The organism is Pseudooceanicola sp., assembly GCF_029213205.1.
GTDB lineage: Bacteria > Pseudomonadota > Alphaproteobacteria > Rhodobacterales > Rhodobacteraceae > Pseudooceanicola.
Genome location: NZ_JARGNH010000021.1, coordinates 1 through 56301, shown reverse-complemented (window position 1 = coordinate 56301; position 56301 = coordinate 1). Strand labels below are relative to the sequence as shown.

The 56301-nt window shown below is 63.4% G+C and carries 54 protein-coding genes and 2 pseudogenes (1 of these 56 only partly in view); 36 read left to right on the top strand and 20 right to left on the bottom strand.

The genetic code is table 11. From position 1 onward, the window contains the following. The 6 genes from P1U48_RS14375 to P1U48_RS14350 all read left to right on the top strand — a co-directional run. Positions 1-233, top strand: the final stretch of a protein-coding gene (locus P1U48_RS14375; RefSeq protein ID WP_301069838.1) for an ABC transporter substrate-binding protein. It extends 961 nt beyond the left edge of the window; only the last 233 of its 1194 coding nucleotides appear in the window; its start codon lies beyond the left edge, outside the window; its stop codon occupies positions 231-233. 119 nt (positions 234-352) lie between these two features. Beyond that, a complete protein-coding gene (locus P1U48_RS14370; protein ID WP_301069837.1) occupies positions 353-1138 on the top strand; it encodes an ABC transporter ATP-binding protein in 786 nt (261 codons plus the stop codon). A gap of 59 nt (positions 1139-1197) precedes the next feature. Beyond that, a complete protein-coding gene (locus P1U48_RS14365; protein ID WP_301069835.1) occupies positions 1198-1911 on the top strand; it encodes an ABC transporter ATP-binding protein in 714 nt (237 codons plus the stop codon). Beyond that, on the top strand, positions 1908-2291 hold the full coding sequence (locus P1U48_RS14360) for a hypothetical protein (RefSeq protein ID WP_301069834.1): 384 nt from the start codon (positions 1908-1910) through the stop codon (positions 2289-2291). The genes P1U48_RS14365 and P1U48_RS14360 overlap by 4 nt, the downstream gene beginning before the upstream one ends. Then, positions 2291-3301 (top strand): branched-chain amino acid ABC transporter permease, encoded by a 1011-nt coding sequence (locus P1U48_RS14355; protein ID WP_301069833.1) that lies wholly within the window; start codon positions 2291-2293, stop codon positions 3299-3301. The genes P1U48_RS14360 and P1U48_RS14355 overlap by 1 nt, the downstream gene beginning before the upstream one ends. Continuing rightward, a complete protein-coding gene (locus P1U48_RS14350) occupies positions 3298-4593 on the top strand; it encodes a branched-chain amino acid ABC transporter permease (protein ID WP_301069832.1) in 1296 nt (431 codons plus the stop codon). The genes P1U48_RS14355 and P1U48_RS14350 overlap by 4 nt, the downstream gene beginning before the upstream one ends. A 3-nt stretch (positions 4594-4596) precedes the next feature. Here P1U48_RS14350 and P1U48_RS14345 read toward each other — a convergent pair whose 3' ends face one another. The 3 genes from P1U48_RS14345 to recA all read right to left on the bottom strand — a co-directional run bounded on the left by P1U48_RS14345 (position 4597) and on the right by recA (position 8843). Continuing rightward, positions 4597-4884, bottom strand: a complete 288-nt coding sequence (locus tag P1U48_RS14345; protein ID WP_301069831.1) for a DUF1330 domain-containing protein — start codon at positions 4882-4884, stop codon at positions 4597-4599. A gap of 34 nt (positions 4885-4918) precedes the next feature. Further along, positions 4919-7582: an alanine--tRNA ligase gene (gene alaS, locus P1U48_RS14340; protein WP_301069830.1), complete on the bottom strand. Its 2664-nt coding sequence runs from the start codon at positions 7580-7582 to the stop codon at positions 4919-4921. A gap of 178 nt (positions 7583-7760) precedes the next feature. Then, positions 7761-8843 (bottom strand): recombinase RecA, encoded by a 1083-nt coding sequence (gene recA, locus P1U48_RS14335; RefSeq protein ID WP_301069829.1) that lies wholly within the window; start codon positions 8841-8843, stop codon positions 7761-7763. Positions 8844-9043: 200 nt separating this feature from the next. Between recA and P1U48_RS14330 the strand changes: the two genes are divergently transcribed. Beyond that, the gene (locus P1U48_RS14330) at positions 9044-9637 is read left to right on the top strand and encodes a gamma-glutamyl kinase (RefSeq protein ID WP_301069828.1); all 594 of its coding nucleotides are present in this window, start codon (positions 9044-9046) and stop codon (positions 9635-9637) included. Between the two features lie 5 nt (positions 9638-9642). Here P1U48_RS14330 and P1U48_RS14325 read toward each other — a convergent pair whose 3' ends face one another. Next, positions 9643-11958, bottom strand: coding sequence for an ATP-binding protein (locus P1U48_RS14325; protein ID WP_366142901.1), 2316 nt, complete (start codon positions 11956-11958; stop codon positions 9643-9645). Positions 11959-12066: 108 nt separating this feature from the next. Next, positions 12067-13233, bottom strand: coding sequence for an RsmB/NOP family class I SAM-dependent RNA methyltransferase (locus P1U48_RS14320; protein ID WP_301069827.1), 1167 nt, complete (start codon positions 13231-13233; stop codon positions 12067-12069). A 377-nt stretch (positions 13234-13610) separates the two neighbouring features. Here P1U48_RS14320 and P1U48_RS14315 point away from each other — a divergent pair, with 377 nt between their 5' ends. Further along, positions 13611-13937 carry a metalloregulator ArsR/SmtB family transcription factor gene (locus P1U48_RS14315; RefSeq protein WP_301069843.1) on the top strand — a complete coding sequence of 109 codons (327 nt, stop codon included), beginning with the start codon at positions 13611-13613 and terminating at the stop codon, positions 13935-13937. On the opposite strand, the gene tcuB is transcribed toward P1U48_RS14315, so the two are convergent. The 6 genes from tcuB to P1U48_RS14285 all read right to left on the bottom strand — a co-directional run bounded on the left by tcuB (position 13938) and on the right by P1U48_RS14285 (position 19853). Next, positions 13938-15014: a tricarballylate utilization 4Fe-4S protein TcuB gene (gene tcuB, locus P1U48_RS14310; protein WP_301069826.1), complete on the bottom strand. Its 1077-nt coding sequence runs from the start codon at positions 15012-15014 to the stop codon at positions 13938-13940. Beyond that, a complete protein-coding gene (tcuA, locus tag P1U48_RS14305; protein WP_301069824.1) occupies positions 15004-16395 on the bottom strand; it encodes an FAD-dependent tricarballylate dehydrogenase TcuA in 1392 nt (463 codons plus the stop codon). The genes tcuB and tcuA overlap by 11 nt, the downstream gene beginning before the upstream one ends. 89 nt (positions 16396-16484) lie before the next feature. Then, positions 16485-17624 (bottom strand): thiolase, encoded by a 1140-nt coding sequence (locus P1U48_RS14300; protein ID WP_301069822.1) that lies wholly within the window; start codon positions 17622-17624, stop codon positions 16485-16487. 1 nt (position 17625) lies between these two features. Then, positions 17626-18033, bottom strand: a complete 408-nt coding sequence (locus P1U48_RS14295) for an OB-fold domain-containing protein (protein ID WP_301069821.1) — start codon at positions 18031-18033, stop codon at positions 17626-17628. A gap of 10 nt (positions 18034-18043) precedes the next feature. Continuing rightward, complete coding sequence (locus P1U48_RS14290; RefSeq protein ID WP_301069819.1) at positions 18044-18922, bottom strand: MaoC/PaaZ C-terminal domain-containing protein; 879 nt, start codon at positions 18920-18922, stop codon at positions 18044-18046. A 4-nt stretch (positions 18923-18926) separates the two neighbouring features. Beyond that, complete coding sequence (locus tag P1U48_RS14285) at positions 18927-19853, bottom strand: SDR family NAD(P)-dependent oxidoreductase (protein WP_301069817.1); 927 nt, start codon at positions 19851-19853, stop codon at positions 18927-18929. Between the two features lie 156 nt (positions 19854-20009). On the opposite strand from P1U48_RS14285, the gene P1U48_RS14280 reads away from it, so the two are divergent. From P1U48_RS14280 to P1U48_RS14255, 6 genes are all read left to right on the top strand, one after another. Further along, the gene (locus tag P1U48_RS14280) at positions 20010-20741 is read left to right on the top strand and encodes a GntR family transcriptional regulator (protein ID WP_301069816.1); all 732 of its coding nucleotides are present in this window, start codon (positions 20010-20012) and stop codon (positions 20739-20741) included. A gap of 38 nt (positions 20742-20779) precedes the next feature. Beyond that, complete coding sequence (locus tag P1U48_RS14275) at positions 20780-22378, top strand: acyl-CoA synthetase (RefSeq protein ID WP_301069815.1); 1599 nt, start codon at positions 20780-20782, stop codon at positions 22376-22378. Positions 22379-22387: 9 nt separating this feature from the next. Then, positions 22388-23503, top strand: coding sequence for an acyl-CoA dehydrogenase family protein (locus P1U48_RS14270; protein ID WP_301069813.1), 1116 nt, complete (start codon positions 22388-22390; stop codon positions 23501-23503). Positions 23504-23513: 10 nt separating this feature from the next. Further along, positions 23514-24743 carry an acyl-CoA dehydrogenase family protein gene (locus P1U48_RS14265; RefSeq protein WP_301069811.1) on the top strand — a complete coding sequence of 410 codons (1230 nt, stop codon included), beginning with the start codon at positions 23514-23516 and terminating at the stop codon, positions 24741-24743. A 106-nt stretch (positions 24744-24849) separates the two neighbouring features. Beyond that, on the top strand, positions 24850-25074 hold the full coding sequence (locus P1U48_RS14260; protein WP_301069810.1) for a hypothetical protein: 225 nt from the start codon (positions 24850-24852) through the stop codon (positions 25072-25074). A 30-nt stretch (positions 25075-25104) separates the two neighbouring features. Further along, entirely contained in the window at positions 25105-26019 is a 915-nt protein-coding gene (locus P1U48_RS14255; protein ID WP_301069808.1) for an SMP-30/gluconolactonase/LRE family protein, read from the top strand. Between the two features lie 176 nt (positions 26020-26195). Here P1U48_RS14255 and P1U48_RS14250 read toward each other — a convergent pair whose 3' ends face one another. Next, positions 26196-29531 carry a carboxyl transferase domain-containing protein gene (locus P1U48_RS14250; RefSeq protein WP_301069806.1) on the bottom strand — a complete coding sequence of 1112 codons (3336 nt, stop codon included), beginning with the start codon at positions 29529-29531 and terminating at the stop codon, positions 26196-26198. A gap of 253 nt (positions 29532-29784) precedes the next feature. Here P1U48_RS14250 and P1U48_RS14245 point away from each other — a divergent pair, with 253 nt between their 5' ends. Then, positions 29785-30492 (top strand): TetR/AcrR family transcriptional regulator, encoded by a 708-nt coding sequence (locus tag P1U48_RS14245; RefSeq protein WP_301069804.1) that lies wholly within the window; start codon positions 29785-29787, stop codon positions 30490-30492. A gap of 73 nt (positions 30493-30565) precedes the next feature. On the opposite strand, the gene P1U48_RS14240 is transcribed toward P1U48_RS14245, so the two are convergent. Both P1U48_RS14240 and P1U48_RS14235 read right to left on the bottom strand, forming a co-directional pair. Further along, positions 30566-31588, bottom strand: a complete 1023-nt coding sequence (locus P1U48_RS14240; RefSeq protein ID WP_301069803.1) for a phosphotransferase family protein — start codon at positions 31586-31588, stop codon at positions 30566-30568. 62 nt (positions 31589-31650) lie between these two features. Next, the gene (locus P1U48_RS14235; RefSeq protein ID WP_301069801.1) at positions 31651-32274 is read right to left on the bottom strand and encodes an enoyl-CoA hydratase-related protein; all 624 of its coding nucleotides are present in this window, start codon (positions 32272-32274) and stop codon (positions 31651-31653) included. Between the two features lie 577 nt (positions 32275-32851). On the opposite strand from P1U48_RS14235, the gene P1U48_RS14230 reads away from it, so the two are divergent. The 3 genes from P1U48_RS14230 (at position 32852) to P1U48_RS14220 (ending at position 35894) form a co-directional block, all read left to right on the top strand. Then, on the top strand, positions 32852-33625 hold the full coding sequence (locus tag P1U48_RS14230) for a VOC family protein (protein ID WP_301069799.1): 774 nt from the start codon (positions 32852-32854) through the stop codon (positions 33623-33625). 36 nt (positions 33626-33661) lie between these two features. After that, on the top strand, positions 33662-34972 hold the full coding sequence (locus P1U48_RS14225; protein ID WP_301069797.1) for an acyl-CoA dehydrogenase family protein: 1311 nt from the start codon (positions 33662-33664) through the stop codon (positions 34970-34972). Positions 34973-35111: 139 nt separating this feature from the next. Continuing rightward, positions 35112-35894, top strand: a complete 783-nt coding sequence (locus P1U48_RS14220; protein WP_301069796.1) for an SDR family oxidoreductase — start codon at positions 35112-35114, stop codon at positions 35892-35894. A 67-nt stretch (positions 35895-35961) separates the two neighbouring features. Here P1U48_RS14220 and P1U48_RS14215 read toward each other — a convergent pair whose 3' ends face one another. Together P1U48_RS14215 and P1U48_RS14210 are read right to left on the bottom strand one after the other, a co-directional pair. Next, entirely contained in the window at positions 35962-36597 is a 636-nt protein-coding gene (locus P1U48_RS14215) for a ChrR family anti-sigma-E factor (protein WP_301069794.1), read from the bottom strand. A gap of 1 nt (position 36598) precedes the next feature. Then, positions 36599-37114: a sigma-70 family RNA polymerase sigma factor gene (locus tag P1U48_RS14210; protein WP_301069842.1), complete on the bottom strand. Its 516-nt coding sequence runs from the start codon at positions 37112-37114 to the stop codon at positions 36599-36601. Positions 37115-37323: 209 nt separating this feature from the next. On the opposite strand from P1U48_RS14210, the gene P1U48_RS14205 reads away from it, so the two are divergent. The 6 genes from P1U48_RS14205 to P1U48_RS14180 are packed head-to-tail and all read left to right on the top strand — an operon-like array spanning position 37324 to position 42381. Next, the gene (locus P1U48_RS14205) at positions 37324-38604 is read left to right on the top strand and encodes an FAD-dependent oxidoreductase (protein ID WP_301069793.1); all 1281 of its coding nucleotides are present in this window, start codon (positions 37324-37326) and stop codon (positions 38602-38604) included. Next, positions 38601-39356, top strand: a complete 756-nt coding sequence (locus tag P1U48_RS14200) for a DUF1365 domain-containing protein (RefSeq protein ID WP_301069791.1) — start codon at positions 38601-38603, stop codon at positions 39354-39356. Before P1U48_RS14205 ends, P1U48_RS14200 begins: the two co-directional genes overlap by 4 nt. After that, entirely contained in the window at positions 39356-40513 is a 1158-nt protein-coding gene (locus P1U48_RS14195; protein ID WP_301069790.1) for a cyclopropane-fatty-acyl-phospholipid synthase family protein, read from the top strand. The genes P1U48_RS14200 and P1U48_RS14195 overlap by 1 nt, the downstream gene beginning before the upstream one ends. After that, on the top strand, positions 40506-41243 hold the full coding sequence (locus P1U48_RS14190) for an SDR family NAD(P)-dependent oxidoreductase (protein ID WP_301069788.1): 738 nt from the start codon (positions 40506-40508) through the stop codon (positions 41241-41243). Before P1U48_RS14195 ends, P1U48_RS14190 begins: the two co-directional genes overlap by 8 nt. A 23-nt stretch (positions 41244-41266) precedes the next feature. After that, positions 41267-41986, top strand: coding sequence for a tryptophan-rich sensory protein (locus P1U48_RS14185; protein WP_301069786.1), 720 nt, complete (start codon positions 41267-41269; stop codon positions 41984-41986). Further along, positions 41983-42381 carry a DUF2177 family protein gene (locus tag P1U48_RS14180; protein ID WP_301069785.1) on the top strand — a complete coding sequence of 133 codons (399 nt, stop codon included), beginning with the start codon at positions 41983-41985 and terminating at the stop codon, positions 42379-42381. Before P1U48_RS14185 ends, P1U48_RS14180 begins: the two co-directional genes overlap by 4 nt. A gap of 106 nt (positions 42382-42487) precedes the next feature. Here P1U48_RS14180 and P1U48_RS14175 read toward each other — a convergent pair whose 3' ends face one another. Both P1U48_RS14175 and P1U48_RS14170 read right to left on the bottom strand, forming a co-directional pair. Next, entirely contained in the window at positions 42488-43798 is a 1311-nt protein-coding gene (locus tag P1U48_RS14175) for an FAD-binding oxidoreductase (protein ID WP_301069783.1), read from the bottom strand. Next, a complete protein-coding gene (locus P1U48_RS14170) occupies positions 43798-45147 on the bottom strand; it encodes a glutamine synthetase family protein (RefSeq protein WP_301069782.1) in 1350 nt (449 codons plus the stop codon). The genes P1U48_RS14175 and P1U48_RS14170 overlap by 1 nt, the downstream gene beginning before the upstream one ends. Positions 45148-45411: 264 nt before the next feature. Between P1U48_RS14170 and P1U48_RS14165 the strand changes: the two genes are divergently transcribed. The 12 genes from P1U48_RS14165 to P1U48_RS14110 all read left to right on the top strand — a co-directional run bounded on the left by P1U48_RS14165 (position 45412) and on the right by P1U48_RS14110 (position 55846). Beyond that, on the top strand, positions 45412-46089 hold the full coding sequence (locus tag P1U48_RS14165) for a hypothetical protein (protein ID WP_301069781.1): 678 nt from the start codon (positions 45412-45414) through the stop codon (positions 46087-46089). Continuing rightward, positions 46089-47111 carry a hypothetical protein gene (locus tag P1U48_RS14160; RefSeq protein ID WP_301069780.1) on the top strand — a complete coding sequence of 341 codons (1023 nt, stop codon included), beginning with the start codon at positions 46089-46091 and terminating at the stop codon, positions 47109-47111. The genes P1U48_RS14165 and P1U48_RS14160 overlap by 1 nt, the downstream gene beginning before the upstream one ends. A 350-nt stretch (positions 47112-47461) precedes the next feature. After that, positions 47462-48913, top strand: coding sequence for a F0F1 ATP synthase subunit beta (gene atpD, locus P1U48_RS14155; RefSeq protein WP_301069779.1), 1452 nt, complete (start codon positions 47462-47464; stop codon positions 48911-48913). Then, entirely contained in the window at positions 48910-49317 is a 408-nt protein-coding gene (locus P1U48_RS14150) for a F0F1 ATP synthase subunit epsilon (protein ID WP_301069778.1), read from the top strand. The genes atpD and P1U48_RS14150 overlap by 4 nt, the downstream gene beginning before the upstream one ends. Then, complete coding sequence (locus P1U48_RS14145) at positions 49314-49598, top strand: AtpZ/AtpI family protein (protein WP_301069776.1); 285 nt, start codon at positions 49314-49316, stop codon at positions 49596-49598. The genes P1U48_RS14150 and P1U48_RS14145 overlap by 4 nt, the downstream gene beginning before the upstream one ends. Then, complete coding sequence (locus P1U48_RS14140; protein ID WP_301069775.1) at positions 49580-49888, top strand: ATP synthase subunit I; 309 nt, start codon at positions 49580-49582, stop codon at positions 49886-49888. Before P1U48_RS14145 ends, P1U48_RS14140 begins: the two co-directional genes overlap by 19 nt. Next, entirely contained in the window at positions 49885-50586 is a 702-nt protein-coding gene (locus P1U48_RS14135; protein WP_301069774.1) for a F0F1 ATP synthase subunit A, read from the top strand. Before P1U48_RS14140 ends, P1U48_RS14135 begins: the two co-directional genes overlap by 4 nt. After that, positions 50586-50831, top strand: coding sequence for a F0F1 ATP synthase subunit C (locus P1U48_RS14130; RefSeq protein WP_301069773.1), 246 nt, complete (start codon positions 50586-50588; stop codon positions 50829-50831). Before P1U48_RS14135 ends, P1U48_RS14130 begins: the two co-directional genes overlap by 1 nt. A gap of 4 nt (positions 50832-50835) precedes the next feature. Next, positions 50836-51570 carry a hypothetical protein gene (locus P1U48_RS14125; protein ID WP_301069771.1) on the top strand — a complete coding sequence of 245 codons (735 nt, stop codon included), beginning with the start codon at positions 50836-50838 and terminating at the stop codon, positions 51568-51570. Further along, positions 51560-53104, top strand: a complete 1545-nt coding sequence (locus P1U48_RS14120; protein WP_301069770.1) for a F0F1 ATP synthase subunit alpha — start codon at positions 51560-51562, stop codon at positions 53102-53104. The genes P1U48_RS14125 and P1U48_RS14120 overlap by 11 nt, the downstream gene beginning before the upstream one ends. Further along, positions 53101-53940 (top strand): FoF1 ATP synthase subunit gamma, encoded by an 840-nt coding sequence (locus P1U48_RS14115; protein ID WP_301069769.1) that lies wholly within the window; start codon positions 53101-53103, stop codon positions 53938-53940. The genes P1U48_RS14120 and P1U48_RS14115 overlap by 4 nt, the downstream gene beginning before the upstream one ends. A 127-nt stretch (positions 53941-54067) precedes the next feature. Continuing rightward, positions 54068-55846: an alpha/beta fold hydrolase gene (locus P1U48_RS14110; protein WP_301069767.1), complete on the top strand. Its 1779-nt coding sequence runs from the start codon at positions 54068-54070 to the stop codon at positions 55844-55846. Between the two features lie 90 nt (positions 55847-55936). On the opposite strand, the pseudogene P1U48_RS14105 reads toward P1U48_RS14110, so the two are convergent. Together P1U48_RS14105 and P1U48_RS14100 are read right to left on the bottom strand one after the other, a co-directional pair. Continuing rightward, positions 55937-56044, bottom strand: a pseudogene (locus P1U48_RS14105) (IS5/IS1182 family transposase); the annotation flags it as partial. Beyond that, positions 56044-56168 (bottom strand): annotated as a pseudogene (locus P1U48_RS14100) (IS5/IS1182 family transposase); the annotation flags it as partial. The pseudogenes P1U48_RS14100 and P1U48_RS14105, both read right to left, overlap by 1 nt. Positions 56169-56301 lie beyond the last annotated feature (133 nt).

The following is a 56301-nucleotide window of genomic DNA, read 5'->3' as shown; positions in this document are numbered from 1 at the left end:
GGTCCTCGGACCCGGCGGACTATAAAGGCAAGGTCCTGGATGTCGCCAATGCGCCGGGTGAAAAGATCTTTCCCGGTGAACTGGCCAAGGCGCTTGAGCTGCTCGCAGCTGGCACCGACATCGACTATGTCGGCGCGACCGCGGTGGAGCTGATCGGACCCGGTGAATCGGCGGGCAGCTATCGCCAGATCACCCTGACTGGTGGCAAGATCACCACGGTGAAATACCGCTGACGGCAAACAGGCGGCCCGGGATCGACCCGGGCTGCCTGAATCTGATGACAATCCGGGTGGCTTTTGCGGCAATGCCCGGAGCAGCGCGCCGCAGAGCGCGAAATCAAGCGGGGACATGAATGATCGTTGTTGAGGATGTGCACCGGCATTTCGGCGGCTTTCGTGCCGTGGACGGCGCCAGCCTGAGCATCCGCGAGGGCACGATCACCGGCTTGATCGGCCCGAATGGGGCCGGCAAAACCACCCTGTTCAACGTGATCGCCGGTGTGCTGAAGCCGACCTCGGGTCGGGTGACGATGGCAGGTGAGGACATCACCGGGCTGGCCCCGCATCTGCTGTTTCAGAAGGGCCTGCTGCGCACCTTCCAGATCGCCCATGAATTCGCCTCGATGAGCGTGCGCGAGAATTTGATGATGGTGCCCGGCGGACAATCCGGCGAACAGCTGTGGAATGCCTGGTTCCACCGTGGCCGGATCGCCACGGAAGAACGTGAGCTGACGGCGAAGGCCGACGAGGTTCTGGATTTTCTGACGATTTCGCATCTGGCAGATGAAAAGGCCGGCAACCTGTCCGGCGGTCAGAAAAAGTTGCTGGAGCTGGGCCGCACGATGATGGTCGACGCCCGCATCGTGTTTCTGGACGAGGTCGGCGCCGGGGTGAACCGCACCCTGCTGAACACCATTGGCGACGCCATCCTGCGGCTGAACCGCGAACGCGGTTACACCTTTGTGGTGATCGAACATGACATGGATTTCATCGACCGGCTTTGCGATCCGGTGATCTGCATGGCCGAGGGACGGGTTCTGGCCGAGGGCAGCCTGGATCAGATCAAGGCCGATGAGCGGGTGATCGAGGCCTATCTTGGCACCGGTCTGAAGAACAAGGCCACTGCCGGTGCCGGTTGATATGTCAGCGGCCTCCGGCGGGAATATTTTTGGCAAGATGAAGGTGGGGGTCGCGCCAGATGAGTGAGCCGTTTCTGATCGGTGAGCGGATGACCGGCGGCTATGGCTCCGGGCCGGACATCCTGCATGACTGCACCGTGGCGGTCGAGCGCGGCGAGATCGCGGTGATCGTCGGGCCGAATGGCGCCGGCAAATCCACCGCGATGAAGGCGCTGTTCGGGATGCTGGTGCTGCGCGGCGGCGCGGTGCGGCTGGATGGTGAGGATATCACCGGACTCAGCCCGCAGGCGCGGGTGGCCAAGGGCATGGGATTCGTGCCGCAGGTGGCGAATGTCTTTCCCTCGCTGTCCGTCGAGGAGAACCTCGAGATGGGGGCATTCCTGCGCCGCGACAATTTCCGCACCACGATGGAGCAGGTCTATGATCTGTTTCCGATCCTACGCGACAAGCGGCGGCAAGCGGCGGGGGAATTGTCGGGCGGCCAGCGCCAGCAGGTGGCGGTGGGCCGGGCGCTGATGACCGAGCCCAAAGTGCTGATGCTGGATGAGCCGACCGCCGGGGTCAGCCCGATCGTGATGGATGAACTGTTTGATCGGATCATCGAGGTGGCGCGCACCGGTCTGCCGGTGCTGATGGTCGAACAGAACGCGCGCCAGGCGCTGGAGATTGCCGACAAGGCCTATGTTCTGGTGCAGGGCGGCAATGCCCATACCGGCAGCGGCAAGGAATTGCTCGCCGATCCCGAGGTCCGGCGGAGTTTTCTGGGCGGATGAGGATGCGCGTTGCCCTGTTGCTGGCCGTTGCCGCCGCCCCTGCCCCGCTCCGGGCCGAGGGCGCGCGGCTGGAGATGACCTGCGACATTGTCAGCCGCTGTCAGGCACTGGGGCCCTGCGCGGCGGCAACCGGGGCGTTGCGGTTTGCCGTCGAGCCCGAGGCGCTGGATCGCCACGGCAGTGGTGATTATTCGATCTGGGTCGATGACAGCCCCGGCCGACCGGCCCGCGGGTTGGCCCGTACCGGGCCATTCAACTGGACCGACGCCGAGGGCGCGCACCAGTCGCTGGCGCTGACCGGCCCGCAATCGGCGCTGCGGATCCGCCAGGGCGATGGCGGGGCCGAGATGGATCTGATGCGCTGTGAGGTATTGTATTGATGGATGTGCTGAACGCCCTGGTGGCGCTGCTGAATTATGTGCTGGTGCCGGGCATCACCTATGGCAGCCAATTGGCGATTGGCGCCCTCGGGGTGACCCTGGTCTACGGGATTCTGAGATTTTCCAATTTCGCCCATGGCGACACCATGGCCTTTGGCACCATGGTGACCATTCTGGCGACCTGGGGGCTGCAATCCATGGGCGTGTCGCTGGGCCCGCTGCCGACCGCGCTGCTGGCGCTGCCGCTGGGCATCGCGGCAACGGCATTGCTGGTGCTGGCCACCGACCGCATGGTCTATCGCTTTTACCGTCGGGTCCGGGCCAAGCCGGTGATCCTGGTCATCGTCTCGATCGGGGTGATGTTCGTGATGAACGGCGTTGTCCGGCTGATCATCGGGCCGGAGGATCAGCGCTTTGCCGATGGCGCACGGTTTCTGATCACCGCCCGCGAGTTCAAGCAATGGACCGGGCTGAGCGAAGGGCTGGCATTGCGCAGCACCCAGGTGCTGACAATCGTCACCGCGATCATCGTGGTGATCGCATTGTTCTGGTTCCTGAACCGCACCCGCACCGGTAAATCGATGCGCGCCTATTCCGACAACGAGGATCTGGCGCTGCTGTCGGGGATCAACCCGGAACGGGTGGTGCTGGTTACCTGGTTGATTGTGGCGGCGCTGGCGACCGTGGCCGGGGTCCTCTATGGGCTCGACAAGTCATTCAGACCCTTCACCTATTTCCAATTGCTGCTGCCGATCTTTGCCAGTGCAATTGTCGGCGGGCTGGGCAATCCGCTGGGCGCGATTGCCGGTGGCTTTCTGATCGCCTTTTCCGAGGTGACGGTGACCTATGCCTGGAAGAAGGTGCTGGGCTATCTGCTGCCGGACTCGATGGCGCCGGACAATCTGGTGCAGCTGCTGTCCACCGATTACAAATTCGCGGTCAGTTTCGTGATCCTGCTGATCGTGTTGCTGTTCCGCCCGACGGGCCTGTTCAGGGGGAAATCAGTATGAGCGAGACCGCGCGCAAGGTGGCCCTGTTCGGGCTGGTCGTGGTGCTGATCGTCGGCACCGGCATGGTGCAGAGCTGGAATTCGGCGCTGTTGATCCTGAACATGGGGCTGATATCGGCGGTGATGGCGCTGGGGTTGAACCTGCAATGGGGCTTTGCCGGGCTGTTCAACATCGGGGTCATGGGCTTTGTCGCCCTCGGTGGGCTGGCCACGGTTCTGGTGGCGCATCCGCCGGTGACCGAGGCCTGGTCAGCCGGTGGGCTGCGCATCCTCGCCGGGCTGGCGACCGGCGCCGGGGTCATCGTCGCGGCGGCACTGGTGCTGAAACGGCTGCGCCGCCACCGAACCCTCGCGGTGATCGCGGTGCTGGTCGTGGGCTTCTTTCTGTTCCGCTGGGTGTTTGACGGCGGTGTCGAGGCGGTCGAAGCGGTGAACCCGGCCTCCACCGGGTTTCTCGGCGGGCTTGGCCTGCCGGTGCTGCTGGCCTGGCCGATTGGCGGGGTGCTGGCGGCCGGTGCAGCCTGGATCATCGGCAAGACCGCGCTGGGGCTGCGCTCGGATTACCTGGCGATTGCGACACTGGGGATTGCCGAAATCATCGTCGCGGTGATGAAGAATGAGGATTGGCTGACGCGCGGGGTCAAGAATGTCATCGGCCTGCCGCGCCCGGTGCCCAATGAGATCGATCTGCAGAACACCCCCGGTTTCGTCGAAAACGCCACGGCCATCGGCATTGATCCGGTCACCGCCTCGACGCTCTGGGTCAAGGGCATCTACGGCGTGCTGTTCGCAATGGTCCTGATCCTGCTGCTGTTCCTGGCGCAGCGGGCGCTGCATTCGCCCTGGGGGCGGATGATGCGCGCCATCCGCGACAATGAGGTCGCCGCCGAGGCGATGGGCAAGGACGTGATCGGACGGCATCTGCAGATCTTTATCCTGGGCTCGGCGGTCTGCGGCATTGCCGGGGCGATGATGACCACGCTGGACGGGCAATTGACCCCCGGCACCTATCAGCCGCTGCGCTTTACCTTCCTGATCTGGGTGATGGTGATCGTCGGCGGATCGGGCAACAATTTCGGCGCCGTTCTGGGCGGCATGTTGATCTGGTTCGCCTGGGTGCAGGTCGAACCCGCGGGGCTGTGGTTCCTGCAAACCCTGACCTCCGGCATGGCGGAGGGGCCGCTCAAGACCCATCTGCTGGACAGCGCCGCGCATATGCGGCTGCTGACCATGGGGGTGATCCTGCTGCTGGTGCTGCGGTTCTCACCGCGTGGGCTGATTCCGGAACGCTGAGCGTTATTCGGTGGTTTCGACCACCAGCAACTCACGCTCGGACGCACCTTTGGCATGGCTCAACGCCGCCTGATACTCGGGCGAGTTGTAACAGGCGACCGCCGCCTCGACATCCGGGAACTTGGCCACCACATTGCGTGGCCGGTCGGTGCCTTCAAGCTGCACATAGCGCCCGGCGCGGGCGATGAAATGCCCGCCATGCTTGGCAATCGCGGGCCCGGCCAGGGCGGCGTATTTGCCATAGGCCGCTTCGTCGGTGACGGTGACATGGGCAATCCAGAGTGCGGGCATCGGCCCCTCCTATCCTGCGGTTACATTGCGTCGATCATGCCGGGGCGATGACATTGCGGGCGGCGGCAATCGCCTGATCGGCATTGCCAGCGTCGCGCCCGCCACCCTGGGCCATGTCCGGGCGACCACCGCCCCCCTTGCCGCCGAGTTCCTGCACCGCCGCGCGCACCAGATCGACCGCCGACAGGCGCCCGGTCAGGTCCTTGGTCACCCCGGCAGCCACCGCGGCCTTGCCATCGCTGTCGGCAATCAGCAGCACGGCCCCGGATCCGATCCGCGTCTTGAGCTCATCAATCAGCGCCGGCAGGTCCTTGCCCGACACGCCCTGCATCACCTGGGCCAGAAACTGGACGCCGCCAACATCTTCGGCCGCCGCCGCCTCGCCCGGACCGGCACCACCCGCCATCGCCAGATCGCGACGCAGCTGCGCCAGCTCGTTGGTCAGCGCCTTGCGTTCGTCGACCAGGGCGCGGACCCGGTCCACCACCCCGTCACCGGCGACCTTCAACAGCGACTCGATGCTGCTCAGAGATTTGTCCCGCTCGCGCAGCCCATCCAGCGCCGCCTGCCCGGTCAGCGCCTCGATCCGCCGCACCCCGGCGGAAGAGGCGCTTTCGCCGGTCAGGGCAAAGGCACCGATATCGCCGGTGCGTTTCACATGGGTGCCGCCGCAGAGTTCAAGCGAATAGGTCTGGCCATCCTGGCCCTTGCCACTGGCCGCGCGGCCCATCGAGACCACCCGGACCTCATCGCCATATTTCTCGCCAAACAGCGCCTGGGCGCCAATCGCGCGGGCGTCGTCCGGGGTCATGATCCGGGTTTCCACCGGGGTGTTCTGGCGAATGAAGGCGTTGACCTCCTGTTCGATGCGGGCGATTTCATCGCCGCTCAGCGCCTTGCCATGGCTGAAGTCAAAACGCAGCCGGTCCGGCGCATTCAGAGACCCACGTTGCGCAACGTGATCGCCAAGCGCCTCGCGCAGCGCTTCATGCAACAGATGGGTGGCCGAATGGTTGGCACGAATCTGCGAGCGGCGGCCATGCTCTACGCTTAACTTCGCCGCCTGACCCTTTGAAATCGTGCCTTTTTCCACCTCGGCAAAGTGGATGAACACCCCCGCCACCTTTTTGGTGTCAGTGATCCGCGCCTGCCCGGTTTCAGTGCTGATCACGCCGGTGTCGCCAACCTGGCCACCGGATTCCGCATAGAACGGTGTCTGGTTCACCACGATCTGACAGCTGGCGCCGGCGCTCTGCTGGTCGGTGTTCGCACCCTCGGCCACCAGCGCCAGGATCTGCGCCTCGGCCTCTTCGGTGTCATAGCCGAGGAATTCGGTGCTGCCATGCGCCTCGGCCAGATCGAACCAGACCTTGCCATCGGCGGCCTCGCCGGTGCCGGCCCAGGCGGCCCGCGCCTTGGCCTTTTGCTCGGCCATCGCCGCATCAAATCCGGCGATATCGACGCTGCGGCCCTGTTCGCGCAGTGCGTCCTGGGTCAGATCCAGCGGGAACCCGAAGGTGTCATAGAGCTTGAACGCCGCCGTGCCGGGCAGTTCGGCGCCATCGGGCAGACGGTCGAGCTCTTCGTCCAGCAGCTTCAGCCCGCGGTCCAGGGTCTGGCGAAAGCGGATCTCTTCCTGTTGCAGGGTTTCCTGGATCAGCGCCTGGGCAGTGTGCAACTCGGGATAGGCTTCGCCCATCTGGCGCACCAGTTCCGGCACCAGCCGGTGCATCAGCGGATCCTGCGCGCCCAGCAGATGCGCATGGCGCATTGCCCGCCGCATGATCCGGCGCAGCACATAGCCACGCCCGTCATTGGCCGGCATCACCCCGTCGGCAATCAGGAACGAGGTCGAGCGCAGGTGATCGGCGATCACCCGATGGTGGGTCTTGCCCGGCCCGTCCGGGTCCGAGCTGGTCGCGTGGGCCGAGGCCTCGATCAGCGCGCGCATCAGGTCGGTGGCGTAATTGTCATTGGTGCCCTGCAGCAGCGCCGCGACCCGTTCGATGCCCATGCCGGTGTCGATCGACTGCATGTCGAGCGCCTTCATCGTACCGTCCTCGAACTGCTCGTTCTGCATGAAAACGACGTTCCAGATTTCGATGAACCGGTCGCCATCCTCATCCGGGCTGCCCGGAGGACCGCCCCAGAACTTTTCGCCGTGGTCATAGAAGATCTCGGTGCAGGGCCCACAGGGCCCGGTCGGCCCCATTTGCCAGAAATTGTCACTGGTCGGGATGCGAATGATCTTGTCGTCGCTCAGTCCGGCGACCTTTTTCCAGATATCCGCGGCCTCGTCATCGGTGTGATAGACTGTGACCAGCAACTTGTCCTTGGGGATGCCCAATTCCTTGGTGATCAGCTCCCAGGCAAAGGGGATCGCCTCGGCCTTGAAATAATCGCCAAAGCTGAAATTTCCAAGCATTTCAAAGAAGGTATGGTGACGCGCGGTATAACCGACATTGTCCAGGTCGTTGTGTTTGCCGCCGGCGCGCACGCATTTCTGCGCGCTGGTCGCGCGGCTGTAATCGCGATGTTCGACCCCGGTGAACAGGTTCTTGAACTGAACCATACCGGAGTTGGTGAACATCAGGGTCGGGTCATTGCGTGGCACCAGCGGGCTGGATTGCACGATCTGGTGGCCCTGTTTGGCGAAGTAATTCAAAAAGGTCGACCGGATGTCGTTCAGGCTTTGCATTTCAGGCACTTTCACTCGCGGCTGGCGTCTGCCCGATGTAGCGAGGCGGACCAGCCATGTCCACAGGTTCAAGCCTGGCTGCGGCAATGCGAAAGGGCGGCCAATGGCCGCCCCCTGTTCGATCGTCACCGCATCGGTGCACACATGGCTCTGTGCCGAGGCGCCGGGCGCCCGGGGCTCATTCGTCGAGGATCGGGTCGTCCTCAGCCTCATCGGCCTCGCCGTGGCCGTCGAATTCCAGCCCGTGCGAGGCGCGAATCTTGTCCTCGATCTCGGTGGCGATGGCGGTGTTTTCCTTCAGATAGGTCTTGGCGTTTTCACGGCCCTGGCCAATCCGTTCGTCGCCGTAAGAGAACCAGGACCCGGATTTTTCGACCACCCCGGCCTTGACCCCAAGGTCGAGCAATTCGCCGGTTTTCGAGATGCCTTCGCCATACATGATGTCGAATTCCACCTGTTTGAACGGCGGCGCCACCTTGTTCTTGACCACCTTAACCCGGGTGGCATTGCCGACCACCTCATCGCGGTCCTTGATTGCGCCAATGCGGCGAATGTCGAGCCGGACCGAGGAATAGAATTTCAGCGCATTGCCGCCGGTGGTGGTCTCCGGGCTGCCGAACATCACGCCGATCTTCATCCTGATCTGGTTGATGAAGATCACCATGCAGTTCGAACGCGAGATCGAGCCGGTCAATTTGCGCATGGCCTGGCTCATCAGCCTGGCATGGACGCCGACCGAACTGTCGCCCATATCGCCCTCAAGCTCGCTCTTCGGGGTCAGGGCGGCGACGGAATCGACCACCACCATGCTGACCGCGCCCGAGCGCACCAATGTGTCAACGATTTCAAGCGCCTGTTCGCCGGTGTCGGGCTGCGAAATCAACAATTCATCCAGATCGACGCCAAGCTTGCGGGCATAGAGCGGGTCGAGCGCGTGTTCGGCATCGACAAAGGCACAGACCCCGCCCTTTTTCTGCTCCTCGGCGACGCAATGCAGGGTCAGCGTCGTCTTGCCTGAGCTTTCCGGCCCGTAAATCTCGATGATCCGGCCCTTCGGCAAGCCGCCGATGCCCAGGGCGATATCGAGGCCAAGAGAACCGGTCGAGGTCGATTCAATATCCTTGATGACATTGTCGCCACCCAGTTTCATGATCGAGCCCTTGCCGAACTGACGCTCGATCTGGGCCAGCGCTGAATCCAGCGCCTTTTGTTTGTTCGCGTCGCGTTTGCTGTCCATGCTCAAAAGATCTGCCGTTGCCATATCTGACTTCCTTTTTTCACACCCGCTGCGCGCTGGCAATCGGGGGCGATTCCCGTTAATGTTCGCCTCTTGTTCTGATTGGAATAGGTCCAAAAGAAGAACATTTCAATCAATTTCTTCCATGTTCCACTGTTGTCCATCACGGTTAAGGAGTAGTTTACAACGGACAAATGCGGCTCTTGCGTCGGGAACAACGGAAAATGCTCGTCTTTTCAAAGGCTCGTCTGGTTATCCTCTCGGTGCCAAAGACTGGCACCACCGCAATCGAAGCGGCTTTGGGGCCACAGGCCGATATCTGGGTGCAGAATCCGCCGGAGCTGAAACATGCGCCGGTTTACCGTTACAATCGGTTCTTTCGCCCGATGCTTGAGAAATTCGTCGCGCCCGAGCTTGAGGTGATCGCGGTGATGCGTGAGCCGGTGTCCTGGCTCGGGTCCTGGTGGCGATTCCGCCAGCGGCCCTTCATGGAGGGCAAGCCGAATGCGACTCATGGGGTCAGTTTCGACGATTTTGTCGACGGCTATTGCCGGGGCGACCGGCCTGGCTATGCGGATGTCGGCAGCCAGGCGAAATTCCTTGAGGCGCAACCGAATGGCACCCGGGTGACGCGGCTGTTTCGCTATGAGGACCAGCCGGCGCTGATCGCGTTTCTGGAAAATGCGCTGGACACCAAGCTCGCCCTGGGGCGTGAAAACGTGTCGCCCGAGATGCCGATGGATCTGTCCGCCAAGGTGGCCGAGAAATACCGGCGCAAATGCGCGGCGGAATTTGATCTCTATGCCAGCATCGGCTGAGCACATCAGTGCAATTGCCGCTGCACGGTCTCGGTCAGCTCGGTCAGTGAAAACGGCTTGGGCAGGAACACCGAATTCGGGATCTGCTCCTGCACCGCGCTGAATTTTTCCTCGGCATAGCCTGATACGAACACCACCCGGACGCCGGGGCGCTGTTCCAGCGCCTTGATCACCCAGCTGGGGCCATCCATGCCCGGCATCACCACATCGGTGACAAAGATATCGACCTTGAGATCGCTGTCCTCAAGGATGCGCAGCGCCGCTTCGGCACAATCGGCCTCAAGCACGGTATAGCCGCGCAGGCGCAGGGCCTGGCTGGCAAAGGCGCGCACTGGCGTCTCGTCCTCGACCAGCAGGATCACCCCCTGGGCCAGCCGGGCGCCGCGGGAGTCCGCAGTGAGGATCGTGTCGATCTGCGGCGCAGGGGCGATCAACACCTCGGACTCGACCTCGCGCACCGGGAACAACAGGGTAAAGCAACTGCCCTTGCCCTGGGTGCTGTCGGCAAAGATATAGCCGCCGGTCTGTTTGACGATCCCATAGACCGTGGACAGGCCCAGCCCGGTGCCCTCGCCTATGCGCTTGGTGGTGAAAAACGGCTCGAACACCTTGTTCAGCTGATCCGGGGCAATGCCGTGGCCACTGTCGATCACCTTGACCGAAACATATTCGCCCGGCGTCACCTCGGCCCGGTCGCGTTTCAGCGGCTCGGTCAGGCGCAGGGTTTCAGTGACGATGGTGATTTCGCCCCCCTCCGACATCGCGTCGCGGGCATTCACCACCAGATTCATGATCACCTGCTCCAATTGACGTTTGTCTGCCTGGATCGGCTGCAACAGCGGGTCGTGGCGCAGGCTGAGCGTCACCCGCTCGCCGACCAGCCGATTCAGCAGATGGGTCAGATCCGACAGCGTGTCGCGCAGATCGACGGTTTCAGGGCGCAGGGTCTGCTTGCGCGAAAACGCCAGCAATTGTCCAACCAGCGAGGCGGCCCGATTGGCGTTCTGATGCACTTGGATCAGGTCGGAATAATCTGGATCGCCGGGGTCGCGGCGCAACAACATCAGGTCGCAATACCCTGAAATTGCGGTCAAAAGGTTGTTGAAGTCATGGGCGATGCCGCCCGCCAGCTGGCCAATCGCCTGCATCTTCTGGCTTTGTACGAATTGCGCCTCGAGCGTCTTCAGCTCGGTCGCGTCGCTCAGCACCGTGATCAACACATCGCGCCCGTCCAGCCGCATCTTCTTGAGCGTCACCTGGACATAGGTCTCGCGGTCCGGATTGCTGAGGCGCAGGAATTCTGAATGCACGCTCCGGCTCGGCGCCGCCGCCTCGCGCAGCCAATCGGTGATCGAACGGCCCAGCCCTTCGGTCAGATCGGCCAGTCGGGCGCCCTCCCGACAGTCGGAGCCGAGCAGGTCACGGGCCGGTGCATTGGCCGATTTGATGCAGCCATCGGCGGCAATCATCAACAACGGCACCGGCAGAATCTCCATCAGATCCATCACGTTTTTTTCGCCATGCGGCGGCCCGGCCTCCAGCAGCATCAAATCGCGCCGCCCGCCGACCTCGCCCAGGTCGATCACCCGAATGTACTGTTCGCCACCGGTGCCGAGCAGCTCGTGCTTTTCGCCAGAGCGCAGCGGCAACTTGCCAAACAGCGATTCAAGCGTTTTGGGCTGACCGCGGATCAGTCGCCGCGCCGCATCGTTCATATGCAGGATGGAATTCGATCGCCCGACGGTCAGCAGCGCCCCATCGCGCCGGTCCTGAAACAGTCGGTTCGGGGTAAATTCCTGAAATCTCCACAGCAATTGTTGATTGGGCAATCGGTGCACCGACAGGCGGCCCTGACCATAGCGGGTCACCACATCCTCATGCGCGGCGCCCTGATCTTCGGCGCGCAGGCGCATCCGGCGCAGCGTGACCGCAGGCTGTGCCAGAATCTCGGTCAGTGCCGTGTTGAGACCGCCTGGCGGTGGCGGCCCGAAGCGGCGGTTGGCGGCGTCATTCCAGTGCCGCACCGCGCCCTCTTTGTCGGTCACGATGCAGCTGGCGGCGTCGTCGGTGACAAAGGATTCGACGGCAGCGGTGGTCGCGGCCGCATTTTGGCGATGCACGAGCAGGACGATGGACAGAACCGAAAATGACACCAGAACCGACACCGCCCCGACGAACAGCGCCAGGGCGCCCATGGGGCTCGGCACGATCAGCGCGATGCAGAGCAATCCGACCGCCAGCGCCGGAAACACCAGCAAGCGGGTCGACAGGGCGACCGAGAGGCGGGTCAGCGGCCCGATGGTGCCGGTCAGATCAGCCAATGCGCGCCCCCTATCTGGTTACGGTTCGGCCCGATCATTTCGTCGCAAAGATATTAATCCGGGCTTAACATGGACCGGGCCAGGCAGATTTTTCGATTATCGGCAGGGTTATTTGCGGGTCAAGTGTGCGATGTAGAAGCCGTCGCCGCCCCGGGACAGGTCGAGTTGCCGGGAAAACACCGCCTGCCATTCGGGATGCCGGGCCTGAAACGCCGCGATCCTGTCCTCATTTTCGCAGCTGAGCAGCGAGCAGGTCGCATAGGCCAGCACGCCCTGCGGGGCCACCAGCGGTGCAGCGGCGTTCAGGATATCGTCCTGCAGCCGGGTGCGTTCGGCCAGGGTCTCAGCAGTCAGGGCCCACTTGCCCTCCGGATCGCGACGCCAGGAGCCGCTGCCGGAACAGGGCGCATCGCAGAACACCAGATCAAAGGGGCCGGACGCGGCCAGATCCGCGGGTGCCAGGGTAGTGATTTCTACCCCGGCCCGGGCCGCGCGGGCGGGCAGATCAGCCATCCGCCGCGGCAGCGCGTCATGGCAGTGAAACCGCGCCGCGGCCCGCCCGGCCATGGCCAGGGTCTTGCCGCCGCCGCCGGCGCAATAATCCAGAACCGATTGTCCGTCAGCCAGCGGCAGCGTTGCGACCACCGCCTGGCTGGAAAGATCCTGAATCTCAACCATTCCAGTGGTATAGGCCCGGCTGGTGGCGATTTTTCGGGGCCCGGTGGTGACCATCAGGGCGCCTTGCACATGGGCCTCGGGCAAAGCGGTGATGCTGTCCTCTGCCAGTGCCGCGACCGCCTCATCCAGATTGGCCTTGCGCGGGTTCACCCGCAGCCAGACCGGCGCGCGGTCGCGCAGCGCCAGCGCGACATCGGGCCAATTGGCGCCAAAGCCGCGCTCAAGCTCGGGACGCAACCAGTCGGGAAGGTCGCAGGCCTCGGCGTCGCTGTCCGGCTCGCGCCAGTGCTGGCGGTCTTCTGGTGTCAGCGGCGCGGGGGCGTGGCCAATGCCGGTAAAGACGGTTTCCGGGTCGCGCCCGGCCTCGCGCAGCAGCCCGATCATCAGGGCGCGGCCAGTGTCGCCGCCCCCGCGTGCGGCGGCGCTGCGACGGCGGCGCAGCGCGTCATAGACATGGTCGCGCACCGCTGCCCGGTCGCTGGACCCGGCATAGCGATTGCTGCGCGCCCAGTTGATCAGCACCTGCGCCGCAGGCCGCCCGAGGGCGATCTCATCGAGGAGTTCAGCAGAGGCGGCGATTCGGGCATCAGGTGTCATGCCTCTGGATAGCGCGCCGCAGCGACGAAGGGTATCGCAAGCGTGTCACTGTCGGGGGTGCGGGAGGATCCATCGGCCCCGGCGCGGGTTGTTCACCGGCGCGATGCCACCTTGATAAATTCAAATATTGGATTATGTTGGTGCCAATCAGTGCGACACCCGGAAAAAACCGCTTGCCTTGCTGCCTTGCTGTCTTGGTGTCACACGGGGACCGCTGCGGATCGCTTCGCGGATCGCGGCGCGCCGAGCAAAACGAAGAGATGTATATTCAGGACCGCCCTATGACAGTCGATGACCAGACCACCGTACCGGACGCCACCTCGGGCGCGGACCAAACCCGGCCACAGGTCTTTGCCGAAAACGCCGGTATTGATGACATGGGCCGCATGGTCGACAATGCCAGCCATGCCTCCGCTTTCCTCAAGGCGATCAGCCATGAGGGGCGGATGATGATCCTTTGCCATCTCGCCAATGGCGAGAAATCGGTGACCGAGCTTGAATACCTGCTGTCGGCCCGGCAGGCGGCGGTGTCGCAGCAATTGTCGCGGTTGCGGTTGGAAGGGCTGGTCACCACACGTCGCGACGGCAAGGCGATCTATTACAGCCTGGCCGACGACCGTCCGCGCCGGATCATGGAAGTGGTCTATGATCTCTTCTGTCAGAAAGACGAAACCGCAACAGCCGGAGCCACCCTGCCCGGATGATCAGCTGCGATCCTGTGCATCCCGCGCCAGCGCCGCCAGGCGCACGAAGCCGTGGATCATCTTGGAATAGGGCATCAGCAGGAAAAAGCTGAACACCGCGCCCAGATGCAGCGCCAGCAGCAATGGCATTGCACCCGTGTTCCGCGCGGCGTAGAGCGCCAGCCCGCTGGCCCCGGTGAGAAACAGCAGCGCCACAAAGCCCATCTCGCCGCTGGCGACCGATTTCGCGCTCAGCTCCGGATCGGCGCGGCGCTTCAGCCGCGCCAGCCAGATCGTGCCGACCACCAGCATGATACCCCCCGGCACCCCAAGGATCTTGGGTGGGGTCAGCAGGGCATAGGGCGCGTGCCAGCCCATCATGTAATGCATCAATGTCGCAACGGAAGTTGCTGCAAAACAAAGAAGAAAGCCCCACATCACCAATTGATGCGCGGACCGGCGCGCACCGGAAAACCGGTCCTCGACCTCAAAATTACAGCCCTGCCCCTGCCCGCCGTCCAGATTGCGCATCCGCGCCGCATCATGCAGCGCCGACAGCAGGTGCCGGGCCCGGATCGGTCCGCCGCCAACCAGCGCCCAATAGCGCCTGAGGGCGACGATGATCGCCACCAGTGGCAGCAAAAACGCCGGCAGAAAGATCGCCATCAGCGCGTTATGGGACAGCTGGGCATAAAAGCCCTCACCGCCGCCATTCGGCAACGCCCGCGCCAGCCAGAACAGCAGCGCAAAACCGACGACAAAGGCCAATGCCACAGCCAGCCCACTGCGTTGGAACAGCCGGGCAAAGCCGATCGGCCAGGCCAGCGCCTGCCAGCTCTCTGCCCGCACCTCGGCCAGGGCCTGCGGCAGGTTCAGATCGAACTCATGCGGCGCGGTGTATTGGCAAGCGTAATAGCAGCCGCGGCAATTGTGACAGAGGGTGGCCAGCTGGGTGATATCTCCGCTGGCGAATTGCTTTTGCCGGGTCATCGCCGGGAACACCGCGCAATAGCCTTCGCAATAGCGGCAGGCGTTGCAGATTTCGAGCTGGCGGCGCGCCTCGTCGATCGGGGCGTTCTGGAATTCGTCAAGCGACATGGGCGGCGGCCTCTCGTCCTGCGATGCGTCCGAATACGGTACCGATGGTCATCCCGAACCCGGCCAGATAGCCCTGCCCGAGGATCGAGCCGGCCATGATTTCGCCGGCGGCCCAGACATTGTCATAAAGCCCGCCCGACCCGGTCACCCGCGCGGTGTCGTCGACCTTGAGCCCGAGATAGGTGAAGGTCACCCCGGGGCGCAGTGAATAGCCGTAATAGGGGGGCGTATCCAGCGGCCTGGCCCAGTTGGTCTTGGCCGGCTCCAGCCCGTCGGTGGCCAGCCCGTCCAGCTCGGTCGGGTGGAAATCCCCGGGCCGACAGGCGGCGTTGAAGGCGGCGACGGTCGCCTCGACCTCGGCCCTTGGCAGGCCCATCTTGTCGGCCAGATCGCCGATGCTGCCGGCCTCGATCGGCGGAAACACCGAAGGCATGAACAGATCGCGGCTTTTCGCGTCGATCAGGGAATAGCCCACCTGATCGGGCTGCGCCGCCACCAGCCGACCCCAAATCGCATAGCGTTTCGGCCAGACATCCTCGCCCTCGTCATAGAACCGTTCGCCGTTCTTGTTCACCACCACCGAAAACGGCACGCAATCCAGCCGGGTGACAATGCCGCCGTCGAATTTCGGTGCCCGCCCGTCGATGGCCACCGCATGGCATTGGGTCGGATCGCCAACGCTTTCGGCGCCCTGATCGAGCATGTCTTTCAGCACCACGCCGCGATTATAGGGGGTGCCGCGGATCAGGAAATTGCGCGCCGCCTCGCCCCAGGCCCGGGCCAGCCAATCGATGTCGGATTGAAACCCGCCGGAGGCCAGCACCGCGGCCCTGCCCCGGATTCGCAGCGTTTCACCGCCGATCTCGACCTCGACCGATTCGAATCTGTTGCCGGAAATCTCGACATGGCGCACCTGCGCCTCATAGGCGACGGTGACACCCAGATCGGTGGCGCAATTGTAATAGGCATTCACCAGCGCCTTGCCGCCACCGAGGAAGAAGGCATTGGTGCGCGACAGCGACAAGGTGCCGGACAGCGAGGGCTGAAACCGGACGCCATGCGCTTCCATCCAGGGCAGGCAATCCTCAGAGGTGGCAATCGCCAGCCGCGCCAGCCCCTCGTCGGTGCGCCCCTTGGTCACCAGCAGCAGGTCATCGTAATATTCGTCAATGCCATAGCTATCGGTCAGCACCGACAACGGCCCGCTGTGCATGCAGCGAAAATTGCGGGTGTGGCGGGAATTGCCGCCGCGATAGGGTTTTGGTGCGCCCTCCAGCATCAATACCGAGACGCCGGTCTCAGCCGCCTCGATCGCCGCGCAGAGGGCCGCATTGCCGCCGCCCACAACGATCACATCCCATTCGGTCGCGTCCAGAGTCACAGGCCATCCTCCCGCGCCCCTTTTGCCCTGCAACTTACCCCTGGGCAAGTGGCCTTACCCAGGGTTCTGTAGATGGGGGCGAGCGCCGGTCAGGCCTCGTTGGTCATCACCACTGAGCCTGAGGCGCCGAACATGCCGCCGACACCATGGCAGAAGGAGATCTTGGCATCCGGCACCTGCGCCGGGGAAATTCCGCGCATCTGGCGCACGCTTTCTTGCAGCGCATACATCCCATACATGCCCGAATGCATATAGCTGAGACCGCCGCCATTGGTGTTCATCGGCAGCTTGCCACCGGGCCTTGTGTTGCCCTCGGCGATGAACGGCCCGGCTTCTCCGCGCCCGACAAAGCCCAGATCTTCCAGCCCATAAATCGGCAAATGCGCGAAGGCGTCATAGATCATCAGGTGATCGACATCCGCATGGCTGATCCCGGCGGTTTCAAACGCCTTCTTGCCCGACACCCGGAAGGCGGCGGAGGAGGTCATGTCCTTCATCTGGCTGATCACCGGGGTTTCGACGCTTTCACCCAGGCCCCGGATATAGACCGGCTTGGTCGGAAAATCCTTGGCTCGATCGGCAGAGGTCAGGATCAGCGCGCCGCCACCATCGGTGACCAGGCAGCACATCAGCTTGCGGAACGGATAGGCGATCATCTTTGAGCTCAGCACGTCATCCACGCTGATCGGATCGCGGAATGAGGCGCGCGGATGGAACGCCGCCCATTCGCGCTGCACCACCGCAACCATCGCCAGATGTTCCTCGGTCAGGCCAGTGTCCTTCATCATCCGCATCACCGGCAGGGTGAACCTGGTCGGCGGGATCGAAACGCCAAAGGGACGTTCAAATTGCGCGTCAAATTGCGAGGCGAACATCGCCGGCGACAGGAACCCGGTGCGCGAGCGCCCACTTTCACCGTGGGTGATCAGCACGGTGGTGCACATCCCCGCCTCGATCGCCGCGACGGCGTGGCGGACGTGGAGCATATAGGAACAGCCGCCGACCGAGGTGCCATCGACCCAGGAGGGCACGATGCCGAGGTAATGCGCCAGCTCTTGCGGCGAATGCCCGGCGGTGGCGACGCCGTCGATGTCCTTGATGGTCAGCCCGCAATCGGCGAGCGCGTTCAATGCGGCATCGGCATGCAGCTGGATCTGGCCCATATCGGGAATCTTGCCCAGATCGGTGGTTTCGGCGGCGCCGACGATGGCCACGGAATTCGGTGTCATATCAGGCCCCTTTCGCGGGTTTGAACTGCGGCAGGGTGATCTCGTCCGTCACTTTTTCAAAGCTGACCTCAAGCGGCATATCCAGCACCAACGCCTCCGGCGTTTGTGGGCAATCGTGGATATTGGCCATCATCCGCGGCCCCTCTTCCAGCTCGACAATCGCCACCGCAAAGGGCGGTTTCATCCCCGGCGCGCCGATATGGTTGATGATATAGCTGTGCAACGCCCCGCGCCCCGAGGCGGCATAGATGCTGACATCGCGCGAGCCGCAATCCGGGCAGAACGGGCGCGGCGGGAAATAGGTGTTGTCGCAGGCAATGCAGCGTTGCAGGCGCAATTCGCCGATGCGGGTGCCCTCCCAGAAATGCCGGGTCTCCGGGGTTGGAATCGGTAGGATACGGTCGGTCATGGGGCTCTCCTCAGGCGGGATCAGGGGCGGCGATCACGGCCAGCCCGTTGTTCAAGACGATGGTGTCGCGTGCGGGCACACTGGTGCGGAACGACACCTGATCGCCGTCACGCCAGATTTCGGTGCGCAGGGTTTCGCCGGGATAGACCGGGCTGGAAAATCGCAGATCAAAACGGCGCAGCCGGGCCGGATCGCCATCACAGCAGCTGCGCAGGACCGACCATCCGGCAACGCCATAGGAACAGAGCCCGTGCAGGATCGGCGCGTTGAACCCGGCGCTGGCGGCGACCGCGGGGTTGGCATGCAGCGGGTTCGGATCGCCGGACAGGCGATAGATCAGCGCTGCCTGTGGCAGGGTCTGAACGTTATCCACCAGGTCCGGGGCCCGGTCGGGAAGGGTATGCACCGGTTTCACCGGTCCCGACGGTCCGCCGAAACCACCATCGGCGCGGGCAAAGGTGGTCGAGGATGAGGTGGCCAGCAATTGCCCGGTTGCCTTGTCCGAAATCTCGCGCGTCACATAGATCAGCGCGCCCTTGCCGGGGCCCTTGTCGATGATGTCTTCGATCCTGGTGCGCCCGATCACCACCCCTTCGGGCGGCAGCGGCGCGTGGATCGCCAGCCGCTGTTCGCCGTGCAACACCTGCTGCCAGGTGACGCCGCTGTCCGGTTCCCGCACCCAGAATCCGGGCCCGGCCATCACCACAGACTGGGTCGGCAGTGTGGCAAAACCGGCGTCTTCCTCGAACAGAAACCGGATCTGGCCGGGATCGAGAGGATCGGCGCCCAGGCCGATCCCGAGGGCATAGAGGATGCTGTCGCGGGCGCTATAGGCCTGCTCGACATCCGCGAATTGGCGCGCCTTCAGGCGGTCATAATCGATCGCCATCGGCTTAGATCGGGTCCCAGGTGAACACGTCACCCGACCGATCAAGATTGTAATAGCTGCCCTTCAGCGCCGGCAGCGCGGTTTCGGCCACCGCCTCGGGGGTCCAACCATCCGACATCTGCACGGATCGGATCGGGCGCGATTGCGACATCAGGAAGATCTCGTTCATCCGCACCGCGAAAATTTGTCCGGTCGTCTCTTTCCCGGCATCCGAAGCCAAAGCTGCGGCCAGCGGCGCGATCTTGGCCGGGGTGCTCTGCTTGGCCTTTTCTATGCGCTTGGCATCGGCATCGGAATTGATCGGGATGGTGCCGATCAGGCGGCTCCACGCAAAGGGTGCGATGCAATTCGAGGTCACGTTATAGCGCGACATGTCGAGCGCGATGGATTTCGAAAGCCCGACGATACCCAGCTTGGCGGCGGAGTAGTTCGCCTGGCCAAAGTTGCCGATCAAGCCGGAGGTCGAGGTGAAATGGATGAAGCACCCGTTTTGTTTTTCGCGGAAAATCGGCGCGGCGGCATGGGCCATATAGAATGACCCGTTCAGATGCACGTCGATGACCGCATGCCAGTCTTCGATGCTGAGCTTGTGAAAAATCACATCGCGCAGGATCCCGGCGTTGTTGACCACACAATCGAGCTGGCCCCAGGTGTCCATCGCCTGATCGATCATCGATTTGGCGTCGGCGGGCACTGCGACAGAGCCGAAATTCGCTTCGGCCTCGCCGCCAGCGGCGCGAATTTCGCGCACCACATCGGCGGCCGGGCCGTTGTCCTCTGAGCCGGCTTCGCCGTTCGGCGCCGCGCCGGGATCGTTGACGATCACCCGCGCCCCGCGCGACGCCATGGTCAGCGCCATATCGCGCCCGATGCCCCGGCCTGCGCCGGTGATAATCGCGACCTTGCCCGCAAGCATTTTATCCTGGCTCATTTTATCTCCTCCCGGATTGATCCTGCCTCTGGCGCATTTTGGGATTTGCATTGCGCCAAAGATTCGAGTTACACGTTATGCGTTATAACACCTGTTCGGCAAGCCACGGATCAGCGCTGGCCTGGAAAAGCCCAAGGTCAAGGACCACCCGCCCCGATGCCCACGCGCCCGGAATCCGCATCAACACCGCCTCAGGCTGACGCCGGAACCGGCGCCGCCTGGGCCGCGCCGATCGTCAAGGAAAACCTGGCCGATGTCGCCTGGCGGTCGGTGCGCGCGGCGCTGATGGAGGGGCATCTGAAACCCGGAGAGCCGCTGTATCTGCGGCCGATGTCGCACCGGTTCGGAATTTCCGTGACCCCGATGCGCGAGGCGCTGGTGCGACTGGTCTCGACCAATGCGTTGAGCATGGATGAGCGTGGCACGGTGATCGTGCCTGCCCTCACCCAGTCCGAAGTCCGCGAAATCTGGGAGATTCGGGCCGAGCTGGAAGGTCGCGCCGCCGCCGCCGCCGCCGCCCGCGTGACCGCGGCGGATATCGCCGCGCTTGAGGCGCTGAACGGGCAGATCATCGAGAATGTGCAGGCCAAGGATTTCGCCGCAGCGGTGCGCGACAACACCCGTTTTCATCTTATGTTGGCGGCATTGTCGCACAAACCGGTTCTGATCGAGATGATCGAGGGGCTGTGGATCCGCTCCGGGCCGCTGCTCTGGCATGCCTATGACAAGAGCGCGCCGCCTTGGAACCCGTCCAAGCATATGGAAATCATTGATGCACTGAAGTCAGGCGATGCCAAGGCCGCCTATAAGACACTCAGCCGGGAGGTGTTGGCGGGCATGAACGGGTTCTTGCTCTTTGCCGAACCGGAATCGCCGCAGGTCGACTGAACCAGCCGACTAAGTGGAACATGTGACAGGGAGGGATCATGAAGAGTTTCAAGGAAGACGAGTTACACGTCGGGGTCTGGGCAGCCAAAACCCCCGACCGTGCCGCGATCATTGATGCGGAAACCGGCCGGGAGTTCAGCTTTGCTGAATATGAAGCCCTGTCCAACCAGGTCGCCCGGCTGGCGCGGGGACTGGGCCTGAAGCCCGAGGATCACGCGGCGGTGCTGCTGGAAAACCGCGTCGAGTTTCTGCCGGTGTTCTGGGGGCTGGTGCGGGCCGGGCTGCGGGTGACCCCGATTCCGACGCATCTGAGCGTTGAGGAGATCGACCATATCCTTGCCGACAGTGGCGCCGGATTGCTGCTGACCTCGGCCAGTCACAAGGACGTTGCCGCACGCCTGAACCTGAGCGGGATGAGCCCGGCGGCGCGGCTGATGCTTGACGATGCGGCGCCCGGCTTCGTCAGCCTTGAGGCCGCGATTGCCGATCTGCCCGCAACCCCGATGGCGGATCAGCGCGAAGGCATCGATATGCTCTATTCCTCGGGCACCACCGGTCAGCCCAAGGGGGTGCGCAAACTGATGCCCTCGGGCGATTTCGGGGTGGCGCCTGCGGCGCTGGCGGTCACCGCCACAAGGTACGGGCTGGATGAGAACACGATTTATCTGCACCCGTCGCCGCTCTATCACGCCGCGCCGCTGGGCTATTCGGTCAGAATCGGACGTCTGGGCGGCTGCATCGTGATTATGAAGAAATTCGACCCCGAGGCCTGCCTCAAGGCGATCGAGACGTATCGCGTCACCCACAGCCAATGGGTGCCGACCCATTTCATCCGGTTGCTGCGCCTGCCCGAGGATGTGCGGACCAAATACGACCATTCCACCCTGCGCTGTGCGATCCACGCCGCCGCCCCCTGCCCGCAAGATGTGAAACGGGCAATGATCGACTGGTGGGGCCCGGTGATCGAGGAATATTATGCCGGGTCGGAAGGCAACGGCCAATGCAACATCACCAGCGCCGACTGGCTGAAGAAGCCGGGCTCGGTGGGCCGCGCGGCGGTTGGCAAGGTGCATATCTGCGATCCCGAGGGGCGCGATCTGCCCGCCGGAGAGGTCGGCACCATTTTCTTTGAGGGCGGTGCTCAGTTCGAATACCACAATGACCCGGTCAAAACCGCCGAATCCCGCCATCCCAACGGCTGGTCGACCATCGGCGATGTCGGATATCTGGACGAAGACGGGTTTTTGTTCCTGACCGACCGCAAGAGTTTCATGATCGTGTCCGGCGGGGTGAATATCTATCCGCAGGAGGTCGAGGCGCTGCTGTTGACCCATCCACAGATCGACGATGCCGCCGTGTTCGGGGTGCCCAATGACGAATTCGGCGAAGAGGTGAAGGCGGTGATCGAGGTCAAGCCGGGGGTCACCGCTGATTCGGCGCTTGCCGCCGATATCATCGCCTTTTCCCGCGCCCATCTCAGCCATGTAAAATGCCCGCGCTCTGTCGATTTCATCGACGAGATGCCGCGCGGCGACAACGGCAAACTGTATAAGAAGGTGCTGCGTGCGCCCTATTGGCCAGACAAAAAAACCGCAACCCATTCGACCGCCGTACCGGCGGACGTCCACAAGAACTGAGGCCCGCCGATGAATTTTGAATTTTCCGAAATCGCCCTTGAGATTCGCGATCAGGGTCGCAAGTATCTGGCGGCGCAAAATTGCCTGCCCAAGGTGCGCGCGGCGCTGGAAGGCAACGACGCAGAGAGCGACGCGCTTTGGCAAGGCATTTCCGATCTCGGTTGGACCGGCGCCGCAATCCCCGAAGAATACGGCGGCCATGGCATCGGCTATGAGGCGCTCTGCGTCATTGCCGAAGAGCTTGGCTATTCGCTGGCGCCGGTGCCGTTTTCATCGACCGCTTACCTGGCTGCCGAGGCCCTGTTGGCGACCGGCTCGGAAGAGCAGAAACAGGCCTGGCTGCCGAAACTCGCCAGCGGCGAGGCGAAGGGCACCTTTGCCCTGGCCGAAGGTGTTGGCGCCCTGTCGCCAGATGCGATCAGCGCCCGCTTTGTCGACGGCAAGCTGAGCGGCACCAAATGGCCGGTGGCCGATGGCGACGGCGCCGATATCGCGGTGGTGATCGCACGGGATGGCGATGACCGCATCGTTCAGGTGCTGGTCGATCTGTCCGGCCCCGGGGTCAGTCGCACAGCGCTTGACACCATCGACGCCAGCCGCCCGCAGGCGCGGATCGACTTTGACGCCACCCCGGCCAGCCTGTTGCAATCCAACGAAGATCCCTGGGACAATGTGTTGTCGCTGCTCGACCGGGCGGCGATCCTGACCGCGTTCGAAGAGGTCGGCGGCACCCAGGCCTGTCTCGACATGGCCACCGCCTATGCCAAGGAACGCAATGCCTTTGGCCGTTCGATCGGTTCGAACCAGGCGATCAAGCACAAGCTGGCGGATGTGTTCGTGGCGCTCGAACTGGCGCGCTCCAACGCTTATCTCGGGGCGCTCCGGCTGGTTTCGGGCGACCGTGACCTGACTCTGGTGGCGGCGACGGCGCGGGTGTCGTCGATCCAGGCCTTCGTGATGGCCTCGAGCGAAAACATCCAGACCCATGGCGGCATCGGCTTCACCTGGGACGCCGATCCGCAGCTCTATTTCCGCCGCGCCAATGCGCTGGCGCTGGGGCTTGGGCCGCTGGCCTTTTGGAAAGACCGTCTGATCACGGCGCTGCAGCGCCGCCCGCAAGATTGAGGAGAGCATCATGGATCTTGAAGACACCAAGGTAGAAGCCGAGTACCGCGCCCGCGCCCGCGCCTTTCTTGAGGCCAACTGCGAACCGCGCAGTGGCAAGATTACCCCAGCCGAGCCCTATCAACCCGGCACCCCGGCGATGCAGGCCGCCAAGGCCTGGCAGGCGAAAAAGGCCGAGGCCGGGTTCGCCGGTATTCGCTGGCCGGAAAAATGGGGCGGCCAGGGTGGCGGTGCCATCCAGGAAGTCATCTATGCGCAAGAGGAATCGCGCTTTAACACCCCCCCGCGCGGGGTGTACGAAATCGGCCTTGGCATGTGCCTGCCGACGATGATCGCCTATGCCACCGACGAACAGCTGGAACGCTACACCGGCCCGGCACTGCGCGGTGAAGAGATCTGGTGCCAGCTGTTTTCCGAACCGGCTGCGGGCTCCGATCTGGCCGGGTTGCGCACAAGGGCGGTGCGGGATGGCGACGATTGGGTGATCAACGGACAGAAAATCTGGACATCCGGCGCGCATTTCTGCGATTTCGCCATTCTGGTGACCCGTACTGACCCGTCCGTGCCCAAGCACAAGGGTCTGACGATGTTCTTTATCGACATGCACGATCCCGCCGTCGAAGTGCGCCCGATCCATCAGATGTCAGGGGCGTCGAATTTCAACGAAGTGTTCTTCACCGACCTGCGGGTGCCTGATTCCCAGCGGCTCGGTGCTGTCGGCGATGGCTGGCGCGTCGCATTAACCACGCTGATGAACGAACGGCTGGCCGTCGGGGACGAGCCGCGCCCGGATATCGAGGACCTGATCGCCTTTGTCAGCGACTTCCCGTTGAACGGCAAACCGGCGATTGAGGATCCGGTGGTGCGCGACAAGGTCGCGGATTGGTATGCCCGCTCGCAAGGGGTCAAGAACGCCCGATTCCGCGCCATCACCGCACTCAGCCGGGGCGAGACCCCGGGGCCTGGTGCCTCGATCGGACGTCTGGTGAATGCGATAAAACAGCAGGAAATGGCACGGTTTGCGCTGGAACTGATGGGCGCAGGCGGGATCGTTTCCGACCCGGCCATGGCCCCGGCGCAGGGCGCGTTTCAGCAATCGCTGCTGTCGTCGCCAGGCCAGAGGATCGCCGGCGGCACCTCGGAAATCCTGCGCAATATCATCGCCGAACGGGTGCTTGGCCTGCCCGGCGATGTGCGGGTCGACAAGGACGTGGCGTTTCAGGACATTGGCAAGGCCTAGCACCGGCCAACGCCCTTTGGCAGATTTATGGACACTGCACCCGGCGCTTGGACAGCGCCGGGATTGCCGTTAGGTTCGCCCGCGTCTGGACAGCGGAGGACAGCGGATGGGCACAGAGGCACTGGCTTCCCGAATCGCGGCGCGCGCGGCGGGGCTGCACTGGTTCTGGACCTTCTACACCAATCCCAAAACCGTCTGGGCCGAGGAAACGCGCGCCCGCAAACCGGTTCACGAGATCTCTCCACCGGACGCGCCGCTGACCTGTGAACACGAGAACTTTCCCAGCAATTTCACCCCGCCCTTCCAGCAACCGAATCCCGGTCAGGGCTGAACCGCCCCAAGGCCATCCAGAGGACAGAACATGGACATCAGCACAGTCGCCACCGGCCTGCAATTTCCCGAAGGCCCGATTGCCATGCGGGATGGAACCATCATCCTGGTCGAAATCCAGCGCCAGACCCTGAGCCGGGTGCATCCCGATGGCCGGGTCGAGGTGATCGCCGAGCTTGGCGGCGGCCCGAATGGCGCCGCCATCGGGCCGGACGGGCATGTCTATGTCTGCAACAACGGCGGCTTTGTCTGGGGCGAGCGTGAGGGCAGCACCATACCAATCGGCACGCCCGATGAATATACCTCTGGCTCGATCCAGCGGGTGAACCTGAGCACCGGCGCGGTCGAGACGCTCTATACGTCCTGCAACGATATCCCGCTGCGTGGGCCCAATGACATCGTGTTCGATACCGAGGGCGGGTTCTATTTCACCGACCTGGGCAAGACGATGCGCGATTACCTGCACCATGGGTCGGTCTTCTATGCCAAGACCGATGGCTCGTATATCACCCGGGTGTTTGGCCCGATGCTGACCCCGAATGGTGTCGGCCTGTCGCCGGATGGCCGCCAATTGCATGTGGCCGAAACCCGCACCGCCCGGGTCTGGGCGTTTGACATCACCGGCCCCGGTCAGATCGAGCGGCCCACCGGCTTTGTCCCCGGGCGGCTTCTGGTCACCCTGCCCGGTTACCAGATGCTCGACAGTCTGGCGATCCAGGGCGATGGCGGGGTGTGCGTGGCGACGCTGGTGCGCGGCGGGATCAGCATCGTGTCGCCCAAGACTGGCGATGTGGAATTCATCCAGTTCCCGGACGATCCCTATATCACCAACATCTGTTTTGGCGGCGCCGATCTGCGCGACGCCTGGGTGACCGGATCCGGCAAGGGCTCGTTGTTCCATTGCCGCTGGCCGACGCCGGGGCTGGAGCTGAATTTCAACGCCTGAGCGGCGCGATCAAAGGCCGGATAGGATCTCCTGGGTGTCTTCGCCGAGGCGGGGCGCTGCGGCGTTCACCCCGGGGCCACCGCTGAGGACACCATGTTCGCCTCGGCACCCCAGGCCGGGCCGTCCTTCGGGCCTATCGCACCCGTCGGACGGTCGCCTGCCGCTTTGAACGCGGGTTACCAGGTGTCGATCATCGGGCGCTTGGCCCCGGGTGATGTCGGGCGCAGCCCGGCGGATCGCAGCCCGGCCAGAATCCACGACCGGGTTTCAACCGGGTCGATCACCGCGTCGATTTCCAGGGTCTGGGCCACCTTGATCGCCTTGCCCTGCTGATACATCCCGTCCACCAGCTTGTCATAGAGCGCCTTTTTCTCATCCGGGTCGGTCACCGCCTCAAGCTCACGGCGATAGCCCAGGGTCACCGCCCCTTCGAGGCCCATGGGCCCGAATTCGCCGGTCGGCCAGGACACGGTAAAGAAGTTGTCATAGGTGCCACCGCCGATCATGCCCTGCGCCCCGAGGCCATAGCATTTGCGCAAAACCACGCTGAACAGCGGCATCGACAGCGAGCGACCGGTGACAAACATCCGGCAGACATGGCGGACAAGGCCGGTGCGTTCATATTCCGGGCCGACCATGAAGCCGGGCGTGTCGCAGAGCGATATCAGCGGAATGTCAAAGGCATCGCACAGCTGCATGAAGCGGCTGGCCTTGTCAGCGGCAGGCCCGTCGATGGCGCCGCCCAGATGCTTGGGGTTGTTGGCGATGATGCCGAACGGTTTGCCCTCGATCCGGATCAGCGAGGTGACGATCCCGATTCCGAATTCCCGGCGCAGTTCCAGGACCGAGCCGACATCCGACATGCCCTCGATCGCGTCGCGCACCTCGTAGACCCGCAGGCGGTTTTCCGGCACGACATGGCGCAGGCGGCGCGGATCCGGCGCCGTCCAGTCGCGCAAAGGCCCCTGGAAATAGGACAGGTATTTCTTGACCATCTCGCAGGCCTCGGCCTCGTCCCTGACCCGGATATCGACCACGCCATTGGCTGATTGTTCGTCGATTGGCCCGATCTCTTCGGGGCGGTAGATGCCGAGGCCGCCGCCTTCGATCATCGCCGGTCCGGCCATGCCGATGTTGGCGCTTTCATCGGCGATGATCACATCGCAACAACCCAGGAGCGCGGCGTTGCCGGCAAAACAGCGGCCCGAGACGACGCCGACCATCGGCACCTTGCCGCTGAGGCTGGCGAACTGGCTAAAGGTCCGGTTGGCGACACCGGCATAGGTAAAGCGTTCGGTGTCGCCGGGTCGGCCACCGCCGCCTTCGGCAAAGAACACCAGCGGGATGTTCCAATCGCCCGCCACATGCAGGATGCGATCCAGCTTGCGGTGGTGGCGTTGACCCTGGGTGCCGGCCAGAACCATGTAATCGCCGATGGCAAAGGCGCAGCGCGACTCGTCCTCGCCAAAGCGGTTGCCGTTGACGGTGCCGAGCCCGGTCAGAATGCCATCGCCCGAGGTGTTCTCGACCAGATCCTCGATCGACCGGCGCTGGATCTGCGCGGCGACGGCAAATTCGCCGTATTCGACAAAGGAGCCGGGATCGCAGATCTGCGCCAGGTTCTCGCGCGCGGTCTGTTGGCCCCGGTCGCGGCGTTTCTTCACCGCGTCCGGGCGGTTTTCGTCAAGGTCAAAGGCGCGCCGGTCCAGCGCCTCTTGCAGGTCGGGGCGGATCAGGTCGAGGTCGATCTTTTCTTCGGCGGTCGCCATGCTGGCGCCCTCGGCCGGTTCGATGGCAAACAGCAACGCCTCGGCCGCCATGGTCTGCCCCGGTTCGGCGGCGACGGCGGTGATCCGTCCGGCGCTGGCGGCGGCGATGACGTTTTCCATTTTCATCGCCTCGATGACGGCCAGTTGCTGGCCCGGTGCGACCTGATCGCCCTCTGACACCGCGACGCTGACCACCGTGGCCTGCATTGGCGCGCGGATCGCTTCACTGCCAGTCGGGAGGCCGATTTCGGGCGCGGTCCCGGTCGCCTCGGCTGTGGTGTCCTGCTCACGTCCAGGGCTGGTAAAGGTTTCGGCGGCTTCGGCCAGCTCGGCGGCGTGTTGTTCGATGAACCGGGTGCTGATCCGGTTGGCGCGCACATCCGGATGCGCAATCAGCGCGCGCAGCCAGGGGATGTTGGTGGCCAGCCCGGAGATGTGAAAATCGGCCAATCCATGCGCAGCCTTGGTCAGGGCGCTGGCGTAATCGCCGGAGCGCGAATGCACGATCAGCTTGGCCAGCAGGCTGTCGAACCGCGCCGATGTCGTATAGCCGGAATAGGCAAAGCCATCGACGCGGATGCCACCACCCGCTGGCGGTTCATAGATGCCGATCTTGCCGCCCGTCGGGATCGCCTGCGCCGTGGCATCCATCGTTTCCATGTTGATGCGCAGCTGAACGGCATAGCCCTTGGGCGCCGGTGTGCTGTCGCTGGACAGGCCAAGCCCAGGCAGATCGCGGCCCATGGCGATGTTGAGCTGGAGTTCGACCAGATCGAGGCCAAACACCTCTTCGGTGACCGTATGTTCCACCTGGATGCGGGGATTGGCCTCGATAAAGAAGATATCCTCGCCTTCCAGCCCCTCCTCGGACATCAGGAACTCAAAGGTTCCCAGTGAGCGATAATCGGAATGTCGGGCCAGGCGCAGCGCCCGCTCGGTCAGAGTCTTGCGCTGGGCCTCAGTCAGGTTCGGGCTCGGTGCGATTTCGACCAGCTTTTGGTGGCGCCGCTGCAGCGTGCATTCGCGTTCGCCCAGGGCGATGCACTGGCCCTGCCCGTCGCCGAGGATCTGCACCTCGATATGCCGCGCGGCCGGCAGAAAGCGTTCGACATAGACATTCGGATCGCCAAAGGCGGCCTCGGCCTCGGACCGGCAGCGGTCCCAGGCTTCAGCCAGATCATCACCGGCATTGACCACACGCATGCCACGGCCACCGCCGCCGGAAACCGCCTTGATCAGCATCTGCGCACCGTTCGGCAGGCTGTCGCGAAACGCCTGGGCCGCGTCCAGCCCGGTCGCCACACCGGTGCCCGGCAGCACCGGCACCTCCAGCTTTCGCGCCAGATCCTTGGCCGAAAGCTTGTCCCCGAACAGCGTCAGCGCATCGGATGTGGGGCCGACAAAGATCAGTCCGGCGGCTTCGATGCGCCGGGCGAAGTCCGGGTTCTCAGAAAGGAAGCCATAGCCGGGATGCACCGCGTCAGCGCCGCTGGAAACCGCGGCGGCGACCACCGCCTCGATGTTCAGATAGGCGCGGGCCCCGGCCCCGGGCAGCTCCACCGCCTCATCGACGTATTGGCGGTGCTTGCTGTGCTGGTCATCCGGCGCATAGACCGCGACCGTCGCGATCCCCATATCGGAGGCCGTCCGCGCGATGCGCAGGGCGATCTCACCCCGGTTGGCGATCAACAATTTGCCGATATGTCGGGGGTCGTTATCCGCCGATGTGGGGTTCCGGGTCATCTGGACGTCCTTGTGCTACGGCATCAAGGGCGGCTGACGGCATCGGAAACCGAAGTCGATGAGACCTGGATCATTCGCTGCCGCGCCTCCCTTCGCTGCATTGACTGACATATGTCAGGAGGGGTATTGAGATATCCAGGCATGGTCAAGCTGCTCGTCAGGTTCAGGCCTGGCGCGGACCCTCGGGACCTCCGCGCTGGTTTGACATTCGTGGCGCGCTTTGCCTTGCACACCAAATTCATGGAGCTGGCGTTTGTCGAACCCGAAACCGAACAGCCCCGCAGCGAGCGAGCGCTCGGAGTTTCTTGAAGAAGCCGAGATCAAGAGCGTGCAGAACCAGCAACTGGTTCAGGCGCGGCGTGAACAGATCTGCGAGGCCGCGCTCGAACTGTTTCTGGAAAAGGGATTTTCCGCGACGACGATCCGCGACATCTGCGCCCGTTCGGGCGTCAATCAGGCCAGCATCTACGATTATATCGCCAACAAGAATGACATCCTGCGGCGGCTGTTGAACCAGCTCTGGTTTCGCGAAGACGTGCCGACCCTGCCGGATGTGCTCAAGGACACCGCCCTGACCCTGGAAGAGGCCTTTGCCCAGTATTTCCGGGAAACCTGGCGCAAAAAGCGCAAGAGCACCCTGCTGGTCTATCGCGCCGTGCCACATATGCCGATCGAGGACCGTCGTGCCATGCGCGCCCGCGATCTCGCGCTGATCAAGAGCCTGGCGGTCGAGTTGGAAAAGCGCACCGGTCACCCCGCCGGTCAGGCCGAAACCGAAGTGCTGGCCAATGTGCTGATCTTCCTGTCTGCCTTCGCGCCAATGCGGGACTGGTTGCTGAAAGACATTCCCGAGGAAACCATGCTCCGGACTGTCGCGGTCGGCGCGGCGGCGATGGTGCGTGAACTGCTCTCAGACACAGGCGCACCAGATCGCCGCCCGAATGATCAGGGCACTGGTTGAGTCCCGTGCGGGCGATCACCCGGTTCAGGTTCGGACCCTTTCGAGCCTTGGGCAGACCTCAAATGGTCCCGATCTACCGATCAGCCCGGCGCGCGATCTCTGCCCCGATTGCCGCAACACGACGGGCCCGGGCGCCATCTACTTCCGCATTGGCGCTGGCGCTGCTGGCAATGCCGCGCGCGGCGCGGGCCGCTACTCCCTGAACAATCGCCGCATAGCGGAAACAGGCAAAGGCCAGGAACACCGGCCAGTCCGGAATCCCATCACGCCCGGCGCTGGCGCAATACCGCGCCAGCAGCGCCTCTTCGGTTGGCAGACCGGCGGCGACCAGATCATGCGTGCCCGGCAGGTCGCGCGGCAGATGGTACGGCAGGCAGGTATAGGCGAGATCGGCCAGAGGATGGCCGATGGTGGATAATTCCCAGTCCAGCACCGCGATCACCCGTGGGTCCGTCGGATGCACCACCACATTGCCGATCCGGTAATCGCCATGCGAAATCGCGCTTTCGTCCGCAATGCCATCCTGTTCGATCAGCCAGTCACGCAGCCAATCCATATCGGAATAGTCGAAATCCGCAGGCAGATCAGCCTTGGCCGTCTCATATTGGTTGGACCAGCGCGCGGTTTGCCGGGCCAGATAATTCTCGGCCCGGCCATAGCCATCCAGGCCAGCGGCCCGCCAGTCGACCACATGCAGACGGGCCAGTGTATCAATAAGTGAATAGGCCAGCGCCTGGCGGTCCTGACGCGGCACCGGAAGCATTGCGGGCGAGACGATGATACGCCCGTCGACATATTCCATGACAAAGAATTCTGCGCCCAGCACCTCGGGATCGCTGCAGAACGCGACCATCCGCGGGACCGGCACGGCACTGCTGCCAAGCGCCTGCATCACCCGAAACTCCCGGTCGACGGCATGCGCCTTGGGCAGCAGCACGCCGGGCGGCTTCTTGCGCAGCACAAAGCGCCGACCGGTCTCCATTTTCAGCAGATAGGTCGGGTTCGACATGCCGCCCTGAAACTGCTGCACAACCATGCCGGTGGCGGCCTCGGGCATATAGGCGGACAACCATCTGGCCAGGGCGTCTGCGTCCAACCTGTGCTGCGGCAAGGGGGCGATCACGACCGGCGCGTCATCGGTTTGGGTCGAGCACATGGTCAGAGCCCCGGAAACTGCGGCGCCCGCCGCTCGACGAAACTCTGCACACCTTCCTTGAAGTCCGGCGCGGCAAAGCTGCCCTGCATTTCGGCATCGGCCATGGCAAGCGACTCGGCAAAGGATTGATGAGAGGCCAGGCGCAGCTGCCGTTCCATCACCGCCATCGAGCGCGGCGAGGCATTGGTTACCATAGCCTTCGCGACCTCGGTGACATGGGCCATCAGATCACCCGCCGGCAGCGCCTTGTTCAACAGGCCGATCCCGGCACAGGGCCCGTTGATCGCCGCGACAATCGGCTTGGGACAGCTGAACATATAGCCAAAGCGGCCGGGACAATGGGCCTCGGGATCGGCCCCCGATGCGGCGGCAAAGCCGAGCTCGTCCGCATCATGCGCGCTCGTCACGCTGGCGACGCGGGTTTCCACCGTGTTCTGCAATCCGCCCATATCGGCACCGGCGCAAAAGCTCCGGCCCGCGCCGGTGATCACGATCACCCGGCAGTCAGGATCGCTTCCCGCCTGACCGATGGCCCGACGCAGGTCGTCGGCCATTTGCGGCGTCCAGGCGTTGAGCTTGTCCGGCCGGTTCAATGTCATGGTGGAGACGCCCTGATCGGTCGTCACGCGGATCTGTTCTCGTAGGTCAACGGTTTTCCTCCTGCGCCTGACGCGTGTTCACGCCGGTTCGAAAGGTGCGAATGGCCGTCCCCCTGGTCAACGGCACCTTTCCCCCGGCAGTCCTGACACTCGTCAGTCCCGACATTAGTTCGGCAAATGCAACGCGGTCAATCACCGAAAGATGTGCCGTGGCAGACTTCGTCGGGCGCCAAGCGCGCGCATACTTGACCTTGCTCAAGCTTCGCAGCTAGAAACGACTGACACTTGTCAGGTCATGACCTCGTGGCCGTGATCGCAGCGCAACCGGTGGGGAGGCCGGCGGGTGATGTCGACTCTGCCACTGAAGTGCGATCACCGGAGCATGCAGAAACCATGACTGTGGCTGCCGTGAGTTCTGACCGCCCCCCCGCATATTGGTGGTCTGCCGTGGCTGGGGTCACAACGGTGGCCCGGCGCAGCAGGCTGAACAGACCCGGTACCGCGAGTTTCGCTGCCAGCCCCAAGGCCGAAGACGGCTCTGTCTGCCTGGCCTGCCCGCACACCCCGCGATGGCGACCGTGACAGAGATTGAGGAGTAAGAAAGATGGCAATTTATCTGCGGCAAATCTGTCTGGTCGCCAAAGACCTGAAGGCAGTGACGGCGGATCTGGAAGGCGTGTTTGCCACGCCGGTTGCCCATGTTGACCCCGGCGTGGGGAAATTCGGGCTTGAGAATATGCTGATGGCCTTTGGCACCCAGTTCCTTGAGGCGGTTTCGCCGACCCGCGACGGCACCGCCGCCGGGCGCTATCTGGATCGGCGCGGTGGCGATGGCGGCTATATGGTGATCACCCAGGTCCGCGACAAAGGTGAACAGGACGCGGTGCGCGCGAATGCCGCCGACAACGATGTCCGTGTCGCCTATGACAGCGACCGCGGCCATTGGCACATCATGCAATTGCATCCCGGCGACATGCGCGCCGCGTTTTTCGAGGTCGAATGGGACGATACCGGTGAGGTCGAGGGCCATTGGAACCCGGTCGGCGGCAGCGGCTGGCAGGATAATGTGAACACCGACCGGGTGTCGGCGATCCGCGCGGCGGAACTGCAATCTGACGACCCGGCGGCGCTCGCCGCGCATTGGTCCGCGGTGGCTGGCCTTCCGGTCGAGGATCGCAACGGTGTTCCTCATATCGCACTGGCAAACGCCGACCTACGCTTTGTCGCGGCCAAGGACGGGCGCGGCCCGGGTCTTGGCGCTCTGGATATACGTGCCAGCGACGCCGCTGGGATTGTCGCCGCCGCCCGGGCGCGCGGCCTGCCTGTCACCGGCAATCAGGTGATGGTCTGTGGCACCCGTTTCAACCTGATCGATTGAGGGCTGCGCGCCCGATGAACAACCAAGGAGAGAAGAATGAGCGAAGATCCGCAAAGTGAATTGAACAACCTGGCGATGTCCGAAAAAGCGCGGCCATTGCTGGACAAGGTGGTCAAGCATATCCGCGAGAACTGCGACCCGGCGCTGAAGCAATACGAGGCGCTGAACGCCAAGAAGCCGTCGCGCTTTGAATATGCGCCTGGGCAGCTCGACATCATCGAGGACCTCAAGGACAAGGCCAAGGCGGCCGGGCTGTGGAATTTCTTTCTGCCCGATGCCGAGACCGGCGAAGGCCTGTCCAACCTCGATTACGCCTATATCGCCGCCGAGCTGGGCAAGAATTCCCTGGCCCCGCAATCGATGAACTGCGCCGCACCCGACACCGGCAATATGGAAGTGCTGGAACGCGTCGGCACCCCGGAACAAAAGGAAAAGTGGCTGAAACCGCTGCTTGAGGGCAAGATCCGCTCGGCCTTTGCGATGACCGAACCGGATGTGGCCTCCTCGGACGCCAAGAACGTCAGCACCCGTGCGGTGCTTGAAAACGGCGAATGGGTGATCAACGGCGAGAAATACTATATTTCCGGCGCCGGTGATCCGCGTTGCAAGATCATGATCGTGATGGTCAAGACCTCGCCAGACGCCGAAACCTTTCGCCAGCAGAGCCAGATCCTGGTGCCGATCGACACCCCCGGTGTCGAAATTGTCGGCCCGATGAGCGTGTTCGGCCATGACGACGCGCCGCATGGCCATATGCAAATCCGGTTCAAGGACGTGCGGGTGCCCGAGGAAAACATCCTCTGGGGCGAAGGTCGTGGCTTTGAGATCAGCCAGGTGCGGCTCGGACCGGGCCGGATCCACCATTGCATGCGCTCCCTCGGGGCCGCCGAAAAGGCGCTGGATCTGATGATCCATCGCGGTCTCACCCGCGAGGCGTTTGGCAAAAAGATCATCGACCTTGGCAAGAACATGGAGACGATTTCGCGCAGCCGGATCGAGATCGACGCGATGCGCCTGATGGTGCTCAAGGCCGCCAAGGCGATGGATGTTCTCGGCAACAAGGAAGCGCGGATCTGGGTGTCCAAGGCCAAGGCGATGGTGCCCGAGAAATGCGGCAAGATCATCGACGACGCGATTCAGGTCCATGGCGCCACCGGCCTCAGCCAATGGTCGCCGCTATCGGCGATGTATATGAAACAGCGCACCCTGCGCTTTGCCGATGGTCCGGACGAGGTGCACCACCATGTCATCGCCCGCGCTGAACGGCAGGCCTTTGAAAGCTCGAACGAGCGCCAGGCCAAAGCCCGCGAAGAGACCGGCGGCGGCGCAATTTTTGAAGGGCCGTGAGCCGGACACCAATGTCCAATCAGGTCGGCTGGATTGCGGTCTGGCGCGACATCTCAAAGGACATGCGAAAGGCGATGGCTTCGGCCATCGCCTTGGACGCAGGCTGTGGGCCGGACTGGCCTGAAAGAAAGGACTCCCGATGGATTTGAAAGACAAGATCGTGGTCGTCACCGGCGCCGCCGGAGGCATCGGTCGTGCCCTGGCCCTGCGGTTTCACGAGGCCGGCGCCGGGCATATCGTCTGTGTCGATCTGGACGAGGACGGCGCCAAGGCCACGGCACAGGTTGTCGGCGGCACCGGTCGCCGTGTCGATGTCGCCTCGGAATCCGATATCAGTACCTTGATCGAAGAGGTCGAGACCGGGATCGGCCCGATTGACCTGTTCTGCTGCAACGCCGGGATCTCGACCCGTGGCGGGCCGGAAGTGGCGGACGAGAAATGGCAGCAGATGTGGGAGGTGAATGTGATGGCGCATATCTGGGCCGCCCGTCACATGGTCCCGCGGATGATCGCCCGGGGCGGCGGCTATTTCCTGAACACCGCCTCGGCGGCGGGTCTGCTCAGCCAGGTGGGCTCAGCCCCATATGCGGTGACCAAACACGCCGCCGTCGGTTTCGCCGAATGGCTGGCCCTGACCTATGGCGACGACGGCATCAAGGTCTCGGTGCTCTGCCCGCAGGCGGTGCGCACCAACATGACCAAGGGCAAGGAAGGCGGCGTCGCATCGGTCGATGGCATGATGGAACCCGAACCGGTCGCCGAGGCCTGCCTGAAGGCGATCGAGGCCGAGACCTTTCTGGTCCTGCCGCATCCGGAAGTGTTGGACTACATGCGCCGGAAGACCAGCGATTATGATCGGTGGATCGGCGGCATGCGCAAGCTGAACCGAAAATACTCACCGCAGAAAACCGGTCAAACCTGAGCCGGTTTTCCGATCATGCCGCTGGCACTGACTCCCAGGCCCGACAAACCGGGCGTGGCGCAGGGCATCAAATGCGAAACAAAGGCTGCAGCAGGCGCGGGACCAGAGACCTGAATCGCAGCGGTGCATCGGTGGCGGCAAGGCAGATACAGGGCGCGCCGGGATCGGCGGTTGGCGTATGCTCCAAGTCATGATCGGCGACCTCAAGGTCGCCGACGCCAAACTGGCCGGTGCTGTCGCTGAAACTGCCCTGCAGAACCAATGTCAGCTCAAGCCCATTGTGGCTGTGATCCGGCATCGCCTGCCCCGGCGGAATATAGAGCAACCGAACCGAGCCGTCGCGCCCTGACGACAGGATGCTTTGCCGCACGCCCAGCCCGACCGATTTCCAGCTTGGCGGCTTGCCCTTCAGCGCTTCCATCACCGGGCCGGGATAGACACCCGCGCGCGGGTAAGTCGGTTGCGGCCTGTAAGGGGCATCGAGCAAATCCAGAACATTGGATTTCAGGTCCTCGGAAACGGCCTCGGCCCCGACCGTTTCCAGAACCGCCCCGCCGCCAACCTGATGCGCCTCATAGGCGGCGCGGCATTCAAGGCACAGCGAGATATGGGCTGCCACGACCAGGGCGTAGGCCTCTGGCAGATTGCCGGTGGCATAGGCGGCCAGCAGGGCATCAGGGACGTGATGGGTGATCGCGGTCATCTTAACGCAGTTCCTTCAACTCATGGCGCAATCGCTCCAGACCCAGACGGATCCGTGATTTGATCGTGCCGAGCGGCAGGCCGGTCTGGGTGCTGATCTCTTGATGGGTAAGCTCGCCCAGGTAGGCTCTTTCGATGATTTCGCGCTGGTCGGGTTTCAACCGCGCCAACGCCTGTTGCAATTGTGCAGCCTCTTGTTCGAGGGCCAGCACCTGACTGGCATCCGGCTCGGCCTCGGGCGCTTCGCCCAGTTCCTCGGGCAGCGGCCGGTTTTCCTTGCGGATCACATCGATCTGGCGATTGCGCGCGATTTGATAGACCCAGGCCGAGACCTGCGCCCGGGCCGGGTCGAACTGACCGGCCTTGCGCCAGACTGTCAGCATGACCTCTTGAACGATTTCCTCGGCCTGCCCCGACCCGGTGCCTGACCGCATGATGAATCCCTTGAGGCGCGGGGCGAAATGATCAAACAGCGCGGCAAAGGCGTCCCGGTCACGTTGGTCCCGCACCGCCAGCATCCATGTCGTCTGCGCCGAGACCTGAGGGGGGGGCTGTGTCAACGGAGCTTTGTCCTTTCGCAACCCTGTGACAGGCTGCCGGTCGGCTGGATCAATATCAAGGTTCGCTGTCAACATAGCCCCGATACGGGCACCGGGGGAACCTGGATCATTTTGATCCAATTTCTTTCTCGCGACGTAATCCTTTCAAACAGTCGACCGGAGCCAGAATGTCATTTGATGCCCCCCCAATCCGCCCGCAACGCATTGCCGTCATCGGTGGCGGCATATCCGGGCTTGCCGCCGCCTATCTGCTGGCCCCGCACCATGCGGTGACATTGTTCGAGGCCGCACCCGATCTGGGCGGGCACGCCCGCACCGTGATGGCCGGGCGCAATGGCAATCAACCGGTCGATACCGGGTTCATCGTTTTCAACTATGCCAATTACCCACATCTGACCCGGATGTTTCAGGACCTCGACGTGCCGGTGGCGAAAAGCGACATGAGCTTTGGCGCCTCGATCAATGACGGACAAATCGAATACGGGCTGCGCGATCTGCGCGCCTTGACCGCGCAGCGGCGCAACCTGTTGCGCCCCGGCTTTGCCCGGATGGTGCGCGACATCCTGCGCTTCAATGACCGGGCCGAGGCGCTGGCCAGGGATGAAAGCGCCACAATCGGCGAGTTGATGCGCGATCTGAAGCTGGGCGATTGGTTCCAGCATTTTTACCTGATGCCCCTGTGCGGGGCGATCTGGTCGACCCCGCCCGCCGAAATTCGTGGCTTTCCGGCGCACGCCCTGGTGCAGTTCTTTCGCAACCACGCCTTGCTCAGCCCGTCGGGACAGCACCAGTGGTGGACGGTGGATGGCGGCAGCGTCGAATATGTGCGGCGGCTGGCGCATTACCTGCGCGGGCGTGGCGTGGCGATCCGCACCGCGACCCCGGTGAAAAGCGTCACCCGGGACGGGCAGAAAAGTCGGGTGCACAGCACTGCGGGGCCGCTTGAACCGTTTGATCAGGTGATCTTTGCCTGTCATTCCGATCAGGCGTTGCGCCTGCTGGCCCGGCCCACAGCACAGGAAAGCGCCGCGCTTTCGGCGCTCCGGTTTCAGGACAACCAGATGATCCTGCATCGCGACACCAGCCAGATGCCACAGCGCCGCGCGGTCTGGTCCAGCTGGGTCTACAAGGCCGACACCACCCGCCCCGAACCCGCCATCGGCGTCACCTACTGGATGAACCGGTTGCAGAACATTCCCGAGCAGGACCCTCTGTTTGTCTCGCTCAACCCGTCGCGCGCGGTGCCGGATCACCTGATCTATGACCAAAAGACATTTCGCCATCCGATCTTTGATGCCCCAGCGCTGGCGGCGCAGCGCCAGCTGACCGCGATCCAGGGTCGGAACAACACATGGTTTGCCGGGGCCTATACCCGCCACGGTTTCCACGAAGACGGCTTTGCCAGCGCCGCCCGCATCGCGCGGCTGATGGAGCGCCAGTTTGCATGACCCACAGCCCGGAGCATATCGCAGGCATCACGACCCACCTCCGGCGCGGCGCGATCCGCCACCGGTTTCGCTATGGGGTGGATTATGTGCTGATCGACCCTGAAGCGATGCTGACCCGGCCCCTCCTCTTTTCGCGCAACCGGTTCAACCTGGCATCGGTGCATGATCGCGACCATGGCGGCCCGATGAAAGCCGGGCGCGGGCCGGATTGGGCGCGCGCGGTGCTGGCGGCAAACGGGCTGGCGGATCGGGCGCTGGACCTGAGGCTGCTCACCCAGCCCCGCTTTCTCGGCTATGTGTTCAATCCGGTGAGCTTCTGGCTGGCGCTGCAAGGCGACGCGCTGATCGCGGTGATTGCCGAGGTCTCGACCCCCTTTGGCGACCGCCATTCCTATCTCTGCCACCAGCCCGATTTCGCCCCCATCACCAAGGATACCCGGATCACCACCGCCAAATCCCTGCATGTGTCGCCGTTTCAGCAGGTCAAAGGCAGCTACGAGTTCAGCTTTGATATTCGCAGCGATCGGATTATCATTCGGATTTTACACCGTAACGGTGATGAAGGTGTTGTCGCGACCCTATCGGGCAAGCGCATGGCCCTGACCAATGCCGGGCTTTTGCGTGCCAGCCTGCGTCGCCCGCTGGGGGCGCTGCGCACCATCATCCTTATCTACTGGCAGGCCCTGCGCCTGAAACTGAAGGGGGCGAAATACCGCACCCGTCCATCCCCACCCAGCAGCGAGGTGACCTGATGCTGTTCCTGACAAAACGTGTGAAGCATGATTTTCTTGAAACCTGTGGCCAAATCCGCATCGGCAGCCTGCGCCTGCGCACGCCCGAAGGCGAGGTCTATGATTTTGGCCAGGGCAGCCCCAGCGCCGAGATGCAGATTTACGACTGGTCGGTGATCAGCGCGATTGCCGGGCGCGGTGATATCGGGCTGGGCGAAACCTATGTCGCGGGCCTGTGGGAGACCCCCTCGATTGCCGATCTGACTGAGGTCGCGCTGAAAAACCTCGATGAGTTTCGCGGTTATGCCTATGCGGGGTTCTGGAATTCTGTGAAATTTCGCGTGGTGAACCGGTTGATGCGGGCCAATTCCACCCGCGGCGCGGCGCGCAATATCCGCGCCCATTACGACGTCGGCAATGAATTCTATCAGCTGTGGCTGGACGAGAGCATGACCTATTCCTCGGCCATGTTTGCCCCCGGCGATCATGACCTGCACCGGGCGCAGAACCGCAAATACGACCGGATATTGCAGCGGTTGGGCGCTGGTGAAAGGGTGCTTGAAATCGGCTGTGGCTGGGGTGGCTTCGCCGAACGGGCGGCGGATTCAGGGCACGATGTCACCGGCTTGACCATCTCGCCCAGCCAGAAAGGCTATGCCGACGCGCGACTCGACGGGCGGGCCGATATCCGGCTCCAGGATTATCGCAAGAGCAGCGGGAAATTCGACAGCATCGTCTCGATCGAGATGATCGAGGCGGTCGGAGAGGACTATTGGCCGACCTATTTCGCGACGCTGAAATCGCGTCTGGCCGAGCACGGGCGCGCAATGATCCAGGCGATAACCGTTCCGGATGGCTATTTCGACACCTACAGGCGCAGCTCGGACTATATCCGTCACTATACCTTTCCCGGCGGCATGTTGCTGTCCAATGCGGTGATTGCCGAACAGGCGCGGCGCGCCGGTCTGACAGTCAGGGACAGCCATGCCTTTGGCGCCGATTATTCCCGCACCTGCGCCATTTGGGGCGACCGGCTTGACCAGCAAGCGGATCGTATTCGCCGCCTCGGATATGACGAAGGTTTCCTGCGCAACTGGCGCTATTACCTTGGCATCTGCGCGGCCTCCTTTGCCGCCGGTCAAACCGATGTGGTTCAGGTCGAACTGACCCATGCCTGAGGCGGAAACCATCTGGATCATCGGGGCCAGCGACGGCATCGGTGCGGCCCTGGCGCGCGACTGGGCGCAGCGCGGGGCGCGGCTGATCCTGTCGGCACGCTCCGCCGAACGGCTGGAGGACCTGGCCGCCAGCCTCGGCCCCGCGCATCTGGCCCTGCCGCTGGATGTCAGCAACCGCGAGAGCCTTGTCGCTGCCGCCGCACAGATCGCCCGGATCGGGCCGCTGGATCGGGTGCTGCATCTGGCGGCGATGTATGATCCGGGCAAGATTGCGGCGCTGAACCCGGAAACCGCCGCGCAGATCGTCACGGTCAACCTGACTGGCAGCTTTCACATCGCCCAGATCGCGCCGCCCCTGCTGCGGACTGGTGGTCAATTGGCGCTGTGCGGCTCGGTTGCGGGCTATATCGGCCTGCCGCAGGGGCAGATTTATTCGGCGACCAAGGCCGGGGTGATCAATCTGGCGCAATCGTTGCACGCAGAACTGGCGGGGCGCTATGATGTGCGACTGATCTCTCCGGGATTTGTCGACACCAGGCTGACCCAGCGCAACGCCTTCACCATGCCCGCGATGGTCACGCCCGAGATCGCCGCGCGTGCCATCATCAAGGGCCTCGACAAGCGGCGTTTCGAGGTGCATTTCCCACGCCGCCTGACCTATGCGCTGAAACTGTTGAGCGCCCTGCCCTATTGGGCCGCCCTGCCCCTGACGCGCCGGTTGACCCGATGAACAACTCTGTGAAAGGCGGCGCCATGCGCCCCAGAGCACTTGCGAGCGTGGTGTTGGTCGCCACATTGGCATTTGTGCTGTCACCGCTGCTTACCGACGGCTTTAACGGGTTCGCAGCCGATCAGTTTCCGGTGCCACAAGAGAACCCGCCGGTGCAGCCCGCCGGCTATGCGTTTGCGATTTGGGGGGTGATCTATCTCTGGCTGATCATCAGCGCCGGTTACGGGCTATGGCGCGCGGCGGATGATCCGGATTGGCAGGCGATGCGATTGCCCCTGGCGATCAGCCTGATCGTCGGCGCGTTCTGGATCAAGGCGGCGACTGAAGCTCCGCTTCTGGCCACCGTGATGATCGTGGTGATGGCGGCAGCCGCGATTGTCGCGTTGCTGCGCACGGGTGAAGCTCGGCCATGGCTGCTGGGCCGGCCCATCGCGCTCTACGCCGGCTGGCTGACGGCGGCGACCGGCGTGGCGATCGGCGTCACTCTGGCGGGCCATGCGATCCTGTCGGCGCAAGCGGCGGCGCTGATCTGCCTTGGCGGCGTTCTGCTGGTCGCATTGGCGGTGCAATCGACCCGACCGCGCCAATGGGCCTATCCCGTGGCGATCATCTGGGCGCTGATCGGGGTCATCGTCAGCAACCTGCCTGCCCCGAACCTTCCGGTGATCGGGCTGGCGGCACTTGGCATCACGGCGCTGACACTGCGCGCCGGACACTCTCTTTGGACAGGGGCGACCTCATGAAAATTCTGGTTCTCTACATTTCCACCGTGGCGATCTTTTTTGCCGCCGATGCCATCGGTCTGCGCCTGTTGATCAAACCGGTGTTCGAGCGCCACGTCGCCCACCTTTTTGCCGATCCGTTTCGTGTCGTGCCAGCGACCCTGTTCTATCTCGGCTATGTCGCCGGGGTTCTGTGGTTCGTTTCGGTTCCGGCGCTGCGCAGCGGCGACCCGGTTGCGGCGCTGGTGGGTGGGGTGCTGTTGGGGCTGATGGCCTATGGCACCTACGAATTCACCAACTACGCCACGCTGCGCGACTGGTCGGTGCAGCAGGTTGCCGTTGACACGATTTGGGGCGGACTCCTGACCGGGTTTTCGGCCTGGGCAGGAGTCGTGATCGCCAGAGTCGTGGCCTGAGAAGTCCTTGCCGATTGCGTGGCAGGCTGATCAGGTCGCGGCGCAACGAGGACGGCCCGGGAAACCCCCGGGCCTTGTCTTTTTCCTGCGATATTCAGTGCCTGGCTCAGAGTCCGAGACGATCCCGCAGGGCGTAATACCAGGACCCGACCATCGAATAGGGCACGCGCAGCATCCGCCCGCCGGGGAACGGATACCAGGGCACGCTTTCAAACACGTCAAAGCGGGTTTTGTCACCATCAATGGCCTGCGCCAGAATCTTGCCGAATGTATGCGATCCGGTGACACCGTGGCCGGAATAGCCATGCGCGAAATAGGTGTTCGCGCCCAAACGCCCCAGTTGCGGCACCCGGCTGAAGGACAGGGCGAAATTGCCGTTCCAGGCGAAGTCGACCTTTACCCCCTTCAACGCTGGATAGACCTTTTCCATCGCCGGTCGCAGCTTGGCCACGACATCGGCAGGGTTGGAGCCGCCATAGACGGTCCCGCCGCCAAAGATCAGTCGTTTGTCCGCAGTCAGGCGAAAATAATCGAGGATATAGCGCACGTCCTCGACGCATTTGTCGGTGGGCAGCAGGGCGTTGGCGCGGTCATCGCCCAGCGGTTCGGTCGCCATCATCTGGGTTGAGACCGGCATCACCCGGGCGGTCAGGGCCGGAACGACATGGCCGAGATAGGCATTGCCGCAGAGCACCAGCGTGCCGCAGGTCATCGTGCCATTCGCGGTTTTCACCACAGGTCGTGGGGCCTCGGTGTCGCAATGAATGACCGGGGATTGTTCATGGATCACCCCGCCCAGTTGTTCGAATGCCGCCGCCTCGCCCAGGCACAGATTGAGTGGGTGCATATGGCCACCGCTATGGTCGATCATGCCACCGGCATAGAGGTCAGAGCCGATGTGCGCACGCAGCTGCGTCTTGTCCAGCATGTCCTGATTGTGAATGCCGTAGCTGGCCCAGAGTGCGCGGCGGGCCTCAAGTTCTTTCATATGGGTGGCTGTCAGGCCGGTAAAGATATTGCCCGGTTTCAGGTCACAGTGAATGTCATAGGTCTCGACCCGTTCACGAATGATCTCGCCGCCTTCCTGCACCAGGCTGGCGGCGAAATTCGCGGTGTCCTGACCATAGCGTTTCCTGATTGTCTGCAGGCTGGCGTTCAGCCCGTTGACGACCTGCCCGCCATTGCGCCCGGAGGCGCCCCAACCGACCCGCGCGCCTTCGATGATGGCGACCTTGTAGCCCTTTTCAACCAGATGGAGCCCGGTGGACAGCCCGCTATACCCTGCCCCGACAATACAGATATCGACCTGCTGATCGCCCTTCAGCGCCGGGCGCTCCGGTGCGGGGTTGGCGCTTGCGGCATAGTAGCTGCTGGTGTGTTTCGTGGTGCCGGTGCGGGCGAATGTTTCGATGGCCATCACACGCTTTCCAGATAGCTGTCGTATTCAAAATCGGTCACATAGCGCGCAAACCGTTTCAGCTCTTGCATCTTGCATTCGACCAGCATGGTTTGCAGCCGTTTGGAAAACACGTTCTGAACGTGTTTGCCCCGGCGAAACGACTGAATGGCCGTCGCCCAGTCGAGCGGCAGATGGTCCAGCTTCTGGCTATAGGCATCACCTTCGATCGGGGCCATCGGCTCCATCTTGTTCTCGATCCCGACCAGGGCACCGCCCAGGATGCTGCTGAGCACCAGGTAGGGGTTGGCATCCGCGCCCGCGACCCGGTGTTCGATCCGGCGGGCCTTGGGGCTGCCGCCGGGAATGCGGATTGCGGCGGTGCGGTTTTCATAACCCCAGACGACGCTGGTAGGCGCATGCGCCCCCGGCAGCAAACGCCGGTAGGAGTTTTGATGCGGCGCAAAGGTCAGGGTGTTTTCCTGCATGGTTTCCAGCAGCCCGGCGACGGCATTCAGCATCATCGGCGTGCCTTCGTCGCCGCCATTGTCAAACAGGTTGACGCCGTTTTCATCGACCAGGCTGAAATGCACGTGAAAGCCGCTGCCAGACCGATCGCCATAGGGCTTGGCCATAAAGGTAGCCGCCATGCCGTGCTTGCGGGCAATGCCGCGCACCAGACGTTTGAACAGCACCGCGTCATCGGCGGCCTGCAGCGGGTCAGCGACATGCACCATGTTGATCTCGAACTGGCCGGCACCGTTTTCCGAAATCGCCGCATCCGCCGGAATCCCCTGTTCGTGACAGGCGTCATAGACGTCATTCAGGAATTCATCGAAATGCTGCAATTCATCCAGCGACAAGGCGCCGTCGGAATCCAGCCGTTTGCCGGTGACCGGGGAGCACGGCGGCTGTGGCTGTGCCTCGCTCGGGTCACAGAGATAGAATTCCAGCTCGGTCGCCACCACCGGTGTCAGGCCAAGCGCCTTGTAGCGCTCGACGATATTCGACAACGCATGGCGCGGGTCGCCCGGAAACGGCACGCCGTCTTCGGTGCTCATCCAGAACATCACCAAGGCCGAGGGACGGCTGGTCCAGTTGACCAGAACAATGGGGCGCCCGGTGTAATCGCAGATGCCGTCGGAATCGCCGGTTTCGAACACCAACTCGTTGTTTTCGATGTCCTCGCCCCAGATGTCGACGCTCAGCACCGACAGCGGCAGCCGCAGCCCGCCGTCCATGATCACTTTGGCCTTTTCGATCGGCAGGCGTTTGCCGCGCATCGCGCCGTTCAGGTCGCAGATACAGGCAAAGACCGATTCAACCTCAGGACGCGCCTGCAGCCAGTCTCTGATATTATGTGCTGTCATCTCGGGACTCCCTTTCCGCTGCGATGCCGGAGCGTAGCGCGGTTTTGTGCCGCTCCTAGGCTGGTCTATGCGACCCGTGGTTCGAAAGCGACAGGACTTCGCACAGAGGAACTGCGCGCGCGACCACGCGGCACGGGGTTACGACGCTCCAAGCAGAACTCGACGGCAATTGTAGCCCCCAACATTCTGATACAGCACTTGATGATGGACGGCTGCGAATGACTTCGATATCCACAAAACAGAAACTGCATTCAGAGGCACCTATTGAAATTTCAGGCAATTGCTGCAGAGCTTGAATTCCTGGCGTGGAGAGACGCGCAACTTGCAGCAATATCCTTACAGCTGGAAGACGCATTTCCGGATTTGCTTGACGACCTCTCCGCGCAAGTTGAACGCGCTGGACGCGTCGATCTGGTGCGTTCAAGGCTTACTCTGAAATCATCGACGGAAGCAATCATTCAGCGTTGGGGCGTCAAGCAGCTTAACTCTGCAAGCAGCCGTGCCGAGGCCGAATTGGAGGATGCGATTCTGCAACTCCCGGGCGGTTTGAAACTTGATAGCGATATTTGGGAACAGGGCAGCAACGTTCTACCCGCGATAGCGGGTGTCGGCTTGATTGCGGGGTCGGTGGCGGCAATCCCGACCGTTATTTCTTTTGCAACCGTAAGCACAAGCTTTCTCGCGTTTTGGGGCGCGGCGACAATCAGTTGGCCGCTCTTTGCGCTCGGAGCGACTGGCATCGGCGTTGCAACTTTCTTGGGTTCAAAATCATTGAAGTCGGTGGAAGCTAGGGCCCGAAAATCGCTTTGCAATCGGGTACATCGAGAAGCGGATCGCCAAGGGTTCGGGATCGGCGGCAAACCCGGGGCGCGGTGCATTTTGAGCGACATACAGGCCGCCGTTGTCAAGGCGGGCCAGAACCGAATTCAAGGGGTGAGTTGATGCTATTCTTACGTGTCGTGCCGCCAGAAGTTGTCGATGGTGTCGTGTCGGGTCTCTACAAGGTTACGGGCTCTGTCGTCCGTGATGTCGCGTCAGGTCGCGGTGTGGCTTTCCTTCAGGAAACCAGCGTGGTCCAATCCCTGCTCAACAGCGCTTTGAGCGGGGTTAGCTCAACACTTCAGAACGGATTCAGCCCCCTGGGCGCAATTGCCCTTATCCAGAACCAGCAGATCAAATCTCGCTTGGTCGAGGTGCAATCTTCTCTGGCTCTGTTGCAGAATCTTCAGATTGGCACTTTGGCGGTTTCCGGGCTTGGGCTTGGGGTTTCTATCGCGGGCTTTGCGATGATGCTGAAACGCCTGAAAGGCATCGAGGCACAACTCGGCGCCATCGAAGCCAAAATTGATCGTGTTACAACCGATCGTCGCTCCGATGACATTCGCATGATTTTTGCGGATGTCGGGACGCAGTTGGACATTGTGGATACATTGTCAGCCCGCTCGAACCGGGTGAGCAGTGCAGAAGCTGCTGAACATGCGCTTGCGACGTCCTCCGGGCGACTTGAGGCACATTTCCAACAAAAATCCGAAGCCATGCAAATCGGTCCGATGACATCTGAAGACATGGACATGCTGTGGTCGTTGGCCGCTGCGATCAGGCTTTGCCATGAAGCCGGGTTCCGCGCGCTTTACAGCATCGACGAACTGGAAGCGGCAAAACAGCTGGCGGAACGACGCGCGCAGCGTTTTCTTAATCTCAGCCAAGGCCTTACCCCTGATTCCCTCGCGCGACTCTGTGCCCAAAGCGCGTCGGATTCCATATCCTTTGCCGAGGCACGGCGACTGGCGCTCCCCCAGGCAGAGGTATTGGTGCATGGGTTGCGGGACAGCGTTGCATCAATCAGTTCGCAATCGGAACTGGCACAGAACCTGATCGAAAATCAGATTCCCGGCCCCGCGTATCTAGAAGAACTTGCGGGTGAAAAGGTTGAACCTCTGCTCATGCTTGCGCCCCGACCATAAAGGCCGCGCTGGAGAAATTTCAGTGAGCACATCCGCGAATTTTGGCTAGTTCTCGTGCATCCCACTGAAAGAAAGAAAAATTCGTTCTCACGAAATGGAGCCACCGGGTTACAGCGGTCTGTGGCGGTGTGGTCAGGCCAATGCGCACGGGGCCGCCGCGCGCCTTGTCCGGTTCGACCGACATCGGCAGCCGTTGCAAATGCACGTCGATGGGGCTTCGTTGGCCGTCTGTGGCGTTGTTTTGAGCACCTGGCCGCAAAGCTGACGCAGATCAATGCAAAGGCGCAAGACAGGGTGTAGAAAGGGTGGAAGACTCTGGCGACTCGGTCGGTTCGAAGGACCTTGACCACATGCAACAATCTGACACCGATCCGGCGACCGTGCCATCCTGTGAGGGCCTTGTCGATGCTGTCAGGGGCGCGGTGGTGGATGTGGTCTTTGCCGATGACGACCTGCCCGCCATCAATTCGGGCCTTGTGGTGGACTGGGACAGGCCTGGGCCGCTGATCCTTGAGGTTCACAGCCATCTTGACCTGACAACAGTGCGCGCCGTCGCGTTTCAATCCACCGCAGGGCTGGCGCGCGGGGTGCCGGTGCGGGCGCTGGATGGGCCGGTGACCGTGCCGGTGGGCGATGCGGTGCTTGGGCGGTTGCTGGACGTGGTCGGCCAGACGCAGGACAATGGCCCCGCCCTGCCCGCCGACACCCCGCGCCGGGCGATCCACACCGCTCCGCCGACGCTAAAGGAGCAGACCCGCACCACCGAGGTGTTCGAAACCGGGATCAAGGTGATCGACCTGCTGACCCCGATGGCGCAGGGCGGCAAGGCGGCGATGTTCGGCGGCGCCGGGGTCGGCAAGACCGTGTTGGTGATGGAGTTGATCCGCGCCATGGTCGATAATTACGAAGGCATCTCGGTGTTTGCCGGGGTCGGCGAGCGGTCCCACGAGGGCCACGAACTGCTGACTGAAATGCAGGGATCGGGGGTCCTGGAACGCACTGTTCTGGTCTATGGCCAGATGAGCGAACCCCCCGGTGCGCGCTGGCGGGCGCCGATGACGGCGCTCACGATCTCGGAATATTTCCGGGACCAGAGGCACAAGAATGTGCTGCTGCTGATGGACAACGTCTTTCGCTTTGTTCAGGCCGGGGCCGAGGTGTCGAGCCTTCTGGGCCGATTGCCCTCACGCGTCGGATATCAACCCACTTTGGCGACCGAGGTTGCCGGGTTGCAGGAGCGCATCGCCTCGGTCGCGGGCACCTCGGTCACGGCGATCCAGGCGGTCTATGTCCCGGCGGACGATTTCACCGATCCGGCCGTCACCACAATCTCAAGCCACATGGATTGCGTCATCGTGCTCAGCCGCGCGCAGGCAGCCGAAGGGTTCTACCCGGCGATCGACCCGTTGGCCTCGTCCTCGATTCTGTTGGACCCGCAGGTGGTTGGGGAGCGGCATTACCAGACGGCCGAGGCTGTCCGCCGAACGCTGGCCCGTTTTCGTGAGCTGTCCGATATCATCTCGCTGCTTGGGGTTGAGGAACTGGGCGTCGATGACCGCCTGATCGTCAAACGCGCCCGACGGTTACAGCGGTTCCTGACCCAGCCATTCATGGTGACTGAGGCCTTTACCGGCACGCCCGGCGCCAGCGTCTCGTTGGCCGACACGCTGGCTGGGTGCCGTGCCATCCTGGCAGGCGAGGCCGACGATTGGGCCGAATCCTCGCTCTATATGGTCGGCACGTTGGAAGACGCCCGGGCCAAGGACGCCGCGACATCGAGCGCCGCGGAGGTGGCCGCGTGAGGCTGCACATCGTCACGCCCCTGTCCATCGTGCTCGATCGGCAGGTCGAGTCTCTTCGTGCCGAGGATTTCAGCGGCAGTTTCGGCATCATGCAGGGGCATGCGCCGTTTCTGACAGCGTTGGAGATCTCGATCGTCAATTGGCGCCAGGATCGCACCGAAGGCTTTTGCGCCGTCCGTGGCGGTGTCCTGACGGTGCTGAACGACACCATCTCGATCGCCACACGCGAGGCCGTGCCGGGCGATGATCTGGCCACGCTGGACCAGGATGTGCTGACCCGGTTCCAATCCGACGCCGATGCGGAACGGGTAAACCGGGTCGAGAGCGTGCAGCTGCAGCTGAACGCGATCCGGCGCATGGTCAGCCGCCTGGGCGAAGGTGCCCTGAGTGGAGAGTTCCGATGACCCAGGACCCCGACCCTGAGGATCCGCTGATCCGCAAGGCCCGCCTGAGCCGCGACCGCCGCGACCGTTGGCTCCGCGAGGGTGATATGTCGGTCGGCCGCCGTCTGGCGCAGATCGGCGTGCTGGGATGGATCTTCGTCGCACCGACGCTGGCGGGGTTGTTCGTGGGCCGCTGGCTGGATGCGCAGCTGGGCAGCGGGATTTTCTGGACCGCGCCAGGCATCGTGCTTGGCCTTTGCCTCGGCGGCTGGACCGCCTGGAAATGGATGAACGCGCAATGATGAACCCGCTGGACCTGCCGCTGATCCCCCTGCTGCCCGCGTGCTTCGTGGCCGGGCTGATCCTCGGCTATGCCTATTTCGCCGCCCTGCGTCACACCGCCGGGCTGATCGTCAAGGGCGGCCAACCCTTGCTCGGGCTGGCGCTGACATTCGGGCGGCTGGCGTTGCTCGGCGGCGGATTCTGGCTGGCTGTGCAGGCCGGAGCGCTGGCGCTGCTGACGGCGCTGGCCGGGGTGCTGGGCGCCAAGGCGGTGATCCTGCGCCGCGCGCGACAGGGAGAGTCAGCATGAACTCTCCGCTCGAGTCAGTTGCCGTGTTCCACCTCGGCCCGGTGCCGGTCACGCAGGCCATACTCACCACCTGGGTCATCATGGTGGTCCTGATCGCTGGGTCGTTCCTGCTGACCCGTCGACTCTCTCTCATCCCCGGAAAACGCCAGGCCGCGCTGGAATTGCTGGTCAGCGGGATCGACACCCAGATCCACGAAACCACCGGCGTGGCCCCGGCCCCCTACCGCAGTTTCATCGGCACCCTGTTCCTGTTCATCCTCGTCGCGAACTGGTCGTCGCTGTTGCCCGGGGTCGAGCCTCCGACCGCGACACTTGAAACCGACGCGGCGCTGGCGCTGCTGGTGTTCCTTTCGGTCATCTGGTTCGCCGTGCGCCGCACCGGCATTCGTGGCTATCTGAAATCCTTTGCGGCGCCGAACGTCCTGATGATCCCGCTGAACATGCTGGAAAGCATCACGCGGGTCTTTTCCATGTTCGTGCGCCTGTTCGGCAATGTGATGAGCGGCGTCTTTGTGATCGGTATCGTCGCCTCGCTCGCCGGCTTGCTGGTGCCGATCCCGCTGATGGCGCTCGACCTGCTGACCGGCCTTGTGCAAGCCTATATCTTTGCGGTGCTGGCGATGGTCTTTATCTCGGCCACGGTCGAGGACGGCCAGCCTGCGCCCCCTCCCCCTCCCACAGTCAGAAAGGACTCCTGATGGACTACGCCCCCATAGTCAGCATCGTCTGCGCCGCCTTTGCCGTCGCCTTCGGGGCCATCGGCCCGGCCTTGGCCGAAGGCCGCGCCGTCGCGGCTGCAATGGATGCAATCGCCCGCCAGCCCGAGGCTGCCAATACCATTTCGCGCACGCTCTTCGTCGGGCTGGCAATGATCGAGACGACGGCGATCTATTGCCTCGTCATCGCGTTGCTTCTGCTCTTTGCCAACCCGTTGCTGGCGTGAACGCATGACCATAGATTTCTGGGGATTGGGGCTGCAGGCGGTCAACGTCCTGATCCTGATCTGGTTGTTGTCCCGCGTCCTCTGGCGGCCTGTCGCGGCGGCCATTGCACAGCGTCAGGCGACGGCCCGCGAGGTGACGGAGGCGGCGGCGGCGATGCAGGCCAAGGCTGACGCGGCCCTGGTCGAGGTGACCCAGGCCCGTGCCGGGATCGCGGCGGAACAAACCGCAGCGCTGGAGGCCGCGCGAACCGAGGCTGAGGCGGCGGCAAAGCTCACTCTTGATGCGGCACACGCCAAGGCCGATGCCCTGCTTGCCGCTGCGAAAACCTCTATTGCACACAGCATGGCAGAGGCGGAAAAGCGCAACGCGGCAAAGGCTTCGGATCTGTCCCTGACAATTGCCGCGACCCTGCTGGCCCGCCTCGATGGCCCCACGGTGCAATCCGCCTTTCTGGCCCAGCTGACCGAGGCGATCACCAAGCTGCCCCCAGCCGACCGCGCCGCCTTGTTGGCTGCGCCCGACGGTATCGAGGTGGTCACGGCGACCGATCCCGGCAGCGACCGCACCGCCATCGAGCAGGCAATCCGCACCGCCCTCGAGGGCCCAGCAACGCTGCGCTTCGTCACCGATCCCGACCTGATCGCCGGGTTGGAACTGCGGAGCGCGCATTTTGTGCTGCGCAACAGCTGGCAAGCCGATCTGACCCAGGTGAGAAAGGCGATCAAGGATGCCGCCTGACACCCCGGATTGGCCCGCGGCCGCCATCGCGGCGCTCGAAGATGCCAGTTTCGGTCCGCGCACCGAGCATCGGGGCCGGGTCGAAGAGGTCGGCGATGGAGTCGCGATGATCTCGGGTCTGCGCGACGTGCGGCTGGACGAGGTGCTGCGCTTTCAGGGCGGCCAGGTCGGGTTTGCCCGGGTGCTTGATCCTGATCTGATCGGCTGTGTGCTTCTGGATGCTGCCTCGGACGTCGAGGCCGGGGATATGGTTTTCGGCACCGGCGAGGTTGTCAACGTGCCGGTGGGCGACGCATTGCTGGGCCGTGTCGTCGATCCCCTGGGCCGCCCGCTTGACGGCAACGGGCCGATCGAGGCCGAGGCACATCTGCCGATCGAACGCCCCGCCCCTGTCATCATCGAGCGTGATCTGGTGACCGAGCCGGTGCAGACCGGGGTGGTGGTGATCGACACGCTGTTTGCTCTTGGTCGCGGCCAGCGAGAGCTGATCGTCGGCGATCATTCCACCGGCAAGACCACGCTGGCTGTGGACGCGATCATCGCGCAAGCGCAGAGCGACATGATCTGCGTCTATGTGGCGGTGGGACAAAAGACCTCTTCGGTCCGCCGCGCCATCGATTCCCTGCAGACACATGGCAACTTCGCGCGCTGTATCGTCGTCGTCGCCGGATCGTCCGAGGCACCGGGCCTGCAATGGATCGCGCCCTATGCCGGCATGACCATGGCCGAACATTTCCGCGACACCGGCCAGCACGTGCTGATCGTGATCGACGACCTGTCCAAACACGCCGCCACGCACCGCGAGATTGCGCTGCTGACCCGCCAGTCGCCGGGGCGCGAGGCCTATCCGGGCGATGTGTTTTACATCCATGCCCGCCTGCTGGAACGCGCCGCCAAATTGTCCGCGGACCACGGCGGTGGGTCTTTGACGGCTCTGCCAATCGCAGAAACGGATTCAGGCAACCTGTCGGCCTATATCCCGACCAACCTGATCTCGATCACCGACGGGCAGATCGTGCTGGACGCCGGCCTGTTCCACCAGGGCCAGAAACCGGCCGTGGATGTGGGCCTGTCGGTCAGCCGTGTCGGCGGCAAGACCCAGGCGCCGGTGCTGCGCGCGGCGGCGGGAACCTTGCGGCTGGATTATGCGCAGTTCCTGGAACTCGAGGTCTTTACCCGGTTCGGTGGCATGCCCGATGGCCGGGTGCGCAAGCAATTGACACGCGGTGCGCGGATCCGCGAGGCGCTGCGCCAGAGCCAGCATCGGCCGTTCCGGTTGTCGGACGAAATCGCCTTGATGCTGGCGGTTCAGACCGGGCTGCTGGACAGGCTGCCCCTGCCCAGTGTCGCGGCCTTTCGCGCCGCGCTGCCCGCGGCTCTGGACCGGGCCAGCCTTGGCGCCCTCGCCGAGAGCGGCAAGTTGGACGACGCGACCCGCGCACGGCTGATGGTGGCGTTGACCGCGCTGGCGCAGGCGCTGGAAGACGGCCCGGCTGCCCCAGCCCCGGTGGCCCCTGACCCGGTGACCCGATGACCGACCGGCTGGCCGATATCAGCGCCCGGATCGAAGGCATTCGCCAACTTGGCGCGGTGGTGAACGCGATGAAGGGCATCGCCGCCGCGCGGGCGCATGTGGCACGGACGCAGGTGCAGGCGGTCGACAGCTATGCCGCCACCATCGCCTCGGGTATGGCAAGCGTCCTCGGCAATCTGGCGGAGGCGCCAAAGCCCACGACAGCTTGCAAGCCCGGCCTGCTGGTCTTTTGCGCCGAACAGGGGTTCGCTGGCGCGTTCAGCGAGAGGGTCCTCGACAACATTGGTGCAGAGCTCGATCTGGCGACGCTTTTCCTGATTGGCACCCGTGGCCTCGCGCTTGCCGCCGCGCGGGAAATCACGCCGCACTGGACCGCCCCGCTTCCCTCGCACACGCTCGGTATCCCGCGACTGGCCGATCACATCACCACGGCGATCTACGACGCCGTGCAAGCGGACCGGATTGACCGGTTGGATGTCCTTTACACCGGCTGGGCCTCGGGCCGTCCCACGCTTGTCCGGCACCGGCTGTTCCCCCTCGACCTCGCGGATCTGCCCGCCGTCACGACGCAGCCGCCGCTGACGCAACAGCCCGGTGACGCCCTGATCGCCGCCCTCGGGCAGGACTATTTCAACGCGCAGGTCTGCAAGGCCGCATTGCATGCTTTCGCCGCCGAGAACGAGGCGCGGATGGAAGCGATGACCGCGGCCGGCAACCAGATCGCGCGCGAACTTGATACCTTCAAGGCCACCTTGCACCGGGTCCGGCAGGAGGCGATCACGGCCGAGATCATCGAACTTGGCACCGGCGCGGCCTCGGCCCGGTCAGCAAGGTAACGCTAATTTAATGCGGCTGCGTCACCACCCTCGCACAGAACTGACGTAGATCAATGCCGCGCTGCGGCGTCAGATGTAGAGGCGGATCAAGAGACTCGCCCTCTGCGCCCCCGGCAAAGGACAAACCATGCCTGACCAACTCAATAAAACCGCCAGCAAAGACGACCCGGCTGCCCCCCAGGCTGACGCCACGGCCCACCCTGCGTTCGACAGCCTCGACCGCATCGCGCATGCCACGGTCGCCAAGGCGACCTCGGGCCTGTCGCCCTCTGTCCTCGCCGAGGCCTGGATGGATTGGGCCAGTCACCTGGCTGTGTCACCCGGCAAGCAGTTGCATCTGGCGGAGCAGGCGTTTCGCAATGCGCAGTCTCTGATGCAGGCGGGCCTTCAACTCGGTCCAACGCAGGATGAGTCGGACGGCGCAGGTAAACCCGACCGGCGTTTCTCTGGCGAAGGCTGGCAGAAATATCCCTTCAACGTCTGGTCCAAGGCCCATCAACTGTCTTGGCAATGGTGGCAGGACGCGATGACCGGAGTCCACGGCGAGACCCCGGCGCATGAGGACCTGATGGCCTTTACGGTGGGCACGATCATCGACAGCCTGGCGCCGTCGAACTTTCCCGCAACCAACCCCGAGGTGATCGCCGCCACGATCTCGGAACGCGGCCAGAACCTTGTCCGCGGCGCAAAGAACCTGACCGAAGACATGATGCAGCGGGTCGGCATCGCCGAGGATGGCCCCCACCCTTTCGAGGTTGGGCACAACCTGGCCACCAGCCCCGGCAAGGTGGTGTTTCGCAACGATCTGATCGAACTGATCCAATATGCGCCAACCACCGAAGAGGTCCGGCCCGAGCCGATCCTGATCGTGCCCGCCTGGATCATGAAATACTACATTCTCGACCTCTCGCCGCAGAATTCCTTTGTCGGTTTCCTCGTCGCGCAGGGCTTCACCGTCTTCATGGTGTCCTGGAAGAACCCCGATGCCGGCGACCGCGACCTGAGTATGGAGGACTATACCCAGATGGGCGTCATGGCCGCCATTGATGCGGTGCAGGCGATCACCTCGGCGCCAAAGATCCATGCGATCGGCTATTGCCTGGGCGGCACATTGCTGTCCATCGCCGCCGCCGCCATGGGGCGGGACGGCGACGACAGGCTTGCGACCCTGACCCTGCTGGCCGCGCAGGTGGATTTCACAGAGGCTGGACCGCTGCGCCTGTTCATCAACGACAGCGAGGTCACCCTTATCGAGGACATGATGGCCGAAAAGGGCTTCCTCTCATCCGACCAGATGGTCGGAACCTTTGCGTTGTTGCGCGCGCGCGACCTGATCTGGGCGCCGGCAATCCGCGACTACCTGCTGGGCCAGCGCGGCGATGCCTTTGACCTGATGGCCTGGAACGCGGACGCGACGCGGATGCCGGCCCGGATGCATTCGGAATACCTGCGCAAACTGTTCCTGAACAACGATCTGGCCGAAGGGCATTACCGCGTCGGGGACCGGGCCATCGCCGTCTCGGACATCCGTGCGCCGATCTTTGCCGTTGGCACCGAGGATGATCACGTTGCGCCGTGGAAATCTGTCTACAAGTTGCACCTGATGGCCGATGTGCCCATCACCTTCGTGCTCACCAGCGGTGGACATAATGCCGGGATCGTGTCGGAACCGGGCCACGCACATCGTCATTTCCGCATCGCCAATACCGCCGTCGAGGCCCCCTACCTCGATCCTGACGATTGGCAGACCCGCCATGCAGCCACAAACGGATCATGGTGGATCGCCTTTGCGGATTGGCTCGCCAAACGCTCAGGCCAGCCGATCGCGCCGCCGAGGATGGGCGCGCATTCCGGCGCCTATAAGGCGCTTTGCGATGCGCCCGGCAGCTATGTGATGCAGCGGTGACGTGCTTGCCGACAAGGTCGCGCTGGTGGCCGAGGGCGCCAATGCCCATGCCATCGCCGCCGGTTGCAGAGGTGACGGAAGGCTGAGACGTCTCAGGTGATCAGCGTGGTAAGCCGCGTCCGCCATCACATGCCCGACGCCTTCCAACCCTTCGATCAAGTCGGGGGCCTGCGGACAATCGCCCCATTGACCGGGGGTGATGGTAAATCTCGCCACGGCGACGCCGTTCGCGCCAGCCACGGGAAAGCCGGTTGTCCGTCGCCGTGCCTCCACGGTCGCCCTTTTTGCCAGGAACGAGCGGATCAATCCGTGCCCATTGCATATCCGTCTGCTCAGGATCGCCTCCGTTTTCAATCTTGAATCAGAACTCAGGCCGATTGGCCCCCCAAATGAAGACGCCGCCTAAAGCGTCCCGCCTTTAACCTGCGACATATCCGGCAGCAGTGAAGTAATTC

Excerpts from the sequence above, each read along its gene's own strand:
- P1U48_RS14370 (WP_301069837.1), top strand. The coding sequence starts at position 353 with ATGATCGTTGTTGAGGATGTGCACCGGCATTTCGGCGGCTTTCGTGCC.
- P1U48_RS14365 (WP_301069835.1), top strand. The coding sequence starts at position 1,198 with ATGAGTGAGCCGTTTCTGATCGGTGAGCGGATGACCGGCGGCTATGGC.
- P1U48_RS14360 (WP_301069834.1), top strand. The coding sequence starts at position 1,908 with ATGAGGATGCGCGTTGCCCTGTTGCTGGCCGTTGCCGCCGCCCCTGCC.
- P1U48_RS14355 (WP_301069833.1), top strand. The coding sequence starts at position 2,291 with ATGGATGTGCTGAACGCCCTGGTGGCGCTGCTGAATTATGTGCTGGTG.
- P1U48_RS14350 (WP_301069832.1), top strand. The coding sequence starts at position 3,298 with ATGAGCGAGACCGCGCGCAAGGTGGCCCTGTTCGGGCTGGTCGTGGTG.
- P1U48_RS14345 (WP_301069831.1), bottom strand. The coding sequence starts at position 4,884 with ATGCCCGCACTCTGGATTGCCCATGTCACCGTCACCGACGAAGCGGCC.
- alaS (WP_301069830.1), bottom strand. The coding sequence starts at position 7,582 with ATGCAAAGCCTGAACGACATCCGGTCGACCTTTTTGAATTACTTCGCC.
- recA (WP_301069829.1), bottom strand. The coding sequence starts at position 8,843 with ATGGCAACGGCAGATCTTTTGAGCATGGACAGCAAACGCGACGCGAAC.
- P1U48_RS14330 (WP_301069828.1), top strand. The coding sequence starts at position 9,044 with ATGCTCGTCTTTTCAAAGGCTCGTCTGGTTATCCTCTCGGTGCCAAAG.
- P1U48_RS14320 (WP_301069827.1), bottom strand. The coding sequence starts at position 13,233 with ATGACACCTGATGCCCGAATCGCCGCCTCTGCTGAACTCCTCGATGAG.
- P1U48_RS14315 (WP_301069843.1), top strand. The coding sequence starts at position 13,611 with ATGGGCCGCATGGTCGACAATGCCAGCCATGCCTCCGCTTTCCTCAAG.
- tcuB (WP_301069826.1), bottom strand. The coding sequence starts at position 15,014 with ATGTCGCTTGACGAATTCCAGAACGCCCCGATCGACGAGGCGCGCCGC.
- P1U48_RS14300 (WP_301069822.1), bottom strand. The coding sequence starts at position 17,624 with ATGACACCGAATTCCGTGGCCATCGTCGGCGCCGCCGAAACCACCGAT.
- P1U48_RS14295 (WP_301069821.1), bottom strand. The coding sequence starts at position 18,033 with ATGACCGACCGTATCCTACCGATTCCAACCCCGGAGACCCGGCATTTC.
- P1U48_RS14290 (WP_301069819.1), bottom strand. The coding sequence starts at position 18,922 with ATGGCGATCGATTATGACCGCCTGAAGGCGCGCCAATTCGCGGATGTC.
- P1U48_RS14285 (WP_301069817.1), bottom strand. The coding sequence starts at position 19,853 with ATGAGCCAGGATAAAATGCTTGCGGGCAAGGTCGCGATTATCACCGGC.
- P1U48_RS14280 (WP_301069816.1), top strand. The coding sequence starts at position 20,010 with ATGCCCACGCGCCCGGAATCCGCATCAACACCGCCTCAGGCTGACGCC.
- P1U48_RS14275 (WP_301069815.1), top strand. The coding sequence starts at position 20,780 with ATGAAGAGTTTCAAGGAAGACGAGTTACACGTCGGGGTCTGGGCAGCC.
- P1U48_RS14270 (WP_301069813.1), top strand. The coding sequence starts at position 22,388 with ATGAATTTTGAATTTTCCGAAATCGCCCTTGAGATTCGCGATCAGGGT.
- P1U48_RS14265 (WP_301069811.1), top strand. The coding sequence starts at position 23,514 with ATGGATCTTGAAGACACCAAGGTAGAAGCCGAGTACCGCGCCCGCGCC.
- P1U48_RS14260 (WP_301069810.1), top strand. The coding sequence starts at position 24,850 with ATGGGCACAGAGGCACTGGCTTCCCGAATCGCGGCGCGCGCGGCGGGG.
- P1U48_RS14255 (WP_301069808.1), top strand. The coding sequence starts at position 25,105 with ATGGACATCAGCACAGTCGCCACCGGCCTGCAATTTCCCGAAGGCCCG.
- P1U48_RS14250 (WP_301069806.1), bottom strand. The coding sequence starts at position 29,531 with ATGACCCGGAACCCCACATCGGCGGATAACGACCCCCGACATATCGGC.
- P1U48_RS14230 (WP_301069799.1), top strand. The coding sequence starts at position 32,852 with ATGGCAATTTATCTGCGGCAAATCTGTCTGGTCGCCAAAGACCTGAAG.
- P1U48_RS14225 (WP_301069797.1), top strand. The coding sequence starts at position 33,662 with ATGAGCGAAGATCCGCAAAGTGAATTGAACAACCTGGCGATGTCCGAA.
- P1U48_RS14220 (WP_301069796.1), top strand. The coding sequence starts at position 35,112 with ATGGATTTGAAAGACAAGATCGTGGTCGTCACCGGCGCCGCCGGAGGC.
- P1U48_RS14215 (WP_301069794.1), bottom strand. The coding sequence starts at position 36,597 with ATGACCGCGATCACCCATCACGTCCCTGATGCCCTGCTGGCCGCCTAT.
- P1U48_RS14210 (WP_301069842.1), bottom strand. The coding sequence starts at position 37,114 with ATGCTGGCGGTGCGGGACCAACGTGACCGGGACGCCTTTGCCGCGCTG.
- P1U48_RS14205 (WP_301069793.1), top strand. The coding sequence starts at position 37,324 with ATGTCATTTGATGCCCCCCCAATCCGCCCGCAACGCATTGCCGTCATC.
- P1U48_RS14200 (WP_301069791.1), top strand. The coding sequence starts at position 38,601 with ATGACCCACAGCCCGGAGCATATCGCAGGCATCACGACCCACCTCCGG.
- P1U48_RS14195 (WP_301069790.1), top strand. The coding sequence starts at position 39,356 with ATGCTGTTCCTGACAAAACGTGTGAAGCATGATTTTCTTGAAACCTGT.
- P1U48_RS14190 (WP_301069788.1), top strand. The coding sequence starts at position 40,506 with ATGCCTGAGGCGGAAACCATCTGGATCATCGGGGCCAGCGACGGCATC.
- P1U48_RS14185 (WP_301069786.1), top strand. The coding sequence starts at position 41,267 with ATGCGCCCCAGAGCACTTGCGAGCGTGGTGTTGGTCGCCACATTGGCA.
- P1U48_RS14180 (WP_301069785.1), top strand. The coding sequence starts at position 41,983 with ATGAAAATTCTGGTTCTCTACATTTCCACCGTGGCGATCTTTTTTGCC.
- P1U48_RS14175 (WP_301069783.1), bottom strand. The coding sequence starts at position 43,798 with ATGGCCATCGAAACATTCGCCCGCACCGGCACCACGAAACACACCAGC.
- P1U48_RS14170 (WP_301069782.1), bottom strand. The coding sequence starts at position 45,147 with ATGACAGCACATAATATCAGAGACTGGCTGCAGGCGCGTCCTGAGGTT.
- P1U48_RS14160 (WP_301069780.1), top strand. The coding sequence starts at position 46,089 with ATGCTATTCTTACGTGTCGTGCCGCCAGAAGTTGTCGATGGTGTCGTG.
- atpD (WP_301069779.1), top strand. The coding sequence starts at position 47,462 with ATGCAACAATCTGACACCGATCCGGCGACCGTGCCATCCTGTGAGGGC.
- P1U48_RS14145 (WP_301069776.1), top strand. The coding sequence starts at position 49,314 with ATGACCCAGGACCCCGACCCTGAGGATCCGCTGATCCGCAAGGCCCGC.
- P1U48_RS14140 (WP_301069775.1), top strand. The coding sequence starts at position 49,580 with ATGGATGAACGCGCAATGATGAACCCGCTGGACCTGCCGCTGATCCCC.
- P1U48_RS14135 (WP_301069774.1), top strand. The coding sequence starts at position 49,885 with ATGAACTCTCCGCTCGAGTCAGTTGCCGTGTTCCACCTCGGCCCGGTG.
- P1U48_RS14130 (WP_301069773.1), top strand. The coding sequence starts at position 50,586 with ATGGACTACGCCCCCATAGTCAGCATCGTCTGCGCCGCCTTTGCCGTC.
- P1U48_RS14125 (WP_301069771.1), top strand. The coding sequence starts at position 50,836 with ATGACCATAGATTTCTGGGGATTGGGGCTGCAGGCGGTCAACGTCCTG.
- P1U48_RS14120 (WP_301069770.1), top strand. The coding sequence starts at position 51,560 with ATGCCGCCTGACACCCCGGATTGGCCCGCGGCCGCCATCGCGGCGCTC.
- P1U48_RS14115 (WP_301069769.1), top strand. The coding sequence starts at position 53,101 with ATGACCGACCGGCTGGCCGATATCAGCGCCCGGATCGAAGGCATTCGC.
- P1U48_RS14110 (WP_301069767.1), top strand. The coding sequence starts at position 54,068 with ATGCCTGACCAACTCAATAAAACCGCCAGCAAAGACGACCCGGCTGCC.